This window comes from Micromonospora sp. NPDC049201 (assembly GCF_055586805.1).
Window position 1 is genome coordinate 176,686 of the sequence record NZ_JBVJHM010000010.1, and the last position, 57,419, is coordinate 234,104.

49 protein-coding genes and 1 pseudogene (1 of these 50 running past the window's edge) are annotated in these 57,419 nt (G+C 74.7%); 24 read left to right on the forward strand and 26 right to left on the reverse strand.

Features of this window, described 5'->3' with window-relative positions:
- Window positions 1–139 precede the first annotated feature (139 nt).
- Entirely contained in the window at window positions 140–2,980 is a 2,841-nt protein-coding gene (gene leuS / locus ACZ6O5_RS22535; protein WP_465979817.1) for a leucine--tRNA ligase, read from the reverse strand.
- A 349-nt stretch (window positions 2,981–3,329) separates the two neighbouring features.
- Here leuS and ACZ6O5_RS22540 point away from each other — a divergent pair, with 349 nt between their 5' ends.
- From ACZ6O5_RS22540 to ACZ6O5_RS22550, 3 genes are read left to right on the forward strand one after another with little or no spacing between them, the layout of a single operon-like run.
- Window positions 3,330–4,394, forward strand: coding sequence for an AAA family ATPase (locus tag ACZ6O5_RS22540; RefSeq protein ID WP_465979818.1), 1,065 nt, complete (start codon window positions 3,330–3,332; stop codon window positions 4,392–4,394).
- A 1-nt stretch (window position 4,395) separates the two neighbouring features.
- Window positions 4,396–5,694: a DUF58 domain-containing protein gene (locus ACZ6O5_RS22545; RefSeq protein ID WP_465979819.1), complete on the forward strand. Its 1,299-nt coding sequence runs from the start codon at window positions 4,396–4,398 to the stop codon at window positions 5,692–5,694.
- A 16-nt stretch (window positions 5,695–5,710) separates the two neighbouring features.
- Entirely contained in the window at window positions 5,711–8,176 is a 2,466-nt protein-coding gene (locus tag ACZ6O5_RS22550; RefSeq protein WP_465979820.1) for a transglutaminase TgpA family protein, read from the forward strand.
- Window positions 8,177–8,361: 185 nt separating this feature from the next.
- Here the strand turns inward: ACZ6O5_RS22550 and ACZ6O5_RS22555 are convergent, their stop codons facing one another.
- From ACZ6O5_RS22555 to ACZ6O5_RS22595, 9 genes and pseudogenes are all read right to left on the reverse strand, one after another.
- Window positions 8,362–8,760, reverse strand: a complete 399-nt coding sequence (locus ACZ6O5_RS22555) for a DUF3040 domain-containing protein (protein WP_107162615.1) — start codon at window positions 8,758–8,760, stop codon at window positions 8,362–8,364.
- Window positions 8,761–8,875: 115 nt separating this feature from the next.
- Window positions 8,876–10,138, reverse strand: a complete 1,263-nt coding sequence (locus tag ACZ6O5_RS22560; protein WP_465979821.1) for a DNA polymerase IV — start codon at window positions 10,136–10,138, stop codon at window positions 8,876–8,878.
- A gap of 86 nt (window positions 10,139–10,224) precedes the next feature.
- Entirely contained in the window at window positions 10,225–11,388 is a 1,164-nt protein-coding gene (locus ACZ6O5_RS22565) for an alkaline phosphatase family protein (RefSeq protein WP_465979822.1), read from the reverse strand.
- On the reverse strand, window positions 11,385–12,116 hold the full coding sequence (locus tag ACZ6O5_RS22570) for a methyltransferase domain-containing protein (RefSeq protein WP_465979823.1): 732 nt from the start codon (window positions 12,114–12,116) through the stop codon (window positions 11,385–11,387). Before ACZ6O5_RS22570 ends, ACZ6O5_RS22565 begins: the two co-directional genes overlap by 4 nt.
- A 50-nt stretch (window positions 12,117–12,166) precedes the next feature.
- Window positions 12,167–12,346, reverse strand: coding sequence for a hypothetical protein (locus tag ACZ6O5_RS22575; protein ID WP_107162619.1), 180 nt, complete (start codon window positions 12,344–12,346; stop codon window positions 12,167–12,169).
- 98 nt (window positions 12,347–12,444) lie between these two features.
- Window positions 12,445–15,810, reverse strand: a complete 3,366-nt coding sequence (locus tag ACZ6O5_RS22580; RefSeq protein ID WP_465979824.1) for an error-prone DNA polymerase — start codon at window positions 15,808–15,810, stop codon at window positions 12,445–12,447.
- Between the two features lie 222 nt (window positions 15,811–16,032).
- The gene (locus ACZ6O5_RS22585; protein ID WP_465979825.1) at window positions 16,033–17,967 is read right to left on the reverse strand and encodes a Y-family DNA polymerase; all 1,935 of its coding nucleotides are present in this window, start codon (window positions 17,965–17,967) and stop codon (window positions 16,033–16,035) included.
- A complete protein-coding gene (locus tag ACZ6O5_RS22590; RefSeq protein ID WP_465979826.1) occupies window positions 17,964–18,701 on the reverse strand; it encodes a hypothetical protein in 738 nt (245 codons plus the stop codon). Before ACZ6O5_RS22590 ends, ACZ6O5_RS22585 begins: the two co-directional genes overlap by 4 nt.
- 297 nt (window positions 18,702–18,998) lie before the next feature.
- Window positions 18,999–19,409: pseudogene (locus ACZ6O5_RS22595) on the reverse strand (SAV_6107 family HEPN domain-containing protein); the annotation flags it as partial.
- A gap of 566 nt (window positions 19,410–19,975) precedes the next feature.
- On the opposite strand from ACZ6O5_RS22595, the gene ACZ6O5_RS22600 reads away from it, so the two are divergent.
- Genes ACZ6O5_RS22600 through ACZ6O5_RS22645 form a run of 10 tightly spaced genes read left to right on the forward strand, consistent with a single transcriptional unit; the run spans window position 19,976 to window position 28,840 of the window.
- Window positions 19,976–21,373, forward strand: coding sequence for a ferredoxin reductase family protein (locus tag ACZ6O5_RS22600; protein ID WP_465979827.1), 1,398 nt, complete (start codon window positions 19,976–19,978; stop codon window positions 21,371–21,373).
- A 20-nt stretch (window positions 21,374–21,393) separates the two neighbouring features.
- Complete coding sequence (locus ACZ6O5_RS22605; RefSeq protein WP_465979828.1) at window positions 21,394–21,903, forward strand: FMN-binding protein; 510 nt, start codon at window positions 21,394–21,396, stop codon at window positions 21,901–21,903.
- Window positions 21,900–22,715 carry an FAD:protein FMN transferase gene (locus ACZ6O5_RS22610; protein WP_465979829.1) on the forward strand — a complete coding sequence of 272 codons (816 nt, stop codon included), beginning with the start codon at window positions 21,900–21,902 and terminating at the stop codon, window positions 22,713–22,715. The genes ACZ6O5_RS22605 and ACZ6O5_RS22610 overlap by 4 nt, the downstream gene beginning before the upstream one ends.
- 4 nt (window positions 22,716–22,719) lie before the next feature.
- A complete protein-coding gene (locus ACZ6O5_RS22615) occupies window positions 22,720–23,574 on the forward strand; it encodes a TetR/AcrR family transcriptional regulator (protein WP_465979830.1) in 855 nt (284 codons plus the stop codon).
- 59 nt (window positions 23,575–23,633) lie between these two features.
- Window positions 23,634–24,128, forward strand: coding sequence for a YbaK/EbsC family protein (locus tag ACZ6O5_RS22620; protein WP_465979831.1), 495 nt, complete (start codon window positions 23,634–23,636; stop codon window positions 24,126–24,128).
- Window positions 24,125–24,856 (forward strand): monooxygenase, encoded by a 732-nt coding sequence (locus ACZ6O5_RS22625; RefSeq protein ID WP_465979832.1) that lies wholly within the window; start codon window positions 24,125–24,127, stop codon window positions 24,854–24,856. Before ACZ6O5_RS22620 ends, ACZ6O5_RS22625 begins: the two co-directional genes overlap by 4 nt.
- The gene (locus tag ACZ6O5_RS22630) at window positions 24,853–25,413 is read left to right on the forward strand and encodes a GNAT family N-acetyltransferase (protein ID WP_281936637.1); all 561 of its coding nucleotides are present in this window, start codon (window positions 24,853–24,855) and stop codon (window positions 25,411–25,413) included. Before ACZ6O5_RS22625 ends, ACZ6O5_RS22630 begins: the two co-directional genes overlap by 4 nt.
- Window positions 25,410–26,216 (forward strand): carotenoid biosynthesis protein, encoded by an 807-nt coding sequence (locus ACZ6O5_RS22635; RefSeq protein WP_465979833.1) that lies wholly within the window; start codon window positions 25,410–25,412, stop codon window positions 26,214–26,216. Before ACZ6O5_RS22630 ends, ACZ6O5_RS22635 begins: the two co-directional genes overlap by 4 nt.
- A complete protein-coding gene (locus tag ACZ6O5_RS22640; protein ID WP_465979834.1) occupies window positions 26,213–27,340 on the forward strand; it encodes a glycosyltransferase family 2 protein in 1,128 nt (375 codons plus the stop codon). The genes ACZ6O5_RS22635 and ACZ6O5_RS22640 overlap by 4 nt, the downstream gene beginning before the upstream one ends.
- 12 nt (window positions 27,341–27,352) lie before the next feature.
- Window positions 27,353–28,840: a phytoene desaturase family protein gene (locus tag ACZ6O5_RS22645; RefSeq protein ID WP_465979835.1), complete on the forward strand. Its 1,488-nt coding sequence runs from the start codon at window positions 27,353–27,355 to the stop codon at window positions 28,838–28,840.
- A 65-nt stretch (window positions 28,841–28,905) separates the two neighbouring features.
- Here ACZ6O5_RS22645 and ACZ6O5_RS22650 read toward each other — a convergent pair whose 3' ends face one another.
- Window positions 28,906–29,595, reverse strand: a complete 690-nt coding sequence (locus tag ACZ6O5_RS22650; RefSeq protein ID WP_465979836.1) for a CDP-alcohol phosphatidyltransferase family protein — start codon at window positions 29,593–29,595, stop codon at window positions 28,906–28,908.
- Window positions 29,596–29,644: 49 nt separating this feature from the next.
- Window positions 29,645–30,562 carry a methylenetetrahydrofolate reductase [NAD(P)H] gene (gene metF / locus ACZ6O5_RS22655; protein ID WP_281936646.1) on the reverse strand — a complete coding sequence of 306 codons (918 nt, stop codon included), beginning with the start codon at window positions 30,560–30,562 and terminating at the stop codon, window positions 29,645–29,647.
- A 222-nt stretch (window positions 30,563–30,784) separates the two neighbouring features.
- On the opposite strand from metF, the gene ACZ6O5_RS22660 reads away from it, so the two are divergent.
- Together ACZ6O5_RS22660 and ACZ6O5_RS22665 are read left to right on the forward strand one after the other, a co-directional pair.
- Window positions 30,785–31,483, forward strand: coding sequence for a helix-turn-helix transcriptional regulator (locus tag ACZ6O5_RS22660; RefSeq protein ID WP_465979837.1), 699 nt, complete (start codon window positions 30,785–30,787; stop codon window positions 31,481–31,483).
- 9 nt (window positions 31,484–31,492) lie between these two features.
- On the forward strand, window positions 31,493–32,575 hold the full coding sequence (locus ACZ6O5_RS22665) for a polyprenyl synthetase family protein (protein WP_465979838.1): 1,083 nt from the start codon (window positions 31,493–31,495) through the stop codon (window positions 32,573–32,575).
- 143 nt (window positions 32,576–32,718) lie between these two features.
- Here ACZ6O5_RS22665 and ACZ6O5_RS22670 read toward each other — a convergent pair whose 3' ends face one another.
- Window positions 32,719–33,099 carry an Rv2175c family DNA-binding protein gene (locus ACZ6O5_RS22670; RefSeq protein ID WP_465979839.1) on the reverse strand — a complete coding sequence of 127 codons (381 nt, stop codon included), beginning with the start codon at window positions 33,097–33,099 and terminating at the stop codon, window positions 32,719–32,721.
- 143 nt (window positions 33,100–33,242) lie between these two features.
- On the opposite strand from ACZ6O5_RS22670, the gene pknB reads away from it, so the two are divergent.
- A complete protein-coding gene (pknB, locus tag ACZ6O5_RS22675; protein ID WP_465979840.1) occupies window positions 33,243–35,228 on the forward strand; it encodes a Stk1 family PASTA domain-containing Ser/Thr kinase in 1,986 nt (661 codons plus the stop codon).
- Window positions 35,225–36,103, forward strand: coding sequence for a deoxyribonuclease IV (locus tag ACZ6O5_RS22680; RefSeq protein WP_465979841.1), 879 nt, complete (start codon window positions 35,225–35,227; stop codon window positions 36,101–36,103). Before pknB ends, ACZ6O5_RS22680 begins: the two co-directional genes overlap by 4 nt.
- Before the next feature lie 139 nt (window positions 36,104–36,242).
- Here ACZ6O5_RS22680 and ACZ6O5_RS22685 read toward each other — a convergent pair whose 3' ends face one another.
- The 3 genes from ACZ6O5_RS22685 to ACZ6O5_RS22695 form a co-directional block, all read right to left on the reverse strand.
- Window positions 36,243–37,262, reverse strand: coding sequence for a threonine aldolase family protein (locus tag ACZ6O5_RS22685; RefSeq protein ID WP_465979842.1), 1,020 nt, complete (start codon window positions 37,260–37,262; stop codon window positions 36,243–36,245).
- Between the two features lie 117 nt (window positions 37,263–37,379).
- On the reverse strand, window positions 37,380–38,786 hold the full coding sequence (locus ACZ6O5_RS22690) for a class II 3-deoxy-7-phosphoheptulonate synthase (protein WP_465979843.1): 1,407 nt from the start codon (window positions 38,784–38,786) through the stop codon (window positions 37,380–37,382).
- A 91-nt stretch (window positions 38,787–38,877) separates the two neighbouring features.
- On the reverse strand, window positions 38,878–39,372 hold the full coding sequence (locus ACZ6O5_RS22695) for a hypothetical protein (RefSeq protein WP_465979844.1): 495 nt from the start codon (window positions 39,370–39,372) through the stop codon (window positions 38,878–38,880).
- A gap of 217 nt (window positions 39,373–39,589) precedes the next feature.
- Here ACZ6O5_RS22695 and ACZ6O5_RS22700 point away from each other — a divergent pair, with 217 nt between their 5' ends.
- Window positions 39,590–40,567, forward strand: coding sequence for an AraC-like ligand-binding domain-containing protein (locus tag ACZ6O5_RS22700; protein WP_465979845.1), 978 nt, complete (start codon window positions 39,590–39,592; stop codon window positions 40,565–40,567).
- A 66-nt stretch (window positions 40,568–40,633) separates the two neighbouring features.
- Here ACZ6O5_RS22700 and ACZ6O5_RS22705 read toward each other — a convergent pair whose 3' ends face one another.
- Window positions 40,634–42,274 (reverse strand): glycosyl hydrolase family 18 protein, encoded by a 1,641-nt coding sequence (locus tag ACZ6O5_RS22705; RefSeq protein ID WP_431935534.1) that lies wholly within the window; start codon window positions 42,272–42,274, stop codon window positions 40,634–40,636.
- Between the two features lie 144 nt (window positions 42,275–42,418).
- Here ACZ6O5_RS22705 and ACZ6O5_RS22710 point away from each other — a divergent pair, with 144 nt between their 5' ends.
- Window positions 42,419–42,907: a glutathione peroxidase gene (locus ACZ6O5_RS22710; RefSeq protein WP_465979846.1), complete on the forward strand. Its 489-nt coding sequence runs from the start codon at window positions 42,419–42,421 to the stop codon at window positions 42,905–42,907.
- 56 nt (window positions 42,908–42,963) lie between these two features.
- Here the strand turns inward: ACZ6O5_RS22710 and ACZ6O5_RS22715 are convergent, their stop codons facing one another.
- Window positions 42,964–43,770: an SGNH/GDSL hydrolase family protein gene (locus ACZ6O5_RS22715; RefSeq protein WP_107159882.1), complete on the reverse strand. Its 807-nt coding sequence runs from the start codon at window positions 43,768–43,770 to the stop codon at window positions 42,964–42,966.
- 214 nt (window positions 43,771–43,984) lie between these two features.
- Here ACZ6O5_RS22715 and ACZ6O5_RS22720 point away from each other — a divergent pair, with 214 nt between their 5' ends.
- Window positions 43,985–44,668 carry an NADPH-dependent F420 reductase gene (locus tag ACZ6O5_RS22720; RefSeq protein ID WP_465979847.1) on the forward strand — a complete coding sequence of 228 codons (684 nt, stop codon included), beginning with the start codon at window positions 43,985–43,987 and terminating at the stop codon, window positions 44,666–44,668.
- Window positions 44,669–44,809: 141 nt separating this feature from the next.
- Here ACZ6O5_RS22720 and ACZ6O5_RS22725 read toward each other — a convergent pair whose 3' ends face one another.
- From ACZ6O5_RS22725 to ACZ6O5_RS22745, 5 genes are all read right to left on the reverse strand, one after another.
- Window positions 44,810–45,160: a DUF2203 domain-containing protein gene (locus ACZ6O5_RS22725; protein WP_281936668.1), complete on the reverse strand. Its 351-nt coding sequence runs from the start codon at window positions 45,158–45,160 to the stop codon at window positions 44,810–44,812.
- 143 nt (window positions 45,161–45,303) lie between these two features.
- Window positions 45,304–46,113 carry a pyrroline-5-carboxylate reductase gene (gene proC / locus ACZ6O5_RS22730; RefSeq protein ID WP_465979848.1) on the reverse strand — a complete coding sequence of 270 codons (810 nt, stop codon included), beginning with the start codon at window positions 46,111–46,113 and terminating at the stop codon, window positions 45,304–45,306.
- A gap of 79 nt (window positions 46,114–46,192) precedes the next feature.
- Complete coding sequence (locus tag ACZ6O5_RS22735; RefSeq protein WP_281938502.1) at window positions 46,193–47,221, reverse strand: 6-phosphofructokinase; 1,029 nt, start codon at window positions 47,219–47,221, stop codon at window positions 46,193–46,195.
- A gap of 178 nt (window positions 47,222–47,399) precedes the next feature.
- Window positions 47,400–47,903, reverse strand: coding sequence for a pyridoxamine 5'-phosphate oxidase family protein (locus ACZ6O5_RS22740; protein WP_465979849.1), 504 nt, complete (start codon window positions 47,901–47,903; stop codon window positions 47,400–47,402).
- A gap of 88 nt (window positions 47,904–47,991) precedes the next feature.
- The gene (locus ACZ6O5_RS22745) at window positions 47,992–48,489 is read right to left on the reverse strand and encodes a polyadenylate-specific 3'-exoribonuclease AS (RefSeq protein ID WP_465979850.1); all 498 of its coding nucleotides are present in this window, start codon (window positions 48,487–48,489) and stop codon (window positions 47,992–47,994) included.
- A 248-nt stretch (window positions 48,490–48,737) separates the two neighbouring features.
- Between ACZ6O5_RS22745 and ACZ6O5_RS22750 the strand changes: the two genes are divergently transcribed.
- Window positions 48,738–49,430: a Crp/Fnr family transcriptional regulator gene (locus tag ACZ6O5_RS22750; RefSeq protein ID WP_091059444.1), complete on the forward strand. Its 693-nt coding sequence runs from the start codon at window positions 48,738–48,740 to the stop codon at window positions 49,428–49,430.
- Window positions 49,431–49,563: 133 nt separating this feature from the next.
- Here the strand turns inward: ACZ6O5_RS22750 and ACZ6O5_RS22755 are convergent, their stop codons facing one another.
- Entirely contained in the window at window positions 49,564–49,737 is a 174-nt protein-coding gene (locus ACZ6O5_RS22755) for a hypothetical protein (RefSeq protein ID WP_281936683.1), read from the reverse strand.
- Between the two features lie 211 nt (window positions 49,738–49,948).
- On the opposite strand from ACZ6O5_RS22755, the gene ACZ6O5_RS22760 reads away from it, so the two are divergent.
- Window positions 49,949–53,416: an ATP-binding protein gene (locus ACZ6O5_RS22760; protein WP_465979904.1), complete on the forward strand. Its 3,468-nt coding sequence runs from the start codon at window positions 49,949–49,951 to the stop codon at window positions 53,414–53,416.
- A gap of 3 nt (window positions 53,417–53,419) precedes the next feature.
- On the opposite strand, the gene ACZ6O5_RS22765 is transcribed toward ACZ6O5_RS22760, so the two are convergent.
- Window positions 53,420–54,112: a lysophospholipid acyltransferase family protein gene (locus tag ACZ6O5_RS22765; RefSeq protein WP_465979851.1), complete on the reverse strand. Its 693-nt coding sequence runs from the start codon at window positions 54,110–54,112 to the stop codon at window positions 53,420–53,422.
- A 151-nt stretch (window positions 54,113–54,263) separates the two neighbouring features.
- Here ACZ6O5_RS22765 and ACZ6O5_RS22770 point away from each other — a divergent pair, with 151 nt between their 5' ends.
- Both ACZ6O5_RS22770 and ACZ6O5_RS22775 read left to right on the forward strand, forming a co-directional pair.
- Window positions 54,264–55,097, forward strand: coding sequence for a DUF308 domain-containing protein (locus ACZ6O5_RS22770; RefSeq protein ID WP_465979852.1), 834 nt, complete (start codon window positions 54,264–54,266; stop codon window positions 55,095–55,097).
- Between the two features lie 172 nt (window positions 55,098–55,269).
- Window positions 55,270–56,688 (forward strand): alpha,alpha-trehalose-phosphate synthase (UDP-forming), encoded by a 1,419-nt coding sequence (locus ACZ6O5_RS22775; protein WP_465979853.1) that lies wholly within the window; start codon window positions 55,270–55,272, stop codon window positions 56,686–56,688.
- A 15-nt stretch (window positions 56,689–56,703) separates the two neighbouring features.
- On the opposite strand, the gene ACZ6O5_RS22780 is transcribed toward ACZ6O5_RS22775, so the two are convergent.
- Window positions 56,704–57,419: the 3' portion of an alpha/beta hydrolase gene (locus ACZ6O5_RS22780; RefSeq protein ID WP_465979854.1), read on the reverse strand. It continues 109 nt past the right edge of the window; only the last 716 of its 825 coding nucleotides appear in the window; its start codon lies off the right edge, out of view; it ends in the stop codon at window positions 56,704–56,706.

A 57,419-nucleotide genomic window follows, 5' to 3' on the forward strand; every position in this document is an offset into this window, starting at 1 on the left:
CGCGGGCCGCCCGGAGGCGATGCTGCTCTAAGCCCAAACGGCGCCACGAAGAGTTGAACCTGCGGCCGCACCCGGGGGGCCGGGCGGGCCGCCGGGGACGGCGCGGGCGCGCTCGGGCCGAACGCGCCCGCGACCCGGCTCAGGCGACGACCGAGACCATCCGGCCCTTCACCACGATCACCTTGCGCGGCTCCTTGCCGGCCAGCACGCCGGCGACCGCCTCCAGCGCGGTCGCGCGGACCACGTCCTCGGGCGCGTCGGCCGGCACCTCGACCCGGCCGCGGACCTTGCCGTTGACCTGCACCGGGTAGGTCACCGACTCGGCCACCAGCAGGGCCGGGTCGGCCACCGGGAAGTCCGCGTACGTCAGCGAGGTGTCGTGGCCCAGCCGGCGCCACAACTCCTCGGCGATGTGCGGGGCGAACGGGGCGACCATCAGCACCAGCGGCTCGGCCACCTCGCGCGGCGTCTCCGCCAGCCTCGTCAGGCCGTTGGTCAGCTCGATCAGCTTGGCGATCGCGGTGTTGAACCGGATCGCGTCCATGTCGACGCGGACCCCGTCGATCACCTTGTGCAGCAGCCGCCGGGTCGCCTCGTCGGCGGGCGCGTCGGTGACCCGCGACGCGCCGGTCCCCTCGTCGACCACCGTGCGCCAGACCCGCTGCAGGAACCGGTACGAGCCGACCACCGCCCGGGTCTCCCACGGGCGGGAGACCTCCAGCGGGCCCATCGACATCTCGTACACCCGGAACGTGTCGGCGCCGTACGCCGCGCACATGTCGTCCGGGGTGACCACGTTCCGCAGCGACTTGCCCATCTTGCCGTACTCGCGCCGGACCTCCGTCTCGCCGTGGAACCACCGGCCGTCGACCTCGACGACCTCCTCGGCCGGCACGTACGCGCCGCGCGGGTCGGTGAACGCGTACGCCTGGATGTAGCCCTGGTTGAACAGCCGGCGGTACGGCTCGAACGAGGAGACGTGCCCCAGGTCGAACAGCACCTTGTGCCAGAAGCGGGCGTACAGCAGGTGCAGCACGGCGTGCTCGGCCCCACCGACGTACAGGTCGGTGCCCCCGCAGTCGCCAGGCCGCCGCGGGCCCATCCAGTACGCCTCGTTCTCCGGCTCGGCGAAACGGTCGGCGGCGGTCGGGTCCACGTAGCGCAGCTCGTACCAGCAGGAGCCGGCCCACTGCGGCATCACGTTGGTCTCCCGGGTGTACCGCTTCGGCCCGTCGCCCAGGTCCAGCTCCACCTCGACCCAGTCGCGCCGCCGCGACAGCGGGGTCTCCGGGTTGCTGGCGGCGTCCTCCGGGTCGAACGTCTTCGGCGAGAAGTCGTCCACCTCGGGCAGCTCGACCGGCAGCATCGACTCCGGCAGCGCGATCGGCGCCCCGGTCTCGTCGTACACGATCGGGAACGGCTCGCCCCAGTAGCGCTGCCGGGAGAACAGCCAGTCCCGCAGCCGCCAGGTGGTCGCGCCGACGCCGTGCCCCTCGGCCTCCAGCCACCCGATGGCCCGGGCCTTCGCGTCGGCCAGCCCCAGGCCGTTCAGGTCCAGACCGGCCGCGGGCGCGGCGCTGTTGATCCGCGGCCCGTCCCCGGTGTACGCCCCGCCGGTGAACCCCTCCGGCGGCTGCACGGTACGCACCACGGGCAGCTCGAAGACCTCGGCGAACGCGTGGTCCCGCTCGTCCTCGGCGGGCACCGCCATGATCGCGCCGGTGCCGTAACCGGCCAGCACGTAGTCGGCGATGAAGATCGGCACCGGCGCGCCGGTGACCGGGTGGTCGGCGTAGGCGCCGGTGAAGACGCCGGTCTTCTCCCGGGTGTCGGCCTGCCGCTCCATGTCCGTCTTGGCGGCGGCGGCCTTGCGGTACGCCTCGACCGCCTCGCGTGGGCCCGCGTGCCCGCCGGTCCAGGCGTCCCGGGTCCCCGCCGGCCAGGCGGCCGGCACCAGCGCGTCGACCAGCTCGTGCTCGGGCGCCAGCACCAGGTAGGTGGCGCCGAAGATGGTGTCCGGCCGGGTCGTGAACACCCGCACCGCGGCGGCGGCGGTCGGGAAGTCGATGTGCGCACCGGTGGACCGGCCGATCCAGTTGCGCTGCATCAGCTTGATCGGCTCGGGCCAGTCCAGCGTGTCCAGGTCGTCCAGCAGCCGGTCGCCGTACGCGGTGATCCGCATCATCCACTGCTTCAGGTTGCGCTTGAAGACCGGGAAGTTGCCCCGCTCGGAGCGACCGTCGGCGGTGACCTCCTCGTTGGCCAGCACGGTGCCCAGCCCGGGGCACCAGTTCACCGGCGCCTCCGAGACGTACGCCAGTCGGTGGTCGTCGACGACGCGGCGGCGCTCGGCCACGGTCAGCTCCGCCCAGGGGCGGCCGTCCGGGGTGGGCCGGGTGCCGCCCTCGAACTCGGCGATCAGCTCGGCCACCGGGCGGGCCCGGCGCGCGTCCGCGTCGTACCAGGAGTTGTAGACCTGCAGGAAGATCCACTGCGTCCAGCGGTAGAACTCGGTGTCGATGGTGGCGACCGAGCGGCGCTCGTCGTGGCCCAGCCCCAGCCGGCGCAGCTGCGCCTTGTACCGCTCGATGTTGGCCACGGTGGTGGTCCGCGGGTGGGTGCCGGTCTGCACCGCGTACTGCTCGGCCGGCAGGCCGAACGCGTCGAAGCCCATCGCGTGCAGCACGTTGTGGCCGGCCATCCGCTGGTAGCGGGCGTAGCAGTCGGTGCCGATGTAGCCCAGCGGGTGGCCGACGTGCAGGCCCGCGCCCGACGGGTACGGGAACATGTCCAGCACGTACAGCTTCTCGGCGCCGGCCCGGGGGTGCCCCGGGTCGGCCAGCGGGCCGGTCGGGTTCGGGGCGTGGAAGGTGCCCTCCCGTTCCCAGGTGTCCTGCCAGCGGTGTTCGATCTCCTCGGCCAGGGCGGCGGTGTACCGGAACGGGGGAATGTCGGTGGCCGGTGCGGCTGCCTCACTCATGGCGTCTCCTCGGCGCGGTCTCATCGGGTGGTGGAGGTCTGCTGCGGGCACAAAAAAGCCCCTCGCGCAGGAGGGGCGGCCGTGCTGTCGCGCGTTCAGCGCATCAGCACGGCTCGGTAAGAAGCAGGAAGACTCCGGCCATGGGTCGCAGTGTACCCCGGTCCCCCGTCCGGCGAATATTCCGGGCGTAACCGACCGACCACCTGCGGGAGTCGGCGTTCCCGGCAAACATGGTTAGCCTGAGAGGCCAGTGAGATGCGTGCGGCAGACGAGGCTCGGCGTCGCGAACCCAACGGCGGGTCCAGGTGCTCTATACAGAGCTGCCGTTCCGGCGACGAGGAGGAGGCCCGTGACACAACAGACCTGGGACGAGGTGGGCGGTCTGCTGCCGCACGACGAGTTCCGTGCCGCCAGCGAGGCCGTCGTGGCCAACATCGAGCAGGTCATCGAGGGCAAGACAGCCACCGTCCGGCTCGCCCTGGCGGTGCTGCTCGCCGAGGGCCACCTGCTCATCGAGGACGTTCCCGGCGTCGGCAAGACCAAGCTGGCGAAGGCGATGGCCCGCTCCATCGACTGCTCGGTCCGCCGGATCCAGTTCACCCCCGACCTCCTGCCCAGCGACGTCACCGGCGTCAGCGTCTACAACCAGGAGACCCACGACTTCGAGTTCCGCCCCGGCGCGGTCTTCGCCAACCTGGTGGTCGGCGACGAGATCAACCGGGCCTCGCCGAAGACCCAGTCGGCCCTGCTCGAGTGCATGGAGGAGCGGCAGGTCACGGTCGACGGGGTGACCTACCAGCTCCAGACGCCGTTCATGGTGATCGCGACGCAGAACCCGATCGAGATGGAGGGCACCTACCCGCTGCCCGAGGCGCAGCGGGACCGGTTCACCGCCCGCATCGCGATGGGGTACCCGGACCCGAGCGCCGAGCTGGCCATGCTGGACGGACACGGCGCCACCGACCCGCTGTCCGGCCTGCGCCCGGTCTCCGACGCGGCCACCGTGCGGCGGCTGATCGGCCACGTCCGCCAGGTGCACGTCGCCGACGCCGTCAAGCAGTACGCGATCGCCCTGGTGACCGCCACCCGAGAGGCGCCCGACCTGCGGCTCGGCGCGTCCCCGCGGGCCACGCTGCAACTGCTGCGCACCGCCCGCGCGGTGGCCGCGCTGGAGGGCCGCGACTACGTCCTGCCGGATGACCTCCAAACCCTCGCGGTGCCGGTGCTGGCACACCGGATCATCCCGACCGCGGACGCGCAACTGGCCCGGCGCACCACCGACGCGATCGTCGCCGAGCTGGTGCACCGCCTGCCGTTGCCGCACGACCGGCAGCGCTCCCCGTACGACACCCGGCCCGGCGGTGGCACCGGCAACGGCAACGGCCGGGGGCCGTACGAGCCGCGGAGGCCGTGACGTGCGCGACGGGCTGCGCGGGCTGACCACCCGCGGGCGCTCCTTCCTGGCGGCCGCGGTCGCCGCCGCGCTCTCCGCCGCCATCCTCGGTGAGAAGGACCTGCTCCGGGTGGCCGTCCTGCTCGCCGTCCTGCCGCTGCTGGCCGCCGCGTACGTCGGCCGCAGCCGCTACAAGCTGGCCTGCAACCGCACGCTCGATCCGCACCGGGTGCCGGTGGGCGCCAGCTCCCGGGTGGTGCTGCGGTTGCAGAACCTGTCCCGGCTGCCCACCGGCACGCTGCTCCTGGAGGACCGGCTCCCCTACGCGCTGGGCAGCCGGCCCCGGGTGGTGCTGGAGCGGCTCGGCGCGCACCAGGCCAGTTCCGTGGCGTACACGGTCCGGGCCGACGTGCGGGGCCGCTACGACGTGGGCCCGCTGGTGATCCGGCTGACCGACCCGTTCGGGCTGTGCGAGCTGACCCGCTCGTTCCCCAGCACCGACCACCTCACGGTGATCCCCCAGGTCACCTCGCTGCCCGCGGTGCGGCTGCCCGGCGAGTACGCCGGCAGCGGCGACAGCCGGGCCCGCTCGGTGGCCGTGCACGGCGAGGACGACGCCGCCACCCGGGAGTACCGGATGGGCGACGACCTGCGCCGGGTGCACTGGAAGTCGACCGCGCGCACCGGCGAGCTGATGGTGCGCCGCGAGGAGCAGCCCTGGGAGAGCCGGGCGACGGTGGTGTTGGACACCCGCGCCGCCGGGCATCGCGGCGAGGGTCCGACGGCCAGCTTCGAGTGGGCCGTCTCGGCCGCCGCCAGCATCGCCGTGCACCTGCGCCAGGCCGGCTACAAGCTGCGCCTGGTCACCGGCAACGGCGCCGACGTGGGCGCCACCGAGGCCGGCGGCGAGGGGGTGCTCCTCGATCACCTCGCCGAGGTGCACCTCGACCGACGCGGTGAGATCACCACGCTGGTGCAGCAGGTCCGGCAGCGGGCCGACGGCGGCCTGATCATCGCGCTGCTCGGCACGCTCGGCGACGCCGAGGCGGAGCTGCTGGCCGGGCTGCGTGGCAACGGCGCCACCTGCGTGGCGTTCCTGCTCGACAGCAACACCTGGCTGAACCTGGCGCCGAAGGCACGGGCCGAGGCGGAGCGGGCGCACGGCAGTGCCGCGCTCGCCCTGCTGCAGAGCGGCTGGCGGGTGATCGGGGTGGAGCACGGCAACCGGCTGCCGGCGCTGTGGCCGCAGGCCGGGCGCGGCTCCCAGGGCTTCGCCCTGCGGGCGGCGCTGGCCGAGACCGTCGCCGGAGGCATGCGATGACCGGAAGGGTGGTTCGGTGATCCCGCACCGCAACATCGGCTTCGTCGCCGCGGCGGCGACGCTGCTGGCGGCGGCCCCGCTGTCGGCGATCTTCGAACGCTGGACGTGGCTGGTCCAGGCGGCCATCGTGGTCGCCGTGGTGGCCGGCGCGGCGGCGCTGGCCCGGCTGGGACGGGCCCCGCTCTGGGGCCAGTTGCTGGCCATGCTGGCCGGCCTGACCCTGGGCCTGACGTGGGTCTTCCCGGGCGGCACCGAGGCGTTCGCGTTCGTGCCGACCCCGGCCACGTTCGCCCACTTCGGCGACCTGCTCCAGACCTCGTTGCAGGACATGCGCGGCTACGGCGTCAAGGTGCCCGACGTCGACTCGCTGCTCTTCCTCGCCGTGCTCGGCATCGGCGCGGTGGCCGTGGTGGTGGACGTGCTCGCGGTCGGGCTGCGTCGGCCGGCGCTGGCCGGGCTGCCGATGCTGGCCATCTACTCGGTGCCGGTGGCGGTCTACGTGGACAGCGTCCCGGCCACCCCGTTCGTGGTGGGCGCCGCCGGCTACCTGTGGCTGCTGGTCACCGACAACGTCGACCGGGTACGCCGGTTCGGGCGCCGGTTCACCGGCGAGGGCCGCGACGTCGACGTCTGGGAGGCGTCGCCGCTGGCCGCGGCCGGCCGTCGGCTGGCCGTGGTCGGGGTGGTGGTGGCCGTGGCGCTGCCGCTGGCCGTGCCGGGGATGACCGGCGGCCTGATGAACAACCTCGGCACCGGCCCCGGCGACGGCAACGGGCGGCCCGGCCAGGGCGGCAGCACGGGCCGGATCGACCTGTTCGCCGCGCTCAGCGGGCAGCTCAACCAGAGCGAACGGTTCGACCTCGTCAAGGTCACCACCAACGAGCCGAACCCGTTCTACCTGCGCCTCGGCGTGGTGGACGATCTGCGGCCGAGCGGTTTCCAGGCGCGCGTGCCCAGCGGGCAGCCGGTCACCCGCGGCCTGCCCGACCCGGCCGAACGCGCGCCCCGCGGGGTCGAGCAGCAGCGCTACCGCGCCACCGTCGAGGTGACGAAGAACCTGAACATGCCACTGATGCCGGTCTACGCCGAGCCGGTGAAGACCGATGACCTGGCCGGCAACTGGCGCTACGACCCGCAGCAGCAGATCGTCTTCTCCAGCCGGGACAACGCCCGCGGCAAGCGCTACTCCTTCGACTACGTGCGGTCGACGTTCAGCCCGGCGGCGCTGCGCGCCGCGCCGTCCCTGCCGTCGGACAGCGCGGTGCTGCGCCAGCAGACCATCACCCCGTCGGTCCCGGCCGTCGACCGGCTGGTCGAACGGCTGGTCAAGGGCCGGCAGACCGACTACGACAAGGTCCGGGCGGTCTACGACTACTTCTCGGTGGAGAACGGGTTCACCTACGCGCTCTCCACCCGCGCCGGCAGCAGCGGGGACGACATCACCGACTTCCTGGCCACCAAGGTCGGCTACTGCCAGCAGTACGCGGCGGCCATGGCCTGGCTGGTGCGGGCGGCCGGCGTACCGGCCCGGGTGGCGGTGGGGTTCACCAACGGCAGCAACGGCGGCGACGGCTCCTACGTGCTGACCAACCAGAACCTGCACGCATGGACCGAGGTCTACTTCGGCGGGATCGGCTGGGTGCCGTTCGACGCCACCCCGGCGGCGAGCATCCCGGGTTCGGTGCGGTCGGCCTGGGCCCCGGACACCGACGCCCCGGAGGAGATCACCCCCGCGCCGGGCAGCAGCGCCGCGCCCGACGCGACCGACCCGTCGGCCGGCCCGAACGAACCGGACCGCCTGGACAAGGACGCCGACCAGGGCCTGGCGGTCGGCGACAACGGGCCGACCCGGCAGGACCAGGTCTGGCCGTGGTGGCTGGCCGGGGTGCTCGCGCTGCTGGCGTTGCTGGCCCTGCCGGCCCTGCGCCGCTCCGCGCTGCGTCGTCGGCGGCGGGTCCGGGCGACCCTGCCGGCGGCCACCGCGATGGCCGTGCCCGGGCAGCGGGGCCGCGGCCCCGAGATGGTGGTCGGGGTGGACGCCGAGGCGGCCCGCGCCGACGCGCACGCCGCCTGGGACGAACTGCTCGACACGCTTGTCGACTTCCATGTGCCGGTGGACGGCACGGAGACGCCGCGGGCCACCGCCGAGCGGTTGAGCCGGGAGGCGCTGGTCGAGGACGCCGGCGCGGTGACCGGGGTACGGCTGCTGGGTCGGGCCGAGGAGCGGGCCCGGTACGCCCGTGACCCGCTGACCGACGCCGAGTTGCAGCCGGCCTTGCGGACGGTCCGGGGAGCGCTCGCCGCCCGGGCGGACCGGCGGACCCGACTGCTGGCGGCGGTGCTGCCGCCGTCGGTGCTGGCGCGGTGGCAGAACGCCCTGGCCGAGCGGTCGTCCCGCCTGGTCACCGTCACCGGGCAGGCCCGGCAGCGGATGCTGCGCTGGAACCCGCGTCGCCTACTGGCCAACCGCCCCGCCCGCTGACCCCTCCCCCTCCGCCGCCGTAGTGGCTCATTCACGGAAAGAGTGGTTATCCGGGCCCGGATAACCACTCTTTCCGTGAATGAGGGGGACAACGTACGGGGTGGAGGTGACGCGGCGAATGCGCTTGCCGGCACACGCCGGCAAGCGTCCGTCGCGGCCCCGCCCGGGTCAGGGGCGGGGCGTGGTCAGCGGTGGCCCTCCGGGCGCTGCCGCCAGCGGTCCTCCATCCGATCGAGGAAGGAGCCCCGGCGGCCACTGCGGCCACGGGGACGACGCCGACTTGTCGTTGTGCCGCCCACCACGTGCAGGTCGGGCGACTGGGACCGGCGGTGCGACTGCACCGCGTAGCCCAACGAGGCCAGCATGACGACGAAGCCCGCCACGGCCACCGCAGGAATCTTGATCACGGCACCGTAGATCAACAGTGCCAGACCAGCGACGACCACGCCGGCAGCGACGAGCACGCGACGCCGCGCGTGGAAACGCGGGTCGCTGGCGCGCACGGCCGAGGCGAACTTGGGATCCTCGGCAAGCGACCGCTCGATCTGCTCGAACAGCCGCTGCTCGTGCTCCGAGAGCGGCACGGCACTCCTCCCCGGTCACGTTGGTCGGCCCGGGCGGGCCGACAGACCGTGGCAGCCAACCGGCTGCTTACCCGCAAGTCTACGAGGGGGCTCGCGCGTCGGAAAGCGGGACGACCTACGGCCGGGTCGGTTTTTCGACTTGTCGTGGATCGCGCCGGCCGAGAAGACTGGCCGGACCTATGACGGACCGCCCGAAACGGGCGGCCGCCGCGTCCGCCGCCGCTTCCGCCTCCCGCCACCCCCGCTCCGGCGCACCCAGGGTGAGCTGCTGCGGCGTCTGATCCGCCACGGCCAACCCCTCCATCCGTACGCCGACCAGACGAACCGCCTCGCCAGGGGCGAGAGCGAGCCAGAGCGCCCAGGCCGTGTCGAACATCTCCCGTGCGGTATCGGTCGGCACGCCGAGCGTACGGGAACGACTGATCGTGCGGAAATCGGCGAACCGGACCTTCAGCGACACCGTGCGACCCACCTGACCGGCCGCCCGCAGCCGGGCGCCCGCCTTCTCGGCCAGGGCGAGCAGCGCGCGCCGGATCTCGACCGGGTCGGTGACGTCGGTGTCGAACGTGACCTCCGCCCCGATCGACTTCTCCACCTGCTCCGGGGAGACCCCGCGCGGGTCCCGCCCCCGGGCCAGCTCGTGCAGGTGCGTCGCGGACGCCTCGCCCACCGCCCGGCGCAGCAGACCGGCCGGCGCCTCCGCCAGGTCGCGCACCGTACGCAGGCCGAGCCGGCGCAACGCCTCCGCCGAGCGTTCCCCCACCCCCCACAGCGCCGACACCGGCAGCGGGTGCAGGAAGTCCAGCACCCGGTCGGCGGGCACCACGAGCAGGCCGTCCGGCTTGGCCCGGGTGGAGCCCAGCTTGGCCACGAACTTCGTCGGCCCCACCCCGACCGAGCAGGTCAGCCGCTGCTCCTCGGCCACCCGGCGACGGATCAGCGCGGCGATGGCCGCCGGTCGCCCGAACAGCCGGCGGGCACCGGCCACGTCGAGGAACGCCTCGTCCAGGGAGAGTGGCTCGACCAGCGGGGTGACGTCCCGGAAGATCTGCATGACCGCCCGGGACGCGGCCGAGTAGGCGGTGAAGTCGGGCGGCAGGTAGACCGCGCCCGGACAGAGCGCCCGCGCCCGGGCGGTGGGCATCGCGCTGCGGACCCCGAACTCCCGGGCCTCGTAGCTGGCGGAGCTGACCACGCCGCGTGGCCCGACGCCGCCCACCACCACCGGCCGGCCACGCAGCTCGGGGCGGCGACGCACCTCCACCGAGGCGAAGAACGCGTCCATGTCGACGTGCAGGATGGAACAGCCGGTGTCGTCGGCGTCCGGCCCGAAGCGCGGGTCACCGCCGCCCCGGGGCAACGACTGGCTGCGGCCCATGCCCCGCAGGCTAGCCCGCCGGTCCGACAACCCCACCGGCCAGCCCCGTCCGGCCAGCCCCGTCCGGCCGGGCGCGACCGGACCGGTCAGCCCCGGACCACCAGCAGCGGGACGGTCATCTCCGCGGCGGTGTCCGCACCGTGGTACGCCACCAGCCGCGACACCATCGGCGGCTCGGACCGGGTGGCGACCACCGCGTACGTGTCCCGGCAGACCACCACCACGTCGCCGATCCGGGCCAGGTGTGCCTCCGGCACCGGCCCGAACCAGCCGGTGGCCACCGCCTCCGCCCGGGTCAGCACGTCGGCCGCCCCGCCCAGCACCCCACGCCAGGCGGCCACCACGTCGGCCTCGGCGCCCGGCTCGACGTGCAGGTAACGGACCCGGGGCTCGCCGGCCACCACCCGCACCCCGGCCCGCAGCCGGGGATCGGCGTCCAGGTCGATCCGGTGCCCGGCGGGAATGTCGAGCTGGCCGTGGTCGGCGGTGACCAGCAGCGCGGCGTCCGGCGGCAACCCGTCCACCAGGCGGGCCAGCAGCGCGTCCACCTCGGCGGCGGCCACCCGCCAGGGCGCCGAGTCGACGCCACTGAGGTGCCCGTGCCGGTCCAGGTCGGGGTGGTAACCGGAGACCAGCGTGGGCCCGACGCCGGCGGCCACCGCGGTGAGCATCCGGGCGGCGAGCGCGTCGATCCCCGCCGCGCCCCGGTAGTCGCCGCCCCGGTTGGCGGCCAGCGTCAGGCCACTGCCGGCGAACTCGGGGCGGCTCACCACGGTCACCGCCACGCCGGCGGCGCGGGCCCGCTCGTACCAGGTGGGGACCGGTTGCCAGCGGAGCGGGTCGGGGTCGCCGGCCCAGTCGACGTGGGTGAGCACCCGGTCGGTGCCGGGCACCCGGACCGTGAAGCCGAGCACGCCGTGCGCGCCCGACGGGGCGCCGGTGCCGAGGCCGACCAGGCTGGTCGGGGTGGTGGAGGGGAAGCCCACGGTGAGCGGCGTGCCGGTGGTGGCGGCCAGCCCGGCCAGCGTCGGCGCGTACCGGGCGGCGGTGGGGATCTGGTGCCAGCCGAGGCCGTCGACGAGCAGCACGGCGATCCGGCGTACCCCGGCGAGCCGGGACGTCAGGTCGAGCCGGTCGACCGCACCGGGCACGCCGAGCAGCGACAACGCGCTGGGCAGCACGTCGACCAGGCCGCCGCCGTCGTAGCGGGGCGCGACCCGGTCCAGTGGGGCCGGGACGGGGCCGGTCATGCCGGGCGGCGGGCGAACAGGTGCAGTTGGGCGGCCAGGTCCCGGTACGGCGGCCGACCGGCCAGGGCCCGTTCCAACTCCACCAGGGCGGCCGGCTGACCGTCGGCCACGGCGGCCGGCAACAGGTCGGCGAGCACGCGTACGCCGTGGATCTCCTCGACGACGAGCCCGGCGGCGGTGAGCAGCGCGGTCGCGCCGTCGGCGTCGTAGCGGCGGCGCAGCGTGTCCCGGCCGCCGGCGGTGCCGTGCGGGTCGGCGGCGAGCGCGGCGGCGGCGTCGAGCTGCCCGTTCATCGCCCGGCCGAGCACCGCGGCGGCCCGCGCGGCGACCAGCACGCTGGCCGCGCCGCCGGGACGCAGCGCGGCGACCAGCGCCGCCGTCACCGGCTGCGGGTCGTCGACCACCTCCAGGACGGAGTGGCAGAGCACCAGGTCCACCGAGGCCGGTTCGACCAGCCCGGCGAGCGCGTCGGCGTCGCCCTGCGTCGCGCGTACCCGATCGGCGACCCCGGCCTCGGCGGCCCGGCGGGTCAGCGCGGCGAGCGCGTCGGGGCTGGCGTCGACCACGGTGACCCGGTGGCCGGCCTCGGCTAGCGGGACGGCGAAGCCGCCGGTCCCGCCGCCGACGTCGAGCACGGCGAGCCGTCCGTCGGCCCGCCGGCTCAGCTCGGCCCGGAGCACCGACCAGATCACGGCGGTGCGGGGGGTGAGGGTTCGGGTCTGCTCCACGAGGGGAGCCTAGCCATGGTCGTCAGCGCCGGTCATCCCCCGGCCCGGGGTCAGGACTCGCCGCCGCCGGCCGGGTCCTCCTCGGCGCGGGAGCGCTGGGCGTTGGCCACCGGGCCGTCGGTCACCTGGTGCTCGCGCGGCTCGATCTCGTGGGTGGGCGCCCACCCGGCGCCGAGCCGGGTCCGTCGGACGTTGGCCACGCCACCGGGGTACGTGCTGTGAAAGGTCATCTGGTTCATCCCCCATACCCGGGTGAGCCACTCTGCCCACCCGTGTCCGGGAGTCTCCCGTGTCCGGCCCCGGGAAACCGTAATGTGGATCACTACGGTCAACGGAAATCCCGGGACGCCGGCGTGACGGGCGGCTCGATCGCGTCCAGCCGGTCCGCGGTGAGGTTCGTGACGCCCTCGTGCCGCTGCAACCGGCCCCGCACCACCAGTGCTCCGCTGGTGCGGGCGATTCGACGGTATCTCTGCCACAGCCCCGGCGAACACGTGACGTTGAGCATGCCGGTCTCGTCCTCCAGGTTGAGGAACGTGACCCCGCCGGCGGTCGCCGGCCGCTGCCGGTGGGTGACGATCCCGCCGACCCGGATCCGCTGCCCGGGCGGCACCTGGCCGAGGCGGGCGATCGGCACCGCGCCCAGCGCGTCCAGCCGGCCCCGGATGAACCGCGCCGGGTGGCTCTCCGGGGACAGGCCGGTGGCCCAGACGTCGGCGACCAGCCGGTCCACCGCCGCCATCCCGGGCAGCGTGGGCGGGTCCGCGCCGGTCACCGTGCCGGGCAGCCGGCCGGGCCGGTCCTGCGCCGCCGCGCCGGCGGCCCAGAGCGCCTGCCGCCGGGTCAGCCCGAAACCGGCGAACGCGTCCGCGGTGGCCAGCGCCTCCAGCTGCGCGGCGGTCAGACCGGTCCGCCGGGCCAGGTCCGGCATGTCCCGGTACGGCCCGTGCGCGGCCCGCTCCGCCTCGATCCGCTCGGCCGCGTCGTCGCCGAGGGTACGGACACTGCCCAGCCCGAGCCGGACCGCCGGCCCGCCCAGCCCCCAGGCGTGCGGCGGCTCCCCCGGCAGGCTCCCCCACCGGGTCTCCGGCGTCGACTCCAGCACCGCCCTGGCGCCGCTGGCGTTGATGTCCGGCCGGCGCACCTCCACCCCGTGCCGGCGGGCGTCGTCGGCCAGCGTCTGCGGCGAGTAGAAACCCATCGGCTGCGCGTTGAGCAGCGCGGCCAGGAACGGGCCCGGGTGGTAGCGCTTCAGCCACGAGCTGGCGTACACCAGGTACGCGAAGCTCATCGCGTGGCTCTCCGGGAAGCCGTAGCTGGCGAACGCGGTGAGCTTGCGGTAGACGTCGTCGGCCAGCTCCCCGGTGATGCCCCGCTCGGCCATCCCGGCGTAGAGCCGGTCGGCGATCCGGGCCATCCGCTCCACCGAGCGTTTCGCGCCCATGGCCCGGCGCAACTGGTCCGCGCCGGCCGCGTCGAAGCCGGCCAGGTCGATGGCGAGCTGCATGAGCTGCTCCTGGAACAGCGGCACACCGAGCGTCTTCTCCAGCGCGTTGCGCATCAGCGGGTGCGCGTACGTGACCGGCTCCTGGCCGTTCTTGCGCCGGATGTACGGGTGCACCGAGCCGCCCTGGATCGGGCCGGGCCGGATCAGCGCCACCTCCACCACCAGGTCGTAGAACTCGCGGGGCTTGAGCCGGGGCAACGTGGCCATCTGGGCCCGACTCTCCACCTGGAACACGCCGACCGAGTCGGCCCGGCAGAGCATGTCGTAGACCTCGGGGTCGTCGAGCGTCATCCCGCCCAGGTCCAGGCTCATCCCGATCATGTCGTAGCCGTAGTGCAGCGCGGACAGCATGCCGAGGCCGAGCAGGTCGAACTTGACCAGGCCGACCGCGGCGCAGTCGTCCTTGTCCCACTGGAGCACGCTGCGGCCGGGCATCCGACCCCACTCCACCGGGCACACCTCGATCACCGGGCGGTCGCAGATCACCATGCCGCCGGAGTGGATGCCCAGGTGCCGGGGGAACGTCTGCAACTCGTTCGCGTACGCGACCACCTGCTCGGGGATGTCCGCCACGTCGACCGCGGCGACCGAGCCCCACCTGTCGATCTGCTTGCTCCAGGCGTCCTGCTGGCCGGGCGAGAAGCCGAACGCCTTGGCCACGTCCCGCACCGCCGACCGGGGCCGGTACGAGATGACGTTGGCGACCTGGGCGGTGTGCTCCCGGCCGTAGCGGGCGTAGACGTGCTGGATCACCTCCTCCCGCCGGTCGGACTCGATGTCCACGTCGATGTCGGGCGGGCCGTCCCGTTCCGGGGCGAGGAACCGCTCGAACAGCAGCCGGTGCCGGACCGCGTCCACGTTGGTGATGCGCAGCGCGTAGCAGACCGCCGAGTTGGCCGCCGAGCCCCGCCCCTGGCAGTAGATGTCCTGCTGCCGGCAGAACGTGACGATGTCGTAGACCACCAGGAAGTAGCCGGGGAAGCCCAGCTCGTCGATCATCCGCAGCTCGTGCTCCAACTGCGCGTACGCCTCCGGGTGCGCCTCGGGCGGGCCGTAGCGCTCCCGGGCGCCGTCCATGGTCAGCCGCCGCAGCCAGCTCATCTCCGTGTGCCCGGCCGGCACCGGGTACGCCGGCAGTCGCGGCGCGACCAGGTGCAGGTCGAACGCGAGTTCCGCGCCGAACTCGGCGGCCCGCGCCACCGCCCCGGGGTACGCGGCGAACCGCGCCGCCATCTCCGCGCCGCTGCGCAGGTGGGCGGTGGCCGCGGCGGGCAGCCAGCCGTCGATCTCGTCCAGGCTGCGCCGGGCCCGCACCGCCGCCAGGGTGGTGGCCAGCCGACGTCGCCCCGGCGTGGCGTAGTGCACGTTGTTGGTGGCCACCGTGGGCAGCCCGGCGGCGGCGGCCAGCTCGGCCAGCGCGTCGTTGCGGTCGGCGTCGACCGGGTGGCCGTGGTCGGTCAGCTCCACCGCCACCGTCTCCGCGCCGAACAACGCGGTCAACCGGTCCAGTTCCCGGGCCGCCGCGTCGACCCCGTCGGTGAGCAGCGCGGCCGGCACGTGCCCCTTGCGGCAGCCGGTGAGCACCAGCACGTGGTCCTTCAGCTCGGCGGCGATCTGCTCCAGCTCGCCGTAGACCGGGCGGCCCTTCTCCCCGCCGCGCAACTGGGCCCGCGAGATGGTGGCGGCGAGGCGCGCGTACCCCTCGTGGCCGTGCGCGAGCACCAGCAGGTGCCGGCCGAGCGGGTCGGGTTCGCCGTTCTGCGGGCCGGGCAGCCCGAGCGACAGCTCCGCCCCGAAGATCGTCGGCAGCCGCAACGCGCGGGCCGCCTCGGCGAAGCGCACCACGCCGTAGAAGCCGTCGTGGTCGGTGACGGCGAGCGCGGTGAGCCCCAGCCGGGCCGCCTCCTCGGCCATCTCCTCGGGATGGCTGGCCCCGTCGAGGAAACTGAAGTTGGAGTGCGCGTGCAGCTCCGCGTAGGGCACCGTGCCGTCCGGGCGGGTCAGCTCCGGCGGCCGGTACTCCTCGCGTCGGCGGCTCCAGGCCGGGGCGTCACCGCCGTCGGCGTCGACCGCGAGCGGGTCCACCACGTGCAGGTGCCGCTCACCCCGGGCTCCCTCCCCCTTCGCCCGCCCGGAGAGCACCTGCTCCAGCTTCGACCAGGGCATCCTCGGGTTGTGAAAGCTCATGCCGCGCTCCCCCACCGGCCGAGATCTTGGTACGAAACGGCCCTCATCGGGGCACTTTCGTACCAAGATTCTTCTGCTTCCTGGCAGGTGGGACACGCAGCCCGGACAGCGGGAAAAGGCAGCGGGTGGAGGTGCCGGCGGGCGGGCGGGGGCGGGGCGGTGGGCACGCGCCGGCCCCCGCGGGTCAGCTGCGGACGGAACGGCCGGACGAGGGCCCGCCGCTCAGTCATAGATGGCCTCCACCAGCCACTGCCCGCCCTCGACGGCGAGCAGCAGGGCCGTGCCGTCGACCAGGCAGACCTGGAACCGGGCCCGGCGGCGGGCCTCGGCCGGCGCCCACCAGCGCTCGTCCACCGGCCACGGGCCGACCCATCCGGTGATCTCGGCCGGCCGGCCGGTGCCCACGGTCAGCCGGGCCGGCGCCGCGCTGACCGCCAGCCGGGCGCTCACCACGACCGGTTCCCCAGCCGCGTCGTGCACCTCGGCCGCCAGCGGGGTGGGCAGCACCACGGCCGGCGCCGGCGGCGGGATCCGCCCCGGCCACGGCGGCTCGGGCACCGCCCTGGCCCGGCCGGTCCGACGACCGGCCCGCACCGCCATCCGGCCCGACTCGACGGCCCCGACCGGCGCGAGGGCCGACTCGGCGGACACCGGCGCGAGGGCCGACTCGGCGGCCCCGACCGGACCGGAAGAGGCAACCGAAGCGACGGACGCAACCGGACCGGCGGACGCAACCGGCCCGGCGGACGCAGCGACGGACGTAACCGGACCGGCGGACGGAACGGACCGGGCCGGACCGGCGGACGGGACCGGCACGAGGCCCGGGATCGACAGGACGGCCGGGGCTGACACGACGGACGGCTCCGGCCCAGTGGACGGGACGGATGACGCGGCGCCCGGCGGCGGGAGGGCCGGCAGGGGTGGCGGCCCGGGACGGGCGGGCACCCGCTCGTCGCCCCACGGGACCAGACGCACCTGGTCGGCCGGGGAGCGTCCCCCGCCCAGGACGGCGGTGACCACCGCCTCGGGGCCGAGGATGCCCTGCACCCGGTTCAACGCGCGGTGTGCCCGCTCCCGCTCCGCGCCGGTCTCCCCCCACAGCCCCGGTTGCAGGCCGGCCTGGGCGAGCACCCCGTCCGGCACCAGCCGCAGCCGGATGATGCCGGCGGTCGGGCGGGCCGGGCGGGCCCCACCCCGGCCGTTGCTGCCGGAGAGCCACCCGTCGAGCTGCCAGCGGACCCGGTCGGCGATGGCCGCGGCGGTGAGCAGGCCGTCGTGCCGCCAGACCCGGTGCAGTTCCTGGCCGTGCGCGGTGACCGCCTCGATCCCGAGCCGGGTACAGGCCAGCCCGTACGCGGCGAGCCGCTCGTGCAGTCGCTCGGCCAGCGTCCGCGCGGCGAACGCGGCGGCGTCGACCCGGTCGATCGGCTCGTCGTGCTCGGCGGTGACGGTCAGGTCGGCGGGCGGTTGCCGGACCGCGAGCGGTCGGTCGTCCCGCCCGGCGGCGAGCCGGTGCGCCAGCGCCCCGTCGAAGCCGAACCGGGCCAGGACGTCCCCGGCGGGCAACGCGGCGAAGTCGCCGAGGGTGCGTACGCCGAGGCGGCGCAGCAGGTCGACCAGGGCGGGCCGGCCGAGCGCCTCCACCGGCCGGGTGGCCAGGAACGCCGCGGTGCCGCCCGGAGGCACGATCCGCCCCTCCCGGGCGGCCAGGCCGGCCGCGAAGACCCCGTCGGCGATGCCGACCTGGCTCTCCACCGCGCAGCTCTGGGCCACGTGCTCGACGATCCGTTCGGCCGCCGCCTCCTCACCGCCGAGGTAGCGGCTCGGCCCCCGGGCGGCGGTCGCGCAGGCGCCGGGACGGATCACCTCGACGCCGGCGACCACCTCCTCGACCGCGGCCACCACCGGCTCGAACGCCCGCGCGTCCCGCCCGGGATCGTGGTCGACCACGGTGACCTGCGGGCAGCGGCCCTGGGCCTCCCGCCGGCGCAGCCCGCGCCGGATCCCCTCGGCCCGGGCCCGCTCGGAGCAGGCCACCACCCGATTGGCGTGCAGCACCACGACCGGGCCGGTGGCGGGCACGCCGTCGACGATCTCGGCGGCGAGGACGGGCCAGTCCGGGCACCACAGCAGCAGCGCCCGTGCCGGGGCGCTCACGGCCCGGCCACCGGGGCGACCACGCGCAGCCGGCGGCTCGGGGCGGCGGGGGTGCCGGACCCGACCGAGCGGGGGATCACCCGGGTCAGCTCGTCGCCGGGCAGCCACACCTTGATCTCCTTGGGCCGGGCGGCGGCGCCCCGACCACGGGCCGAGACGGTCACCTCGCGGCGGCGCAGCCGCCCGCGCCCCGGCCCGAGCCCCTGCCAGACGCCCCGGACCACCTGGAGCGTCACGTCCGCACCGTCCCACCGGCCGTACGGGACCAGCACGCTGCCACGTTGCCGGGCCCGGGCGGCCAGCCGGGCGGAGACCGCGGCGGAGACCGCGGCCGGCACGGCGGTGACCACCACGTCGACCCCGTCGATGAGCGCGGCGACGACGGTGGGCCACTCCGGCCCGGGATCGGGCACCAGGGCGAGCCGGTCCAGGGCGATCCCGGCCTCGGCCGCCGCGCCGGCCCCGAACGTGGGCACACCGACCACGGCGCACCACGAGCCGGCCCGGGACGCCTCGGCGAGCAGCGCGAGGATCAGCGAGGTGGCGCCGCTGTGCCGGGGTCGGCCGACGCCGACCGCGACGGTGCTGCCGCGTCGCAGCCCACGGTTGGGCAGCAGCCCGGTCAGCTCGGCCCGGACGGGGAGCACCCGGTGGCCACCGGCCGCGTCGGGCGCACTCGCCGGACGCACCAGTTCGGCCAGGGCGGCGGAGCCGACCACCATGCGGCCCGCCATCGGACCAACCCCCCGTCGTGTTTCGCCACGGGCCGGCCCGTGGTTGGTGCTGTGGATCATGTGGTGCGCTGGACCGTGTGGTGCGGCGTCCGGCCCCCCGGGTCCCGCCGATGGCGGCCGGACGCCACGACTTCAGGCGGCGGCCGCCCCGGCTCGCGGCGCGGCAGCCGACCCGGCTCGTGGCGCGGCAGCCGACCCGGCTCGTGGCGCGGCAGCCGACCCGGCTCGTGGCGCGGTGTCGGAGCCGCCGAGGTGCAGGGGCCGGGGCAGGCCGTCGAGTGCCGGCTGGTGCGGCCGGCCGAGCGCGGTCTCCACCACGGTCACGAACTGTTCGGCGGCCCGGAGCAGGTCGTCGGCCTCCCGGGCGGTGACCACCCGGGGGATGCCGGCCTCGGCGGCGGCTCGCTTGCCGGCGCCGGCGGCGAAGTAGGCGGCCCACTCGTCCAGCTCGGGGGCGACGGTGGCGAGCAGCACCCAGACGCTGGTGATCCGGTTGCGCCGGGTGGGTGCGGGCCGGGCCCGGGCGGCCAGCACGGCGGCGGCGGCGCGCAGCGCCGCGAGATGGGCGGCGGCGTACCGGAGACCGTCGGGGCGGGTGCGGGCGGCCTCGGCCAACCCCTCGCGGGCCACCGCGAGCAACTGGGCGGGGGTGCGGTGCGGCAGCACGTGCGCGGGCACCGTGGGCGCCTGGGCCGGACTGGTCGGCATGGGTGTCTCCTCCGCGTGTGGCCGGGGCGGGCGGTCGCGCGACGGGGGAACCGTCGCCCGGTCGCCCGGAGCGGTCGGTGCGGAGGAAGACGCACCTCAGGTGGCGGCCGGCCGGATGTGGACGCTTCCCCACACCCACACCCGGCCGACGTGCCGGCGGGTCCGTCGCCCGCCGCCCGGGGGTCGTGGGCGGCGGGCGACGACCTGCCTGACGGGCTCGGACTCGCGACTGTCCGAAGCCCGGTGCGGCCCGCGGAGCCGCACCTTGTCCGGAAGTCGGCGCCGCGAAACACCGCTTCCGGAGCTGGGGAACGGGTGGGCGACCCGAGCGCGTGCGGAGCGGGTCAACCGCGACCCGCGTCAAACGCGATCCAATCGAACACTCGTTCTAACTACCCTGACAGTACACCTCCCCACCGACGAAAACGCAACGTGTGACGTGCCCGGGACACGCCGGGGCGGGCGGCCGGATTCCCAGCCGGCGCACAGCCGCGGCAAAGGCGGCCCGGAACTCGTCGGACCAGGGTTACCCCCATGAACGTCAGCCGCACCGAAAAGCTCCTCCGGTGACCGCCACCGTGGCCGGCCGGCGCACGGTGGGCCGCACCCCGCCGACCGCCCCCGCCTGGTGGGCCGACGTCGCCGGCGGCCTCGCGGCGCTCAGCCTGCTGGTCGTCACCGCCCTCTGGACCGCCGACCGTGGCGTGCAGGAGCTGTGGGCCGGCACGGCCACCGGGCTCACCTCGCTCGGCCGGCTCACCGGCCTGGTCAGCGCCGACCTGATGCTGATCCAGGTGGTGCTGATGGCCCGGGTGCCCCTGCTGGAGCGTCGTTTCGGCCAGGACCGGATCGCCCGTTGGCACCGGCTCGCCGGTTTCACCTCGTTCCACCTGCTCCTGGCGCACGTGCTGCTGACCGTCCTCGGGTACGCCGGCACCGCCCGCCAGGGGGTGCTCGCCGAGGCATGGGACCTGGTCGTCACGTACCCGGGGATGCTGTTGGCCACCGCGGCGCTGGCGCTGCTGGTGCTGGTGGTGGTCACCTCGGTCCGCGCGGCCCGACGGCGGCTGCGCTACGAGTCCTGGCACCTGCTGCACCTCTACGCCTACCTGGGCGTCGCGCTGGCGCTGCCGCACCAGCTCTGGACCGGCGCCGACTTCGTCGCCTCGCCGCTCGCCCGCGCCTACTGGTGGACGGTCTACCTGCTGGCGCTGGCCAGCGTGCTGATCTGGCGGCTCGGCCTGCCGGCCTGGCGCTCGCTGCGGCACCGGATCGAGGTGGCCGCGGTGGTGCCCGAGGCGCCCGGGGTCACCTCGGTCTGGCTGCGCGGGCGGGACCTGCACCGGCTGCCGGTCCGGGCCGGGCAGTTCCTGCTCTGGCGGTTCCTGGACGGGCCGGGCTGGTCCCGGGCCCACCCGTACTCGCTGTCCGCGCCGCCGCGCGGCGACCTGATGCGGATCACGGTCAAGGACCTGGGCGACGACAGCGCCCGGGTGGCCGCCCTGCGCCCCGGCACCCGGGTGCTGATCGAGGGGCCGTACGGGCGGCTCACCGGGCAGCACTGGCGGGGCGGCGGGATCACCATGCTGGCCTGCGGCGTCGGCCTCACCCCGCTGCTGGCGTTGCTCTGGGAACTGCCGTACGCGCCGGGGCAGGCGGTGCTCGCCTACCGCGCGCGTACCGGGGAGGACCTGGCCTTCTCCGCCGAGCTGGACCGGCTCGTCGCGGAGCGCGGGCTGGTGGTGCACCACCTGGTCGGCCCTCGGGCGGCGCGGCCGTCCTGGCTGCCGGCGTACGCCGAGGGGCTCGCCGAGGCCGAGGCGTTGCGCCGGCTCTCCCCCGACGTGGCCGGGCACGACGTCTTCCTCTGCGGCCCGGACGGCTGGGTCGACGCCGTCCGCGCCGCGACCCGCGCGGCCGGAGTGCCCGACGCGCATGTCCATCACGAACGTTTCGCCTGGTGAAAGGCGCGAAGGGAGGATCCGTGCGACGGATCACCATCTGGCTGCTGTCCACCGTGGCCGCGTTGGTGCTGCTGTTCAGCTACCGGACCAGCACCATGGGCGCCGGGGAGAGCGGCGCGGTCGCGGCCGAACCCGACCCGGGCGGCGGCTCGTGGAGCGGCACGGACGGCGGCACCGGCGCCGACCCGTCCGCCGGCAGCGGCGCGACCGACGGCGGCACCGGCGACAGCGGCACCGGCACCGGCGGCGACAGCGGCACGGCCACCGGGTCGGTGGCGCAGACCCGGTGGGGACCGGTGCAGGTGAAGATCACCGTCTCCGGCGGGAAGATCACCGACGTCACCGCCGTGCAGGTGCCCGACGGCAACCGGCGGGACCAGGAGATCAACGACTACGCGGTGCCGATCCTGCGGCAGGAGGCGCTCGCGGCACAGAGCGCCCGGATCGACAGCGTCTCCGGAGCCACCGTCACCAGCGACGGCTACCGGGAGTCGCTCCAGTCCGCCATCGACGCGGCGCACCTCGGATGAGCGACCGGCGGGCCTGGGTGGCCCAGGTGATGGGGCTGCCGGTCAGCGTGCACCTGCGCGGCCCGCGGGTGCGTACCGGGGCGGTCGAGGAGCGGGTGGCCCGGCTCTTCGCCGAGCTGCGCGCGGTCGACGCGGTGTTCAGCACGTACCGGCCGGACAGCGTGCTGGGCCGCCTGCGCGGTGCGCCGCCCGGGCCGGCGGCCACCGCCGACCCGCTGGTGCGCGAGGTGGCCGGGCTCTGCGAGACGGCCCGCGTGCGGACCGGCGGCTGGTTCGACGCCCGCCGCCTGCCGCTACCGCGGGGCGGCACCGGCTACGACCCGTCCGGCCTGGTCAAGGGCTGGGCGGCGGAACGGGCGGCCCGGCACCTGACCGACCTGGCCGACCACGACCTGTGCCTGAACGCCGGCGGGGACGTGCTGCTGCGGGCCGGGCCGGGCCGGCCGGCCTGGCGGATCGGGATCGAGGACCCCGACCGTCCGGACCTGGTGCTCGACGTGGTCGAGCGGGCCGCCGGCGCAATCGCCACCTCCGGCACCGCGCGGCGCGGCGCGCACATCACCGACCCGCGCGCCGGGCGGCCGGCCGAGGCGGTCCGGTCGGTCACCGTGGTCGGTCCCGAACTGCTCTGGGCCGACGTGTACGCGACCGCGGCCGTCGCCCGCGGCACGGACGCGCTGGACTGGCTGGCCACCCTGGACGGGTACGCGGCCCTGCTGGTGGACGCCGCCGGCCGGGTCCGGGCCACCCCGGGCTGGCCCGGCTCCCGGGCCGTATCTTCTCCGCTGACGGACGGATGCCGGGGAGGATGAACTCGTGGGGACCGGTGAGGTCGACAAGAAGCGGCTGTTCGAGTTGCTCTGGGGCACGCCCGTCGGGCCTCGGCGCGGGCCGCGTCCCACGCTCTCACCCGCCGTCGTGGCCCGCGCCGGCATCGCCGTCGCCGACGCGGACGGGCTCGACGGGCTGACCATGCAGCGGGTCGCCGAGTCGCTGGCGGTGACCAAGATGGCGCTCTACCGCTACGTGCCGGGCCGGGCCGAGCTGGTCGCCCTGATGCTGGACGCGGCGCTGGGCGAGCCGCCCCCGGCCCCGGCCGCACCCGACGTACCGGCGCGGGGTGGGCCGACGCCGGCCCTGAGCCCCGACCGGGCCGCGCCCGGTGTTCCGGCGCCGGTTGGGGCGGGCTGGCGCGGGCAGCTCGACGACTGGACCCGGCGGCTGGTCGAGCGGTTCCGCCGGCATCCCTGGGCGCAGGCGGCGGCCGTCGGCGCGCGGCTGCCCGGCCCGAACGAGCTGGCCTGGGTGGAACGCGTCGTCGCCGCGCTCGCCGGCACCGGGCTCACCGCGTCCGAGCGGCTCGACGTGGCCACGCTGCTGGTCGGGCACGCCCGCAACCTGGCCGGCCTCCCGCCCGGATCCGGCCGGGAGGCGGCGTTCGGCGCGCTGGTGCACGGCCGCGAGGACCGCTTCCCGGCCCTCGCCGCCGCCCTGTCCGACCCCGCCCCCCGACCCGCCCCCGCCCCCACCCTGGACTTCGGCCTCGCCCGCATCCTCGACGGCATCCAGACCCTGCTCCACACCCGCACCCCGCACCCCACCCGCCACCCACCGGTCGATCATGAGGTTGACGGTCCGACACGCCGCGGGGCGGCACCGCCAACCTCATGATCAACACACCCGGGTCCGGCCGGGAACCGGGTGGGGACCGGGTGGGGGAGAATCGGGGCATGCAGTCACAGCCACATCCGAACGTGCGGGCGGTGCAGCGGGCGCTCGACGACGCGGGAGCACGGGACGGGTCCGGCCGGGGCAGCGCCGTCCGGCTGCTGCCCGAGGCGGTGCACACCGCCGCCGCGGCGGCCGCGGCGCTCGGCGTCGACGTCGGCGCCATCGCCAACTCGCTGGTCTTCGACGCGGACGGCAAGCCGCTGCTGGTGCTCACCTCCGGCGCGCACCGGGTGGACACCGCCGGGCTGGCCGCCACGCTGGGCGTGACCCACCTGCGCCGGGCCACCCCCGACTTCGTCAGGCGGCACACCGGGCAGGTGATCGGCGGGGTCGCCCCGGTCGGCCACCCCGGGCCGCTGCGCACCCTGGTCGACACCGCCCTCGAGGGGTACCCGGAGCTGTGGGCGGCCGGCGGCGTGCCGCAGGCGGTGTTCCCCACCACGTACGCGGAACTGCTGCGGATCACCGGCGGCGACCCGGCCGGGGTGGCGTGAACCCCGACCTGGTCACGCTGCACGTGTGGCGCGTCCCCCGGCGGGCCGTGCCCGGGGCGCTGGCCCGGATGGCGACCCACCCGGCGCGGCTGCGCCGGCTGTCCGGCGTCCGCTTCGCCAAGCTGCTCGGCACCGGGACCGGCACCGGCTTCGGGCCGGGCGACGCCGACCTGGCCCGGTGGGCCGCGCTGGTGGTCTGGGACTCCCCGGCCGACGCGGCCCGCTTCGACACCTCCCCGGTCGCCCGTTCCTGGGCCCGGATCGCCGACGCCGCCGTCCGGGTGGACCTGCGCCCGCTGACCAGTCGGGGCCGGTGGTCCGGCCGGGAGCCGTTCGGCACCCCGGCCGGCGGGCGGGTCACCGGGCCGGTGCTGGCGCTGACCCGGGCCCGACTGCGGGCCCGTCGGGCGGCCACGTTCTGGCGGGCCATCCCGCCGGTCGCCGGTGAGCTGCACGCCGCGCCGGGGCTGCTCGCCCGGTTCGGCGTCGGCGAGGCGCCGCTGGGCTGGCAGGGCACGGTGAGCGTGTGGCGTGATCCGGCGGACCTCGTCGCGTTCGCGTACCGTTCCCCCGAGCACCGCGCCGCGATCACCCGTACCCCGACCGAGGGCTGGTACGCGGAGGAACTGTTCGCGCGGTTCGCGGTGGGCGACGTCCGCGGCGACCGTACGGTGCTCGGCTGGGTCGCCGCCGAGGGCGACCCCGACTCCGCGAGAGGGAACGCATGAGGCTGGTGCGGTGGACGCCGAACGACCTGGTCCGGCGGCTGGACGACGTGGTCGCCGTCTACGGCGAGGCGATGGGCTACCGCGCCGATCTGCTGGAGGCCCGGCGCGGCTACATCGCCACCCACGTCCGCCGACCCGGGTTCCGGGCCGTCGCCAGCCTGACCACCGAGGGGCACCTGGCCGGCTTCGGGTACGGCTACCTCGGCGCCACCGGCCAGTGGTGGCACGACCAGGTGTACCGGGCGTTGAACGCGCAGGCCCGGCAACGCTGGCTGGCCCGCCCGTTCGAGGTGGTCGAACTGCACGTCCGCCCGCCCGCGCAGGGGCACGGTGTGGGCGCCCGTCAGCTCCGCGCGCTGCTCACCATGGCCGAGGGCGACACCACCCTGCTCTCCACCCCGGAGGCGGACGAGCAGGCGTCGCGGGCCTGGCGGCTCTACCGCCGGTTCGGCTTCGTCGACGTGCTGCGGCACTTCCACTTCCCCGGTGACGAGCGGCCGTTCGGCGTGCTCGGCCGGGACCTGCCGCTGCCCGCCCCCGAGCCGGGGACGACGTGAGCCGCGCCCGGGTGCCCTGGGCGCTGCTGGCCGTGCTGGTCCTCGCCCAGATCTGCTACCCGCTCACCGGCGGCACGACCCGCGCCGGGCTGACCGTGGCCACCGTGGTGCTCGGCTGGCTGCTCTCCGTCGGTCACGCGCTGCTCACCCGGGGCGCCCGGGTCGCCGCCGCGCTGGTCGCGCTCGTCACCGGCGGCGGGTTCGCGGTCGAGGCGCTCGGCGTGGCCACCGGGTTCCCGTTCGGCAGCTACGACTACTCCGGCGAGCTGGGCCCGAAGCTGGCCGGCGTACCACTGATCATCCCGCTGGCCTGGACCTGGATGGCCTGGCCGGCGTGGCTCACCGCGGTCCGGCTCACCCGATCCCGCGCCGCCCGGGTCGCGCTGGCGGCGGTGGGGCTCGCGGCGTGGGACCTGTTCCTCGACCCGCAGATGGTGGCCGAGGGCTACTGGACCTGGCTCGACGCCACCCCGGCGCTGCCCGGCCTGCCCGGCATCCCGGTCAGCAACTATCTCGGCTGGCTGGGCTTCGCGGTGCTGCTCGCCGCCGCGCTGCCCCCGCTCGCCGGGCCGTCCGTCGACCGGGTGGACGGCCGGGACGGCCCGATGTTCGCGCTCTACCTCTGGACGTACGCCTCCAGCGTGCTGGCGCACGCGGTCTTCCTCCGGCTGCCCGCGTCCGCGCTGTGGGGCGCGGCCGGCATGGCGGTGGCCGCGGTGCCGCTGGCGGTGGTGCTGTGGCGGGCCCGACGCGACCGCGCCGCCGCCCCGGATCCCGCGCCCCGGGTCGACGCGCCGGCATGACCGCCGCGCTCGCGCTGGTGGTGGCGGTCGCCGCGCTCACCGGGCACACGCTCGTCAACGCCGTCGCCTGGCTGCGCCGCCCGACCGGCGGCCCGGCCGAGGTGACCGAGCCGGTGGCGGTGCTGCTGCCGCTGCGCGACGAGGCCGAGCGGGTCACCCCGTGCCTGCGCGCGCTGCTCGCCCAACGCGGCGTGCCCGGGCTGCGGATCGTGGTGCTCGACGACGGGTCCACCGACGGCACCGCCGACGTGGTCCGCGCGGTGGCCGGCGCCGACAGTCGGGTCACGCTGCTCACCGGCGTCACGCCGCCGCCCGGCTGGCTGGGCAAGCCGCACGCCTGCTGGCAGCTCGCCACCCGCGCCGACCCGGAGCTGACCGTGCTGGCGTTCGTCGACGCCGACGTCGTGCTCACCCCGTACGCGGTCGCGGCGGCGGTGACCGAGTTGCGCGCGGCCGGCGCGACGCTGCTGTCGCCGTACCCCCGGATCGTGGTGCGGACGGCGGCCGACCGGCTGGTGCAGCCGTTGTTGCAGTGGTTGTGGCTGACGTTCCTGCCGCTGCGCGCGATGGAACGCTCGCGGCGGCCCTCGCTGGCCGCCGCCGGGGGGCAGTTCCTGGTCGTGGACCGGGCCGGCTACCTGCGGGCCGGCGGGCACGCGGCGGTGGCCGACAAGGTGCTGGAGGACATCGAGCTGGCCCGGGCGGTGAAGCGGTCCGGCGGCCGGATCGCGCTGGCCGACGGCTCCCGGCTCGCCTCCTGCCGGATGTACGAGGACTGGCCGCAGCTACGCGACGGCTACACCAAGTCGCTCTGGGCCTCGTTCGGGCATCCGGCCGGCGCGGCCGTCGTGCTGGCCCTGCTGCTCCTGCTCTACACCGCGCCGCCGCTGCTGGCCGTGGCCGCGCTGGTGGCCGGCGCGCCGGCGGTGGCCGGGGTGGCGTTCGGCGCCTACCTGGCCGGCGTCGCGGGACGCGTGGTCAGCGCCCGGGCCACCGGTGGCCGGGCCTGGCCCGACGCGCTGGCGCACCCCGTGTCGGTCGTGGTCCTGGGTTGGCTGACCGTCCGGTCGTACCATCTGCGGAAGCGACGCCGGCTCACCTGGCGGGGTCGCCCGGTCACCTAGGAGGGGCACCCCATGGCGCGCATCGTGGTCATCGGCGCCGGCGTGGGCGGGCTCGCCACCGCCGCCCGGCTCGCGGTCACCGGGCACGAGGTCACCGTCCTGGAACGGGCCGGCACGGTCGGCGGCAAACTCGGCCGCTACACGCACCACACCCCGGAGGGGGCGTGGCGTTTCGACACCGGGCCGAGCCTGGTCACCCTGCCGCAGGTCTTCTCCGACCTGTTCGAGGCCACCGGCGCGAAGCTCGACGAGTACCTCGACCTGGTCCCGCTGGACCCGATCGTGCGGCACGTCTTCCCCGGCGGCGGTCCCGCGCTGGACTCGTGCGCCGACCCGGACGAGTTCGCCGCGCGGATCGGCGCCGTGTTCGGCGACCGGTCCGCCGCCGACTGGCGGCGGCTGTGGCGCCGGGCCGAGCGGGTCTGGGCGGCCTCGCACCGGGACATCCTGCGCCGCACCGTGGACTCGCCGCGCGACCTGGCCGCGCTGGCCTGGCGGCTGGGTGACCTCGCCGCCATCGGCCCCGGCCGCACGCTGCGCGGGTTGGGCCGCAGCTACCTGTCCGACCGGCGGCTGCGGATGCTGCTGGACCGGTACGCCACCTACACCGGCGCCGACCCGCGCCGCGCGCCGGCCGCGCTGGTCGCCGTGCCCTACGCCGAGCTGGCGTACGGCGGCTGGTACCTGCGCGGCGGGCTGGGCACGCTCGCCGACGCGCTGCTGTCGCGCTGCCTGGACCTGGGCGTGCGGATCCGCACCGGCGCGGCGGTCACCGGCATCGACGCGGCCGGCGGCCGGGTGCACGGGGTACGCGTCGCCGGCTCGGCCGCGCCGGTCCCCGCCGACGTGGTGGTGGCCAACACCGACGCGCTCACCGTCTACCGGGACCTGCTGCCCGACCCGCGCCGGCTGGCCGCGCTCACCGACCGCAGCCTGGCCGGTTTCGTGCTGCTGCTCGGCGTGCGCGGCGACTCCGGGCTGGCCCACCACAACGTCTTCTTCCCGCGCGACTACGACGCCGAGTTCGACGCCGTGTTCGGCGCTCCCGGTCGCGGCGTACGGGCCCGCCCGGCGCCCGACCCGACCGTGTTCGTCACCGCCGCCGACGACCCGGCGGTCCGGCCGGACGGCCACGAGGCGTGGTTCGTGCTGGTCAACGCGCCCCGGCACGGCACCGCCCCGGACGCGGTGGACTGGCGGCGGCCGGGGCTGGCCGAGGCGTACGCGGACCGGATCCTGGACGTGCTGGCCGAGCGCGGCGTGGACGTCCGGGACCGGCTGGTGTTCTCGGAGATCCGCACCCCGGCCGACCTGGACGCGGCCACCGGCGCGCCGGGCGGGGCGATCTACGGCACCGCGGGCGGCCTGCTGCGCCCGGCCAACCGGGGCCCGGTGGCCGGCCTGTGGCTGGTCGGCGGCTCCACCCACCCCGGCGGCGGCCTCCCGATGGTCACGATGTCCGCGGAGATCGTCGCCACCGCCATCGGCCCGGCCTGGTGAAAGGAGGGGCCCCGCTTAACGTTTTCGGTAGAGGCGGGGCCCCCGCTTAACACCTCGACGGGCGGTCAGCCGGCGTCGACGAGGGCGCGGCGGACCGCGGCGAGCAACTGCCCGAGCCCGAAGCCGGCGAGCAGCACCCAGACCGTGGTGGCCATGGTGATGGTGCCGGCGGTCAGATCGGCGTCGATCAGCCCGGTGAGCCCGACGACCAGCAGCCCGACCAGGGCCACGGAGACCCGGGTGGGCCGCTCCCCCACGGTGACCGCGCCGATCTCCCGCATCCCGGCCGAGACGGACCGGGCCCGCACGTACTCGTGCAGCCAGGACAGGCCGCCGGCCGCCGCGACCAACGCGCCGGGCGCACCGAGCAGCCAGAACGCGACCAGCCAGGCCACCTCGCCGAGCCGGTCGGCGACCGAGTCGTAGACGTAGCCCAGCCGGGTGGTGCGGCCGGTGGCCACCGCCACCGCGCCGTCGACACTGTCCGCCACGGCGGCCAGCAGCACGAACAACGCGCCCAGGAACGGCCCGTCGCCGGCCCGCCCCACCAACAGGGGTACGCAGAGGCAGAGCAGCACCCCGAACACGGTCACCGCGGTCGGGCCGACGCGCAGCCGGCCCAGCACGAAGCCCACGTGATAGGCGAAGCGCAGCCAGGCGCGCACCACCGGCGCGGCGCTACGGGGATCGAACCCACCGTGCAGCCGCGCCCACGCGGTCGCGTACTGGTCCCAGTTCAGCTGTGTGCCCACCACGGATCAACCGTAGAAGGGTGGCCCGGGTGTCGTGTGTGGCGGGTGGTCGTCACACCCGAGCGTCGGCCCGCAGCCGCTGCCACACCTCGCGGGTCGCGGTGGACCGGTTGAGCGTGATGAAGTGGATCCCCGGCACGCCCTCGTCCAAAAGCTTCCCGCACATCTCCCCGGCCTGCTCGACGCCGAGCCGGCGGACCGCCTCGGGGTCGTCGGCGACCCGCTCGAACCGCTCGGCCAGCGCCGGCGGGAACGGCGCGCCGGAGAGCTGCACCGAACGCGCGATGGTGCCGATCTGGGTCACCGGCATCACCCCGGCGAGGATCGGGGTGTCGCAGCCGGCGGCGGCGACCCGGTCGCGCAGCCGCAGGTAGTCGTCGGCGTCGAAGAACATCTGGGTGATGGCGAACTCGGCGCCGGCCCGGCACTTGCGGACGAAGTGCGCGGTGTCGCTGTCCACGTCCGGCGAGCGCGGGTGCTTGTACGGGAAGGCGGCCACGCCGACGCTGAAGTCACCGCTGTCGCGGACCACGCGGACCAGGTCCTCGGCGTACCGGACGCCCTCGGGGTGCGCGATCCACTCGCCACCCGGGTCGCCCGGCGGGTCGCCCCGCACGGCGAGCACGTTGCGCACCCCGACCGACGCCAGCCGACCGATCACGTGGCGCAACTCGGCGGTCGAGTGGTTGACGGCGGTGAGGTGCGCCATCGGCAGCAGCGTGGTCTCGGTGGCGATCCGTTCGGTCACCGCGACCGTGGTGTCCCGGGTCGAGCCGCCGGCGCCGTAGGTGATCGAGACGAACGAGGGACGCAGCGACTCCAGCTCGCGGATCGCCTGCCAGAGCAGCTTCTCCCCGGCGTCGGTCTTCGGTGGGAAGAACTCGAACGAGAAGGTCGGTTGGCCGTCACGGATCAGCTCCCCGATGGCCGGCTGGGGGTTGGGGAGGACCGAGGGTAGACCGAGCGCCACGGACCGACTGTAGCCGGACCGGCCCGCTGTGCCGAGAACCTTCCCAGTCCACGAACGGGTCGATCCGGAACGTCGCACCCCCGGAGTAGGAACGACGGCAGCGCGGTGGGGCGGCGGGTGGCCGGCCCGGGGGCCCGCGCGGGGGTCGTCCCGACGGCGACGCGCCGGCGCGGCACGGCCGGGCGTCCGCGTCGCCACCGCGCCGTCGCCCCGGAGGTCCCGATGTCCCCGTCCCCGCCGTCCGGCCCCCGCCAGCTCGGGCCGCTCCTGGCCGAGTTGCGGGCCGCCCGCGGCTGGAGCCAGCAGCGGATCGCCGCCGAGCTGTGCGCCGCCGCCGGCGTGCCCACGCTCACCCGGCACGAGGTGTCCCGGTGGGAGCGCCAACTCCGGCTCCCCGGCGACTTCTGGTCCGTCTGGCTGGCCCGGGTCCTCGGCGTCCCGGGCGAGCTGATCACCGAGGCCGCGGCCCGCAGCCGCCGACTCCGCCGCGGGCCGGCCGGTCGCCGGCCCGAGCCGGCCACCGGCTCCACCGGTGCGACCGACACCTCCGTTCACCGGCCCGAGCCGGCCGCCGGACCCACCGGACCCACCGGTGCGACTGAGGTGACAGATGCGAACGGTCGGCCCGCCCCGACCCGAACCGGCAACCCGGCCGCCGGTCCCCCGCCCGAACCCGCCGGTGCGGCCGGTGCGGCCGATACCGCCGATGCGGCCGGTCGGCCCGCGCGGGCGCGTGGCGGCGCCCGGGCCGCCGGTCGCCCGGGTCGGCACTCCGGCGCCCGCCGGGGTCGCCCGCGTCCCCCCGCCCGTACCGGCCGACCCCCGCAGCCGGGCGGGCCCGGGTCGGGGCGGGCACGGGCCGTCCCGCGCCGGACGGCGCGCCGGGGCGGCGACGAGACGGGTCCGGCGGGAACCGACTAGCGTCGTGGCGTGACCCACGCTGCTCCCGTCTCCCCCGTCGACCGCGCCGGCCTGCGCCAGCGGATCGACAAGGCGCTCACCGAGTTCCTCGCCGGCCAGCGCGCCTGGCTGACCACCGTCGACGACGGTCTGCTTCCGGTCGCCGAGGCGATCGAGGCATTTGTGCTGGGTGGCGGGAAGCGGCTGCGCCCGGCGTTCGGCTACTGGGGCTTCCGGGGGGCCGGCGGGGTCGACTCCGACCAGGTCGTCGCCACCCTGGCCGCGCTGGAGTTCGTCCAGGCCAGCGCACTGATCCACGACGACCTGATGGATCGGTCGGACACCCGGCGGGGGGAGCCGGCGGTGCACCGGCGGTTCGCCGCCCGGCACCGCGCGGCGGGCTGGGGCGGCGACGCCGACTCCTTCGGCGACGCCGCCGCGATCCTGCTGGGCGACCTCTGCCTGGTCTGGTCCGACGAGTTGCTGCACTCCGCCGGCCTGCCGCCGGCGACGGTGGCGCGGGCCCGGCCGGTCTTCGACGAGATGCGCACCGAGGTGACCGTCGGGCAGTACCTGGACGTGCTGACCCAGGCCACCGGCGACACCTCGCTGGAGCGGGCCGGCAAGGTGGCCCGGTACAAGTCGGCGAAGTACACCGTCGAGCGTCCGCTGCTGCTGGGCGCCGCGCTGGCCAACGCCCCGGCCGAGGTGCACGCGGCCTATTCGGCGTACGGGTTGCCGCTGGGTGAGGCGTTCCAGCTCCGCGACGACGTGCTGGGGGTGTTCGGCGACCCGGAGCGCACCGGCAAGCCGGCCGGCGACGACCTGCGCGAGGGCAAGCGGACGTACCTGGTGGCGGCCGCGCTGGAGACGCTCGACCCGGCCGGCCGGGAGCTGTTGCTGGCCGGGCTCGGCGAGCCGGGTCTGGACGCCGCCGGGGTGACCCGGCTCCGCGAGCTGATCACCACGAGCGGCGCGCTGGAGCGCACCGAGCGCCGGATCGCCACGCTGACCGAGAGCGCGCTGGCCGCGCTGACCGCCGTCGACCTGGACACCGAGGCCCGCCAGGCCCTGGTCGACCTGGCCATCGCCGCCACCCGCCGCGCCGACTGACCCGCCCCCTCCGTCACCCCCACCCAAGATCCGCGCAGATTCCCGGAAAGCGTGGCTGTCGAGCGCGAAATGGGCACGCTTTCCGGGAATCTGCGGGGCCGGTGGGTGGGGTGGGGTGGGTGGATGAGGGGGCGGGGGGTGGGTTAGAAGGCGACGGCTTGGGCTCGGCGCTTGACCTCGCGGGCCAGGTCGCCGGAGAGGGCGGCGGCGGGCGTGCCGGGGAGGGACGGGTCCTCCCGGTAGAGCCAGCGCAGCGCCTCCTCGTCGTCGTACCCGGCGTCGGCGAGCAGGTTGAGCACGCCAGGCAGGTGCTTGAGCACGATCTGGTTGGCCACCAGGTCGGCCGGGATCCGGCGGACGCCGTCGCGGCGTACCGCGAGCAGTTCCCGGTCCCGGATCATCTGGTGCACCTTGCTGATCGGCAGGTCGAGGCGCTCGGCCACGTCCGGCAGCGTCAGCCAGCCGGCCGGGTCGGTCGGTCCGGGCAGGTCGGCACCGGTCTCGGCGGGTACGGAATCGGTCACCAGAACACCCTGCCACGTGCCCGACGCACCCGGCGCACGGCACCCCCGGACCGGCCCGTGGCGTGTGGCGGTCCACCCGCGTCGTACCCCGGCGGTAGCATCCTGTTCAACCTTCACCCTCCCGACACATAGACTGCCTGCCGATGGACACACAGGTCGCCGACACGTTGCTGGGCTCGCTGATCGACGGGCGCTACCGCATTCGCGGTCGCGTGGCTCGTGGCGGCATGGCGACCGTGTACACCGCCACCGACGAGCGCCTCGAGCGCACCGTGGCGGTCAAGATCATTCATCCCACCCAGGCGCCGCAGGCGCGGGCCCGGATGGCCGGCTTCGTCGAGCGCTTCACCGACGAGGCGAAGACCATCGCCCGGCTCACCCACCCGAACGTGGTCGCGGTCTACGACCAGGGCATCCACGCCGGCCTGCCGTACCTGGTCATGGAGTACGTCCGTGGCCGCACGCTGCGCGACGTGCTCGCCGAGCGGCGGCGGCTCCGCCCGGACGAGGCGCTCGCCATCGCCGAGCAGATGCTCGCCGCGATCGCCGCCGCCCACCGGGCCGGTCTCGTGCACCGCGACGTCAAGCCGGAGAACGTCCTGGTCGCCGAGGCGCCCACCGGCGCCGGCGGCAACCTCGTCGACAGCGTGGTCAAGGTGGCGGACTTCGGGCTGGCGCGGGCCGTCGAGGCCAGCGCCGAGGAGGACAACGGCAACCAGCTCATGGCGACCGTGGCCTACGTGGCGCCGGAGCTGGTCACCCAGGGGCACGCCGATCCGCGCACCGACGTCTACTCGGCCGGCATCGTGCTGTTCGAGATGCTCACCGGCCGAGTGCCCTACGACGGCGACCGTCCGGTGGAGGTCGCCTGGCAGCACGTCGACCGGGACGTGCCGGCGCCGTCGACCCTGGTCCCGGCGCTGCCGCCGGCCCTCGACGCGCTCGTCGCCCGGGCCACCCGACGGGACCCGGCGGCCCGCCCGGCCGACGCCGGGGCGCTGCTGACCGAGGTCCGGTCCGCACGCGAGGAGCTGGGCGACCCGCACGCGCACACCGCGGTGCTGCGCCAGCTCAGCGACGACACCGCCGTGTTGAGCCAGCCGACCCAGGTGGTGGCCGCCGTCCGCCCGGCCGAGCGGCCGGCCTGGGCCCGGCTGCCGGAGGGGGGCGGCGCACAGCAGCCGCACCGGCGGCGCGCCGACGAGCCGGCGGGGCCGGGTGAACGGCTGGCCGCCCTGCGTACCCGGATCATGGGCTCGCCGCGCGGTCGGCTGGCGGTCGCCGCGGTGGTCGTGGTGCTCGGCCTGGTGGCCGCGGGGGGCGGCTGGTGGTTCGGGGTGGGCCGGTACACGGTCGCGCCGCAACTGGTGAGCCTGACCAAGGCCGAGGCGGAGGCGCAGGCCCAGCGCGGCGGCTTCACGCTGCGCTACGCCGACGCCCGCTACGACGAGAAGGTGCCCAAGGACACCGTGCTCGGGCAGGCGCCGGGCTCGGCCGCCCGGATCGTCAAGGGCGGCACCATCACACTGACGCTGTCCCTGGGCCCGGAGCGACTGCCGGTGCCGGACGTGGTGGGCAAGGACTTCGAACTCGCCCAGACCGAGCTGACCGACGCCAAGCTGGCCCCGGCCAAGGGCGCCTCCCGCTACGACGACGCGTTGCCGGCCGGGGTGGTGCTGGCCACCGACCCCAAGGTGGGCACCGTGGTCAAGCCCGGGTCGAAGGTGACGCTGATCCTCAGCAAGGGCCGCGCCCCGGTGACCGTGCCCAACCTGGTCGGCAAGAACATCAACGAGGCCCGGGGCATCCTCGGGAAGCTCGGGCTGACGGCGGAGGAGAACTACAAGGACTCCGACAAGCCGAAGGACGAGATCCTCGGCCAGAGTCCGGCCGACGGCACCGGCGTGGAGAAGGGCGCGAAGGTCAAGCTGGAGATCAGCAAGGGCCCGCCCCAGGTGGCCGTCCCCCGCGTCATCGACATGCCCTGCCAGCAGGCCAAGCAGACGCTGGAGAGCCAGGGCTTCCCGGTCAATGTCCAGCTCAACCCGAACGGCATCGCCCGGTTGCAGAACCCGGCCGAGAACACGCCGGTGCCACCGGGCACCACGGTCACGGTGACCTGCCTGTGAGCCCGGCGGAGGCGACCGGCGGGCGTCGGCGGGTGGGCTCGCACACGCCCACCTCGGGTGGGCTGGCGCGGGCGGCGCTGCCGTACGCCGAGGCCACCGCGTCCGAGGTGGTGCAGGTCTACGTCTCCAACTCGCGGGGCTGGGCGTTGCCGGCGGGCGACCCGGCGCAGGACGCGTTGTTCCGCGACGGCTGCGGCGAGCGTGGCCTGCCGGTGTTCATCCACGCCTCGCTGCTGGTCAACCTCGGCTCCCCCACCCCGGCGACGGTCGCCCGGTCGGCCGAGACGTTGGCCCACGCGCTGCGCCGGGGCCGGGCCATCGGTGCTGAGGGCGTGGTGTTCCACGCGGGCAGCTCGGTCGACGCCGGGCACGCGGAGGCGGCGCTGCGGCAGGTCCGGGAGTCGCTGCTCCCGTTGCTGGACGAGACCGCGGCCGTCGGCGGGCCGACGCTGCTGGTCGAGCCGAGCGCCGGGGGCGGCCGGTCGCTGGCCTCCCGGGTCGAGCACCTCGGCCCCTACCTGGACGCGGTGGACCGGCATCCGATGCTCGGGGTCTGCTTCGACACCTGTCACGCCTGGGCCGCCGGGCACGACCTGGCCGCCGAGGGCGGCATGACCGCCACGCTGGACACACTGGTCGCCACGGTGGGCGCCGACCGGCTGCGGCTGGTGCACGCCAACGACTCGAAGGACCTGTGCGGCTCCACCCGGGACCGGCACGAGAACATCGGCAAGGGCAGCATCGGCGAGCCGGCGTTCGCCGAGCTGATGCGCCATCCGGCGACCGCCGGCGTGCCGGTGCTCGTGGAGACGCCCACGGAGAAGCACGTCGGCCACGCCGCCGACATCGCCACCCTCAGGCGCCTGCACCCCTGACCGGGAAGAAAAACACCCGCCGCCAGCCAGGCCCGCCCGGTTGATCAAGGAGTTTGCGTCCCGGTCCGCGCCGGAACCGACCCGAACTCCTTGATCACCGAGGCGGCGCGGAGTGCCGGCCAGGCGTGCCTGACGACCGTCAGGCGCGCAGGGCGGCGGTCAGGATCTCGGCGGCGCGGTCGACCTGGGCGTCGGTGACGTCCAGGTGGGTGACCAGCCGGGCGGTACGCGGGCCGAGCACCGAGATCAACAGGCCCTCCGCCCGGGCGGCGGCCGCGAGGGCGTGCGCGTCGAGCGGATGCTTGGTGAGGTCCAGCGGCACGATGTTGGTCCGCACCCCGGCCGCGAGCACGCCGTGCGGGGCGACCGCCTCGGCCAGCCGGGCGGCCTTGGCGTGATCGTCGGCGAGCCGCTCGACGTGGTGCGCCAGCGCGTACCGGCCGGCGGCGGCGAGGACGCCGACCTGCCGCATGCCGCCGCCCATCCGCTTGCGCAGGAACCGGGCCCGGGCGATCTTCTCGGCGCTGCCCACCACCAGCGAGCCGACCGGCGCGCCCAGCCCCTTGGAGAGACACACCGACAGCGTGTCGAACAGCACGCCGTACTCGGCCAGCGGCACCCCGTCGGCCACGTGCGCGTGCCAGATCCGGGCGCCGTCGCAGTGCAGCGCCACCCCGTGCTCGTCGGCGACCTCGCGCATCCGGCGCAGCGTCGACAGCGGGATCACCCCGCCGCCGCCCCGGTTGTGGGTCTGCTCGACCGCGATCGCCCGGGTCGGCACCGCGAAGTAGCCGTCCGGCCGGATCATCCCGACGACCACGTCGGGGTCCAGCTCCGCGCCGACCGCCGGCCAGGTCCGGGTGGAGATTCCGGCGTACGCGGCGGCGGCGCCGACCTCGTACGTGACCACGTGGGCGTCGGCGTCGCAGAGCAGCTCGTCACCGGGAGGAACGAGAAGCTGGAGCGCGAGCTGGTTGGCCATCGAGCCGCTCGGGGCGAACAGCGCCGCCTCGTGCCCGAACCGGGCGGCCACCTCGGCCTCGAGCGCGGTGACGGTCGGGTCCTCGCCGTAGACGTCGTCGCCCACCTCGGCAGTGGCCATCGCCTCCCGCATCGCCGGCGTCGGCCGGGTCACGGTGTCCGTCCGAAGATCGATCACACTATCCACGGTATTCCCTTCGGCTGCCGACTGCGGGGCTCGCAAGCTCACTCCTCGCGTCAGCCACTGTCATCCCTTCGGCTGCCGACTGCGGGGCTCGCAAGCTCACTCCTCGCGTCAGCCACGGAGCATCTCCGCCACCAGGAACGCCAGCTCCAGCGACTGCTGGGTGTTCAGGCGCGGGTCGCAGGCGGTCTCGTACCGGTCGGGCAGGTCGAGGTCCTCGATGCCCTGGGCACCGCCCAGGCACTCGGTGACGTCCTCACCGGTCAGCTCGACGTGCAGACCGCCCGGGTGGGTCTCCAGACCGCGGTGCACCTCGAAGTAGCCGAGCACCTCGTCGACGATCCGGTCGAAGTGCCGGGTCTTGTAGCCGTTGGAGGACTCGTGCGTGTTGCCGTGCATCGGGTCGCACTGCCAGACCACCTTCGCGCCGGTCGCGGTGACCTTGGCGACGATCGGCGGCAGGGCGTCCCGGACCCGGTGGTTGCCCATCCGGCTGATCAGCGTGAGCCGGCCGGGGACATTGTCCGGGTTGAGCTTCTCGCACAGCTCGATCGCCTCGTCCGGCGTGGTGGTGGGGCCGAGCTTGACGCCGATCGGGTTGGCGATCCGGGAGATGAAGTCGATGTGCGCCCCGTCGATCTGCCGGGTCCGCTCGCCGATCCAGAGGAAGTGCCCGGACAGGCCGTACGCCCGGCGGTCGGAGATCCGGGTGAGGGCCCGGTCGTACTCCAGCGCGAGCGCCTCGTGGGAGCAGTAGAGCGTGACCGTGCGCAGGGCCTCCTCGTCGGTCATCCCGCAGGCCCGGATGAAGGCGATGGCGCGGTCGATCTCCCGGGCGATCGCCTCGTAGCGCTCACCGGCCGGGGACTGCCGGACGAAGTCCTTGTTCCAGTCGTGCACCGCGTGCAGGTCGGCCAGCCCGCCGGCCAGGTAGGCCCGCATCATGTTCATCGCGGCGGCCGAGTTCGCGTACGCCCGGATCATGCGCTGCGGGTCGGCGACCCGCGCCTCCGGCGTGGCCTCCAGCGAGTTGATCATGTCGCCACGGTAGGCGGGCAGGCCTCGCGCGTCGGTGGGCAGCGACCGGGGCTTGGTGTACTGCCCGGCGACCCGGGCCACCTTGATCACCGGCAGCGACGCGCCGTAGGTGAGCACGATCGCCATCTGGAGCAGGGTGCGGGCGTTGGCCAGCAGGTGGCTCTCGGTGTTGTCGGCGAACGTCTCCGCGCAGTCGCCGCCCTGGAGCAGGAACGCCTTGCCCTCGCAGACCATGGCCAGTCGCCGCCGCAGCTGGTCGACCTCGTAGGGCGCGACCACGGACGGCACCGTGTCGAGCACGGTGCAGACCTCGGCGACCTGCGCGGGATCGTTCCACGGCGGGGTCTGCGCGCGCGGCAACTCCCGCCAGCGGTCGAGGCCGAGGGCCACGTCCTCGGCGGAGTCGGCGGTCGGGCGGCTGGTCTGCAGACCAGTGCTGCCCACGGCGGGGTGACTCAGCTGATGCCACTCATGGCGCATGAAGGGAAGCGTACGGCGACCGCCGGGGACGCTCCACCCCGAGGGGGACGGTTCCGGTGCGTGGGAGATCCACGCCAGCCGGCGCCCCGGGTCAGGGTGTGCCGGCCGGCTGGGCGGAGTTGCCGCCCTGTGCCTCGCCGGCGATGCACCAGTCCGCGCCGGTGCGGGTGACCGTGAACAGCAGCGCGCGGGTGGCCGTCTCGGAGCCGGCGGCGACCGTGATCGAGGCGCTCACCTCCTGGCCACGCGGCCCGGTCCGGACGTCGGTGATGGTGGCCCGCGACACCGTGAAATGGTCGGCGAAGTCGCCGTTGGGCCCGGTGGCGGCCGTGTCGAAAGCGGCCTGGAGCGGGGCGCAGAGCTGGCTGCGGCCGGCGGCGACGTCGCGGGCGGCCAGCGCCTCGAGGTACGCCTGCACCCGCTCCCGGCTCTTGGTGGCCGCCTCCTGCGCCGGCGCCTGCTGGGTCGCGGACGCGGAACCCTCGGCGCTCCCGGCGCTCTTGTCGTCGCCGCAGGCGGTCAGCGCGACCGGCAGGAGCGCGAGCGCGACGGCGGCGGTCACCACCCTCCGGTGCTGCTGACCCATCGATCCTCCCATCGGCGCCGGGGCACCGTGACGTGCCCGGCCGGCGAGTGTGTCACACCGACCCGCGCCGGTCGCCGGCCTCCCCCATCCTCGCCTCGATCACCCCGTTCGGCCAGGCGGCGCGCCTGCCGGCCCCGACCCGGCCGGACGGTCACTAGTCTCGGGTGGCGCGGCGGCCCCGGACCGCGCTTCCCGGAGGTGACGAACCATCCTCACCGTGACATCCGTCGACACCGCGTGGCTGCCCCCGGCCGAACGGTTCGACTTCTGGCAGGACCTCGTCGCGCGGCAGTCGACGACGGCCACGATCCGGAGCGCGTACACGGACGACTTCACCGCCTCGGCCCGCGTGCTCGATCTCGGCACGCTCCGCCTCGGCGTGTGGCGTTACCCGCCCCTGGAACTCATCCGCTCCGCGCGCATGATCGACAGCGGCGATCCGGAGCTGTACCACCTCGCCCTGCCGTTGTCCGGGCGCGGGGTGGTGACCCAGCAGCGCCGCGAGGCGCCGCTCGACCCGTCGGCGTTCACCCTCGTCGACACCGTCCGACCACACGGCTCCCGGTTGCGGGCGGACGGCGCGACGCCGTCGGCGGCGGTGGAGACGTTGACCGTCCTGGTGCCGCACCGGGCGTTGCCGGTGGCCCCGCACCGGCTGGCGGAGCTGTTCGCCGCCGGGATCCCGGCGCGCACCGGGATGGGCGCGCTGCTCGCCGCGTTCCTGCGGCGGATCGTCGCGCATCCGGAGCAGTACGCGACGGCCGACGTCCCGCACCTCGACCGGATCGCGCTGGACCTGATCGCCGGCGCCCTGGCCGGGCGGCTGGACGTCACGCGGGAGCTGCCTGTCGACACCCGGGTCACCGGGCTCCGGGTGCGGGTGGCGGCGTTCGTCCGGCGGCACCTGACCGATCCGGGGCTCTCCCCGGCCGCCGTCGCGGCGGCGCACCACCTGTCGTTGCGGTCGCTGCACCGGCTCTTCGAGGGCACCGGTACGACGGTCGGTGGCCTGATCCGCGCCGGCCGGCTGGAGCGGGCGGCCCGGGACCTGGCCGACCCGGCGCTGCGGCGGCTGACCGTCGCGCAGATCGGCGCCCGGTGCGGGTTCACGCACCCGGCGCACTTCAGCCGCGTGTTCCGGAGCGCCTACGGGTGGTCCCCGGGCGAGCACCGGCAACGGGCCGCCCGGGGTTGACCACGCGGGCGGGGAGGGGCTGGTGCGGCCCCTCCCCGCCGGGTGGGTGGTGCGTCGGCCCTCGGCTCAGCCGAGACCGCCCTTGATGGCGCCGATCAGCTCACCGTTGCTGGTGTCTCCGGAGAGCTCCCAGAAGAAGGCGCCACCGAGGCCCTGGGTGTTGGCGTAGCTCATCTTCCCGCCGATGGTGGCCGGGGTGTCGTAGCTCCACCAGTTGCTGCCGCACTTGGCGTACGCCGTGCCGCCGACCGTGGCCGTGGCCGGGCAGGTGTTCTTGAGGACCTTGTAGTCCTCGATGCCGGCCTCGTAGGTGCCCGGGGCCGCGCCGGTGGCGGTGCCGCCGGGTGCGGTCTGGGTCACGCCGGTCCAGCCGCGTCCGTAGAAGCCGATGCCGAGCAGCAGCTTGTTGGCCGGCACGCCCTTGGACTTGAGCTTCTGGATGGCCGCGTCGGACCAGAAGCCCTGCTGCGGGATGCCGCTGTAGGAGTAGAGCGGGGAGTGCGGGGCGGTCGGCCCCTGTGCGTTGAACGCGCCGAAGTAGTCGTACGTCATCGGCATCAGCCAGTTGAGGTTGGTCGCCGCGCCGGCGTAGTCGGTCGCGTCGATCTTGCCGCCGTTGCTGCCGTCGGCGGTGATCGCCGCGGTGACCAGGAAGCTGGAGCCGAACTTGCTCCGCAGCGCCGAGACCACGTTCTTGAACGCGTTCGGGCCGCTGGCGTCGCACTGGAGGCCGCAGGCGTTCGGGTACTCCCAGTCGACGTCGATGCCGTCGAAGACGTCCGCCCAGCGCGGGTCCTTGACCAGCGAGTAGCAGGAGTCGGCGAACGCGGCCGGGTTCTGCGCGGCCTGGGTGAAGCCGGCCGACCAGGTCCAGCCGCCGAAGGACCAGAGCACCTTCAGGTTCGGGTACATCTTCTTCAGCTTGCGGAGCTGGTTGAAGCTGCCGCGCAGCGGCTGGTCCCAGGTGTCGGCCACGCCGTCGACGCTGTCCGCCGCGGTGTACGCCTTGTCGTAGTCGGCGTAGCTGTCCCCGATGCTGCACCGTCCGCCGGTGGTGTTGCCGAAGGCGTACAGGATGTGGGTCAGCTTCGCGGCGGAGCCGCTGGTGTGGATGTTCTTGACGTGGTAGTTGCGGCCGTAGACGCCCCACTCGGCGAAGTAGCCGACCACCTTCTTGCCACCGGTCGGCGGCGTGGTGGTGGGGGGCGGCGTGGTCGGCGGCGGCGTGGTGGGCGGCGCCGTCGTCGTCGGCGGCTTGGTGGTCGGTGCGGTGGTGGTCGGCGGGGCGGTCGTCGGGGTGCCGCCACCGGCGCAGGAGCCGCCGTTGACGGTGCAGTTCAGCGGCCCCTTGTACGCCCCGGTGCCGTTGTAGCCCCAGTTGAAGCTGGCCCCGGGCGCGAGCGACCCGGCCCAGCTCTTGTTGACCGCCACGTAGTGGTCGCCGGTGCGGGTCACGTCGGCGTCCCAGGAGCTGCTGATCGAGGTGCCGGAGGGCAGGTCGAACTCGATGCGCCAGCCGTTCACGCTGGCGCCGGTGCCGTTGGTGACGGTCACCCGCCCCTCGTGACCGGTCCCCCAGTCCTGCACCTTGGTGAACGTGGCGGTGACGCTGCCGGCAGCCGACGCGGTGGTCATGGGCACCGCGGCGACCGCGAGCGCGACCACGGCGCCGGTGGCCCAGAGGGCCCGGCGGAGCGATCTCTTCATACGGCGTCTCCCCAAACAGTTAGGAAACTTTCCAAATCGATTGCTGAGACGCTACTCACGCCGTCATCAGTTCGTCAAGATGCAGATGCGTCGATTTCACGGGTGGCGCGGGGCGACACCGACGACGGCCCGTAGCCTCGTCGCATGACCGTTTTCGACGTGCAGATCGATGCCCTCACCGGCGGCCCGGCCGACCTCGACCGCTACCGCGGCCGCGCCCTGCTGGTGGTCAACGTGGCCTCCCACTGCGGCCTCACCCCGCAGTACGCGGGCCTCCAGGCGCTCGCCGACGCGTACGCGCAGCGCGGGCTCACCGTGCTCGGGGTGCCGTGCAACCAGTTCGCCGGCCAGGAGCCGGGCGGCGCGGCCGAGATCGAGGAGTTCTGCCAGGTGAACTACGGCGTGACCTTCCCGCTCACGGAGAAGGTCGACGTCAACGGCGCGGACCGGCACCCGCTCTACGCCGAACTGGTGGGCGCGCCGGACGCCGAGGGGCACACCGGCGACGTGCGCTGGAACTTCGAGAAGTTCCTGGTCGCGCCGGACGGCGCGGTGGCCGCCCGGTTCGCCCCCCAGGTCACGCCCGACGACCCCGAGCTGCGGGCGGCGATCGAGAAGGTGCTGCCGGCCTGAGCGCACGCCGCAGCGGCGTACCTCCCGCCGGAGGCACGCCGCTCGCGGTGCGCGGGTCAGCCGGCCGCGGACCGGAAGACCGGGTAGTAGCCGCCGGACTGCCCGGCGGCCGTCGGGTGGTACGAGATGGTCAGGTTCAGCACGTTCAACGCGTGCAGCCACTTGGTGCCGTAGCTGCACAGCTGGTGCCCGACGAAAATGGACCGGACGTCGGCGAACGTGAAGCCGGCGGAGGTGGCGGCCGTGCGGGTGATGTCGTCGAGCAGGTTGATGCCCTCGTTGATCTTCGCCCGGGAGGTGGCGGTGAGTCCGACGCAGACGGTGCCGAGCTGGTAGAAGACCGGGTAGCCGACCACCACGACACGCGCCGAGGGGGCCCGGCTCTTGATGCCGTTGTAGACGTTGGCGAGCCGGCCGGGCATCTGGGTGCGGGCCACGTTCATGGCCGCGTTCACGGCCGACACGCACTGCGTCTCACCCTGGAGCACGCAGGTGCTCATGATGTTGGCGAAGCCGACGTCGTTGCCGCCGATCGTGACGCTGACCAGCGTGGTGGTCGAGGAGAGCGCGGAGAGTTGGCCGTTGATCACGTCCGCCGTGGTGGCGCCGGAGCAGGCGACCGAGCGGTACGAGGCCGGCCGAATGTTGGCGTTGTAGAGCGCCGGGTAGGCGTTGGTGCTGCGTAGGCAGTTGCCGCTCTCCGAGGTGTAGCTGTCGGCGCCGACGCCGGAGGCGTACGAGTCGCCGAGCGCGACGTACCGGTCGGACGGGGACGCCTGGGCGGGCGCGGCGGCCAGGGACAGCGAGACCCCGATCGAGGCGGCCAGGGACAGGGCGAGGGTGGCAAGACGGGATCTCCGCACGTCGCACTCCTGGGGGTGGGAAGTGGTGGTGAGAGATTGATATCAATGAGATCACTAAACAGGGAAGATCATCGATTCGCTGTACCTGCCCATAGAGACTTGTCGTTACAAATCGTTGCCGGCCCGAGACAGCAACCTGAAGGTTTCCGCCGGGCGAACAACCTACCTTCGCGGTCGGGAATGTGGTGGGGCCTCGACCGGGTTGGGACCGGACATGACAACTGTGGGACTGATCGGCAGCGGTAACATCGGCGGCACCGTGGCCCGGCTCGCGGTGGACGCGGGCCACCAGGTGGTGCTCAGCAACTCGCGGGGCCCGGAGACGCTCCAGGACCTGGTGACCGAGCTGGGCCCCCGGGCCCGGGCGGCCACCCCCGAGGAGGCGGCGACCGCCGGCGACCTGGTGGTCGTCACGATCCCGCTGCGGGCCTACCGCCAGGTGCCGGCCGCACCGCTCGCCGGCAAGATCGTGATCGACACGAACAACTACTACCCGGAACGCGACGGCAGCGTCCCCGAGCTGGACGACGAGTCGACCACCACCAGCGAACTGCTCCAGCGGCACCTGCCGGAGTCACGCGTGGTCAAGGGCTTCAACAACATCTACTTCGGGCACCTGCGGGCGCTGGGCCGCCCGGCCGGCGCCGCGGACCGGACCGCCCTGCCGATCGCCGGCGACGACGAGGCCGCCAAGGCCACCGTCACCGCGTTCCTCGACTCGCTGGGCTACGACGCCGTCGACGTCGGGCCGCTCGCCGAGGGCTGGCGGTTCCAGCGGGACACCACCGCGTACGCCGGTCTCTACACCACCGACGGCGACTGGGAGCGGCCGGCGCCGGCCGGCGCGCAGCGGTTGCGCGCCGCACTCGCCGCCGCCCGCCGCTACGCCGACGGCTGACGCACATCCGTCCGGCGGCCGGTCACACCCGGTCGCCGGGCGGCGCCGGGCCCGCCGGTGACCGGTTCAGACCGGCCCGCCGGTGGCCGGTTCAGACCGGCCCGCCGGTGGCCGGTTCAGACCGGCCCGCCGGTGACCGGTTCAGACCGGGCGGCGGCCAGCGAAGCCGCACTCCACCCGGTGGTACCAGCGGACGTCGGTGTCCCCCTCCAGCCAGCACCAGAGCACCGCGCGGCCGTCGCGCTCACCCGGGAAGTCGAGCAGCACCGGTGCGATGCCCTTGACCTCGATGTCGTGCTGGTGGAACTCGTCCACCACGGCGTGCAGTCGGGCCTCGATGGCCTTCACCTCGGCGAGCCCGCCGAGCGTGCTGGCGCCGTGGTCGGCCAGGTCGACCCGCAGCTCGGCGAGATCGGCCCGCAACCTGATCAGCTCATCGACGCGGGGACGCAGGGTGGCCACCAGGTGTCGCGCCTGGGCGAGAGTGAACACCGGGTCAGTATGCGACACGTGCTCCGCCCCTGTCGCTGGAGCCTTTGCAGGCGATCGGCGGCCCGGGAGCACCAGCAGGCGACGCACAGCGAGTTGTCGAGCGGGGCCCCGCCTCTACCGGAAACGTTGAGCGGGGCCCGGCCTCACACCTGGGCGGCGAGTTCGCGGGCGCGGTCGCGGGCCGCCTCCAGCGCCGCCAGCATGGCCGCGCGTACGCCGTGGTTCTCCAGCTCCCGGATCGCGGAGATGGTGGTGCCGGCCGGCGAGGTGACCGCCTCGCGCAGCTTCACCGGGTGTTCGCCGGAGTCGCGCAGCATCATCGCGGAGCCGATCGCGGTCTGCACGATCAGCTCGTGCGCCACCTGACGCGGCAGGCCGAGCAGGATGCCGGCGTCGATCATGGCCTCGACGAGCAGGTAGAAATAGGCGGGACCGGAGCCGGAGAGCGCGGTCACCGCGTCCTGCTGCGACTCGGGCACCCGGATGGTGGCGCCGAGCGGGGAGAACATCTCCTCGGCCAGCGCCAGGTGCGCCGCGGTGGCGTGCGCGCCGGGCGAGATCGCGCTCATCGCCTGGTCGACGAGCGCCGGGGTGTTGGTCATCACCCGGACCACCGGGGTGCCCTCGGGCAGCCGCCGGTTGAAGAAGCCGGTGGGCAGGCCGGCGCAGAGCGAGATGACCAGCTTGCCGGCGGGGACCTTCGGGCCGATCTCGTCGAGCAGGGCGGCGGCGTCCTGCGGCTTGACCGAGACGGCCAGCACATCGGCCTCGTTCACGGCGGTCGGGTTGTCCACCACCCGTACGCCGTAGCGCTCGGTCAGCTCCTGCGCGCGGGCCGGCCGGCGCGCGGTGGCGAGCAGCCGGTCCACCGGCCAGCCGGAGCGCAGCAGCCCGGAGAGCATCAACTCGCCGATCTTGCCCGCGCCGATCACCGCGACCGTGTTCCCGCCCACCGCGCCTCCTCGTCAGACGACTGTGAGAAGGGGCCCCTGCTATGCACGAGGCGTTAACAAGGGGCCCCTCCTTCGCACCTCAACTGCCGAAGAAGACCTCGGCCTCTTCGTAGCGCTCCAGCGGCACGGTCTTCAGCTCGCGGGTGGCCTCGGCCAGCGGGACGCGGACGATGTCGGTGCTCTGCATCGCGACCATCTTGCCCCAGTCGCCCTCGTGCACCGCGTCGATGGCCTGGAGGCCGAGCCGGGTGGCGAGCACCCGGTCGAACGCGGTCGGGGTGCCGCCGCGCTGGATGTGGCCGAGCACCACGGTGCGGGCCTCCTTGCCGGTCTTCGCCTCCAACTGCTCGGCGAGCCACTGGCCGATGCCGCCGAGGCGGACGTGGCCGAAGGAGTCCAGCTCCTGGTTGTGCAGCACCATCTGGCCGTCCAGCGGCTGGGCGCCCTCGGCGACCACGACGATCGGGGCGTACTGGTGCTGGAAGCGCTTCTCGACGTAGCCGGCGACCTGCTCGACGTCGAACTGCCGCTCCGGCAGCAGGATCACGTTGGCGCCACCGGCGAGGCCGGCGTGCAGGGCGATCCAGCCGGCGTGCCGGCCCATCACCTCGACGACGAGCGTGCGGTGGTGGCTCTCCGCGGTGGTGTGCAGCCGGTCGATCGCCTCCATCGCGATGTTGACCGCGGTGTCGAAGCCGAACGTGTAGTCGGTGGCGCCCAGGTCGTTGTCGATCGTCTTCGGCACGCCGACCACGTTGACGCCCAGCTCGTGGAGCTTGGTGGCGACGCCGAGCGTGTCCTCGCCGCCGATCGCGACCAGCGCGTCCACGCCCTGCGCGGCCAGGTTCTCCTTGATCCGCTCCACGCCGTTCTCGATCTTGAACGGGTTGGTGCGGGACGAGCCGAGGATGGTGCCGCCGCGCGGCAGGATGCCGCGGACCTCCGCGATGCCCAGCGGCTTGGTCAGCCCCTCGAGCGGGCCCTTCCAGCCGTCCCGGAAGCCCACGAACTCGTGACCGTAGGTGGCGACGCCCTTGCGGACCACCGCCCGAATCACCGCGTTGAGACCAGGGCAGTCGCCGCCGCCGGTGAGCACGCCGATACGCATGATCTGCTCATCCTCCTGAAGCATCAGGTGAAGCCCGGATTAAGCCCCAGGATATGTGTCGGATCAGACCATCGGCGCCATTGCCGGCCCGGGGCGGGCCGTCACTGCGAACTGTAGTCGGCGCACGTGTACGCCGGCACCGCGCCCCGGCCCGTCCCGCCGCCGGACCGACTACCGGTCAGTAGCCGACCTCGTGGTTCTCCCCCGCCTTCGGCGGCTTCCCGGTCACCGCCGCCTTGGCGAAACCGAGCAGGTTGACCACCGTGCTGCCGGGCGAGTCCCAGTACTCCGCCGAGCCGGCGTGCACCTTGATCAGGGTGATCCCCGGCGTCTGGAGGCCGTCCGGGAACCATGCCTTGAGCAGCGGGTTCCACAGGTCCTTCGCGCGGTCGGCGTCCCACTCCTCGGTGGCGGTGCCGGCCACCGACACCCAGGCGTTGTGCTTCTGGTCGGAGAAGCCGACATTGACCTGCGGGTTCACCCGGATCTGCCGGATCTTGGCGGAGTCGGCGTACGCGAAGAACCACAGGTCGCCGTCGAAGTCGGCCTCCTGGAGGCCCATCGGCCGGCTGACCAGTCGCCCGTCGACGGCGCTGGTGGTGAGCAGGCAGATCCGGACGTCCCGGATCAGCTCGGTGACCTTGCGCCGGGCGTCCGCGGCGCTGGTCGGTTCGTTGCTCATGGGGCACTCCTGTCTCGGATCGGCGTGATGCCGCCTCCGGTGCCCCGGGCAGAACGGGTCAAACCTGCCGTGCCAACCGGGCCGGCGCTCAGCGCGTGATCATCGCCCGCCAGCGGGCCAGGTTGTGCCGGGCGTCAACGAGCGCGTCGTGCCGGCCGGCCTCGGCCTCCGGCAGCCGCGGCCGGCCCCGGTCGTCCCAGAGTTGCCGCAGCTCCTTGGTGAACCGGGGGATCTCCCGGGGCAGCGCCGGCATGGCGCCCCAGAGCTGGGCCAGCACCACGTGGTCGTACGCGGCGTACCAGGCCCACAGCTCCAACTGCTCGCCCGGACGGTCCCGCACCGGGGCCAGCAGGAACTCGTGCAGGTCGTCCCGGATCCGCTCCCGGGAACGCCAGGCCCGGTCGGCCGGCGAGGGGAGCTTGTCCAGCACGTTGCGCCGCACCCAGGGCACCGCCCGGGAGTCGTCGAACTCGGTGGAGACCGCGTAGAACTCGCGGCCGTACTCGTCGACGACGCCGATCGACACCAGATCGACGGTGCGGCCGTCCTCGATGAATTCGCAGTCGTAGAAGTAGCGGTAGACCATCGGTCCCATCCTCGCCCATCGGCTCCGCCGGGCCGTCGCCGGGGCGTCCACCGAGGTCGGCGCGGACCGGCCACCCGGTCGGCCATGGTCACGGAAGTGTCTCCGGGGGTGTACAGCACGCTACCGGCGCGTCATGATCTGATGTGTACCGCCGTCGGGCGCCGAACCGGTTGAACTGCCTCGTACCGGGACTGACCGCTTCACCCGGTGTGCGAGCTGGTGACTTCTGACCGGGGAGGGGTTGAGCCGTGGAGTCTCGCCTGCCGGAGCCGGGTGACGCGCTCACGGGCGTGGAGATGTTCGCCGGGCTGGAGCCGGAGGTGCGGCAGCGGGTCATCGCCGCGGCCGTGCCGCGCACGTACCGCAAGGGCCAGCTCCTCTTCGTCGAGAACGACCCCGGCGAGTCGCTGATCGTGCTGCGTCGCGGCGCGGTGGCGGTGTTCCGCACCGCGCCCACCGGCGAGCGCGCCGTACTGTCGGTGATCCGACCCCCGGACGTGCTCGGGGAGGTCTCCCTGCTGGACGCCTCGACCCGGTCGGCCTCGGCGGAGGCGATCGAGGACTGCGCCGCGCTGGCGCTGTCCCGGCCCGCCTTCATGGAGCTGGTGCACTCCAACCCGCGCATCCTGGACGCGGTGATGCGCTCGCTCGGCCAGCTCATCCGCCGGCTCACCGAGCAGAACGCCGACCACGTCTTCCTCGACCTGCCCGGCCGGGTGGCCAAGACGCTGGTCCGGCTGGCCGGCGAGAGCCAGGCCCCGATGATCACGATCGAGCTGAACCAGAGCCAGCTCGCCGAGATGGCCGGCGGCTCGCGGCAGAGCGTCAACCAGGCCATCGGCTCGTTCGCCAGCCGCGGCTGGCTGCGCACCGAGGGGCGCCGGATCGTGGTCACCGACGTGGCCGCGCTGCGCCGCCGCGCCGGCATGAGCGACCGCTAGCCCGACCAGGGCCGGCAGCAGGACGACGGCCGGGCGACGAGCTGGCAGCCGGACGACGAACGGGCCCGCCGGACGACGGCGGGGCCCGGCGGTCACCCCGCCGGACCCCACCCGATGGCACCGTCGTGCCGCGTCAGTCGTCCTTGGTGTCCGCCGGAGGCGCGCTCGGGCCGGGCCCGATCTTCGACGGGTCGGTCTTCTTCGGCGGCGTGGTCGTGGTGGTCGTCGTGGTCTCGGTCGATCCGGTGCCCGTGGGCTGCTCCACCATGCCTTTTTCCTCCAGTTCGGCGAGTGTGACGGCGTCCACGTCGACCGTGTCGCCCGAGGCCCACACCGTCCCCCGTGGATCGGTCCATGAGGCGGAAAGCCGGACGTGCACGGCACTCTCCCTGTCGACGGGACTTCCTGCTAGGGGAGACTAGACCCGGCCGAACAGCGGCGACGTCCCGCCGACCCGTCGGGTACCCGACTGGCCGACCGCGCGGGACAATGGGGACCTCACGCGTACGGAGCCGGACATCGACCTCACCTGTGGACACTGCGCCCGGACCGCCGGGCCGGACGACCGCTTCTGCGGCGGGTGCGGCCGGCCGCTCGCGGCGGCCTGTCCGGGCTGCGGGCACGCCAACGACGTCGGCGCCAACTTCTGCACCAGCTGCGGCCAGCCGTTGCGCGACCACGCGGTCGCGGTGCAGGAGGACCGCCGGCAGGTCAGCGTGCTCTTCATCGACATCGTCGACTTCACCACCTACGCCGAGCGGGCCGACCCGGAACAGGCCCGCGGCCTGCAACAGGTCTACTTCGCCACGGTGCGCCGGCTGGTGCACCAGTACGGCGGCGTGGTGGAGAAGTACATCGGCGACGCGGTGATGGCGCTGTTCGGGGCGCCGGTGGCGACCGACAACGACGCGCTGCGCTGCGTACGCGCCGGTCTGGAGCTGCAACGGAGCCTGGCCAAGCAGCCGGCCGGCCCGCACCCGCCGCTCGGTTTCCGGGTCGGCGTCGCCACCGGCGAGGCCCTTGTCGACCTGGCCGCGGCGCGCGACGGCGGGCAGGCCTTCGTCACCGGCGACGTGGTCAACACCGCGAGCCGGTTGCAGGCGCTGGCCCCGACCGGCGGCGTGGTGGTCGACGAGAGCACCTGGTCCGCCACCCGACGCGAGATGGAGTACGCCGACCAGCCCCCGGTGACGTTGCGCGGCCGGTCGGCGGTGAGCCGGATCTGGCTGGCGGTGCGGGCCCGGCCCCGGCGTGACGGGCAGGGCGCCGAGCTGACCCCGATGGTCGACCGGGACCATGAGCGGGGGTTGCTGGTCAGCGCGCTGCACCGCACCGTCACCGAGCGCACCTCCCAACTGCTGACCGTGTTCGGCCCGGCCGGGGTGGGCAAGAGCCGGCTGCTGCGCGAGCTGGCCCGGCACGCGGCGAACCTGCCCGGCGCGCGGGTCACCTGGCTGACCGGCCAGTGCCCGCCGTTCGGCGAGAACGTCACCTACGCCGCGCTCGCCGACATCGTCCGAAGCTGGGCCGGGCTGACCGGCGCCGACGACCAGGCCGGCACCCGGGAGCGCCTGCGCGAGCGCCTGGGCCGGCTCGCCGACCCGCACGCGGTCCGGCTCGCCGAGGCGCTCGGCCCGCTCGTCGGCGTCTCCGGCGAGCGGCTGACCTCGGCCGAGACCGAGGCGGCGTGGCGGCGCTTCCTGCTGGCGCTGGCCGCGACCGGCCCCACCGTGCTCGTCTTCGAGGACATGCACTGGGCGGACGAGGCGATGCTCTCCTTCGTCGAGCAGCTCGGCGCGGCGGCCCGCAACGTGCCGCTGCTGGTCGTCGCGACCGCCCGCCCGGAGCTGCGCGAGCGGCACCCGGCCTGGACCGGGACGATCAGCGGCGCGATGTCCATCTCGGTGCCGCCGATGCACGACGGGGACATCGACACGCTCTACTCGCTGCTGCTCGGCCAGGCCACGCTGCCCAGCGAGGCCCGCGCGCCGTTGATCGAGTTCGCCGACGGCAACCCGCTCTACGCCCAGGAGTACGCCCGGATGCTGCTCGACGGCGGGCTGGTCGAGCGCTCGGCCGGCATCGGGCGGCTCGATCCGGCCGCGGGCGCCGGGATGCCACGTACCGTCCAGGCGGTCATCGCCAACCGGCTGGACCTGCTCGACCCGGCGGACCGCGCGGTGCTCCAGGCCGCCTCGGTGGTCGGGGTGCAGTTCTGGGCGGCCCCGGTGGCGCTGGCCCTGGGCCGGCCGACGGAGTGGGTGGAGCGGGCGCTGCACCGCCTCCAGCGCCGCGACCTGGTCTTCGAACTGCCGGTCTCGACCATGCCCGACCAGTCGGAGTACCGCTTCCGGCACGTGCTGGTCCGGGACGTCTGCTACCAGCGACTGCCCCGGGCGGAGCGGGTCGTCCGGCACCAACGCGCCGCCGACTGGCTGGAACAGCTCGCCGACGGCCGGCAGCACGACCTGGCCGAGGTGCTGGCCAACCATCGGTGGGCGGCCCACGAGATCGCCCGGACGGTGGGGCTGGACCAGGCGCCGTACGCCGTCGCCACCCGGTCCGCGCTGCACCGGGCCGCCCGCCGGGCGTACGAGCTGCACGCGCTGGAGACCGCGGCCACGCTTGTCGGGCGCGCGCTGAGTGTCGAGTGCGGGCCGGACCCGGCGCTTGAGCTGTTCCAGGCCGAGCTGGCGTTCTACACCGACCGCGACGGCTTCCTGGTCGACGGCGGCGCGGAACTCCTCACCGGCCTGGCCGGGCGGCTGGCCGACGCCGGCGACCTGCCCGGCGCGGCGAAGGCGTGGCGGCTGCTGTCCACGGCCGCCTGGGCCCGCGCCGACCGGTCGGAGATGCGGCGCTGCCTGGACCGGGCGATCCGGCTGCACGCCGAGCTGCCGGACAGCGAGGACAAGGTCGGCGCGCTGCTGGAGCTGGCCCGGGCGCACATGCTCGACGCGGAGACGGAGCCGGCCTGCGCCGCCGCGCGCAGCGCCGCCGAGCTGGCCGAACGGCTGGAGCTGCGGGAGGCGCGGGCCAACGCCCGGATCACACTGGCGGTCGTCCGCTACCAGGCCGGCGCCGAGGAGGCGTACGCCGAGCTGGCCGAGGTCACCGAGGAGTGCCGGGTGGAGCGGCTCACCAGCCGCCGCCGCGCGGTGCACAACCTGGCCTGGGCGTTGCAGGAGGAGGGGGACCTGGCCGGTTCCTCCCGCCTGGTCGACGAGCAGCGCTCGCTCGACCTCGCCGACGAGCACGGCCTGACGGTCAGCTTCAGCGACCAGTGGGCCCGCTCGTACTACCGCGGCGACTGGACCGCGGCGCTGCGGATGGCCGAGGGGTCCACGCGGCGGCCGACCGACGAGTGGGACCTGCACATCGTGGCGGTCTCCGGCTGGATCAGGGCGCTCGGCGACGACCCCGACGCCGGCGACGCCACCCCGGACCTGGTGGACCAGGCGCTGGTCGCGGCCCGGCGCAGCGGCTTCCACCGGGTGCTGCGGTCCACCGTGGCGCACGCCGCGCTCTGCCGGGCGGTGCAGGGTCGGCGGGACGAGGCGCTGGCGCTGCTCGCCGAGTTGGACGAGGACTGGCGGCGGACCCGGATGATCCCGTTCGCCGAGTGGGTGCCGGCGGTCGGTCACGTCGCCGGCCTGCTCGGCGGCGACGCGGCGGTGCTGGTGCGCGACCTGCTGGCCCGCGCCCCGCGCGCCACCCGCTGGGCGCGTGCGGCCGGGCGGTCCGCCGACGCGGCGCTGGCCCGGCGCGACGGGGACGCCGCCCGGGCGGGCCGGCTGTTCACCAGCGCGGCGGCGGACTACGCGGCGATGACCGACGTCACCGACCAGGTGATCGCCTCCGCGCTGGCGGTGGGACCGCTGACCGAGGCGGATCCGCCGGCCGCGGCGGCGACGCTGGCCCGGGTACGCGGGTTCGCGGACCGGCACGCCGCCGCCGGCCTGCTCCGGGTCGCCGGGGCGGGTTGAGCGTCAGGCGGGGACCGGCTGCCGGTGCGGGCGCTTCGCCTTCTGCGCGTACGTGTCGACGTACTCGCGACCGGACAGCTCCATCAACTCGTACATGATCTCGTCGGTGACCGCCCGCTCGACGAACCGGTCGCCGGCCAGGCCGGCGTAGCGGGAGAAGTCCAGCGGCGGGCCGAAGCGGATCCGGACCCGACCCAGGTTGGGCACGATCTGGCCGGTGGGTTGGATGGCGTCGGAGTTGAGCATGGCCATCGGGACCACCGGGGCGCCGCTGGCCAGCGCGAGCCGGGCCACCCCGGTCTTGCCCCGGTAGAGCCGGCCGTCCGGGGATCGGGTGCCCTCCGGGTAGATGCCGGCGATGCCCCCGGCGCGCAGCACCCGGAGCTGGGTGTCGAGGGCCGCCCGGGCGGCCTGGCCGCCGGAGCGGTCGACCGGGATGGTGCCGGAGCCGACGAAGAACATCTTGGTCAGCCACCCCTTCAGGCCCTTGCCGGTGAAGTATTCGGCTTTCGCGATGAAGGTGACTTTTCGCTTGACGATCAACGGCGTGAAGATCGAGTCGGAGAACGAGAGGTGATTGCTGGCCAGGATCACCGGGCCGGTGGCCGGCACGTGCTCCAGCCCCTCGACCTGCGGGCGGAAGACCAACCGCAGCAACGGGCCGAGGATGATGTACTTCAGCAGCCAGTACAGCACCGGGGTCCTTCCGGGAGAGGTGGCGACACGCGGGATCGTGCGGAAAGAGGGTACGAACCACGTACGCCGCGCCACAACGCACTCCCGGAACCGGCCTCCGACGTGTCAGGATTCAGGGCACGACGTCAGGCCGTGGCGAAGGGGGTGGCCGGTGTCAGGGGGCGGGGCCCGTCGAGGGCGGCGGGACAACGGGCTCGACGCGGCCGAGTACGCGGTCGCGGGCGACGTGGATCCGCGCGTCGGTGAGCACCTGCTCGACGTGCTGGCCGCCGGCGGCATCGCCGCCTACCTCCAGCCCTCCGCCGACCTCAACCCGGTGACCCGCACCACCACGGTGCCGGCCCGACCGGTCGACCGGCTCTACGTCGACCGGTCCCACCTCACCACCGCCCGGGACTACCTCACCCAACTCGCCGACGAGGGGGCCGGGTCGTCCCGTGCCGACGAGCCCGACATCGAGGCCGAGTGGGCCAAGATCGTGGCGGGTTTCCACACCGCGCCGGCCGCCGGCAGCCACCCCTGGCCGGCCGCCGAGGACGTCGAGGACCCGGCCGCGCCGGGCGGCGCTGCCGCCGGCCGCGCCGAGGAGCCGGCCGGGCCGACCGCCACGGACGTGCGCCGCCTGCCCTTCGCCGCGGACGTGTCAGGCGTCTCGGTGAGCCGCGGTCGGCACGACGAGCCGTCCCTGCTGGACGGGCTGGACACGTTCGGCGCCGACCTGCCGGAGGACGCGGAGGAGGAGCACTACACCCCGCCCCCGCCGCCGCCGTTGCCGCGCTTCTCGAAGTACGCGGCGCTGGGCGTGCTCTGCATCGTGGTCGGGTTCCTGTTCTTCCTCTCGCCGACCGTGATGTCGCTCGTCGACCCGTCGGTGGTGACCGTGCTCGGCTTCACCGGCATCCTGGCCGGTTTCGTGATGCTGATCTGGCGGCTGCGCCCCGGCGACCGGGACGACCACGACCCGGACGACGGCGCGGTCGTCTGAGCCGCCACGGCGGTTGCCCGGATCGCGGGACGCGGTACGCCCCGCGGCGATCCGGTAACAGGGGTGTAACTTACGGTCAGTAGGAATACCGCTGAACGTCACGTCCCGCACCGGCTGTCCGGTTTGCGCTTTCCCCGGGTGGCCGGTACCCCTGCTGAGCGGATTGCCCGAGATGCGACAGAGCCCCCTCGTGGTGGTGGCCAACCGCCTCCCCATCGACGACAGTGTGGCGCCGGACGGCGCCTTCGAGTGGCGCCGCAGCCCTGGCGGACTGGTGAGCGCCCTGCACCCCCTGCTCCGACACACGCCCGCGACCTGGGTGGGTTGGGCCGGCGGCACCGGCCCGGCACCCGCCCTGCCCGACGTGGACGGTGTCCGGATGCGCAGCGTCCCGCTGAGCGCCGAGGACTTCCGCGACCACTACGAGGGCTTCGCCAACGCCACCCTCTGGCCGCTCTACCACGACGCGGTCGAGCAACCGGAGTACCACCGCCGCTGGTGGGAGGCGTACCAGCGGGTCAACCAGCGGTTCGCCGAGGCCGCCGCCGAGGTGGCCGAGCCGAGCGGGCTGGTCTGGGTGCAGGACTACCACCTGCAACTGGTGCCCGGGATGCTCCGCGCGCTCCGCCCGGACCTGCGGATCGGCTTCTTCCTGCACGTGCCGTTCCCCCCGCCGGAGCTGTTCATGCAGCTCCCCCGCCGGGCCGAACTGCTGCGCGGGATGCTCGGCGCCGACCTGATCGGCTTCCAGCGGGCCCAGGCCGCGCACAACTTCGCCCAGCTCGCCGCCAAGGTGCTCGGCCTGTCCGCGAGCGACCGGCGGATCGGCGTCGACGACCGGGTGGTGCGCATCGGCGCGTTCCCGGTCGCCATCGACACCGCCGAGATGTCCGCGCTCGCCGCCCGACCCGAGGTGGCCGAGCGGGCCCGTCGGCTCCGGCAGGATCTCGGCCAGCCCGAGCAGGTGATCCTCAGCGTCGACCGGATGGACTACACCAAGGGCATCGAACAGCGCCTCAAGGCGTACCGGGAACTGCTGGCCAGCGGCGACGTCAAGGTACGGGACACCGTGCTGGTGCAGGTGGCGGTGCCCAGCCGGGACCGGGTCGCGCAGTACCAGATCCTGCGCGACCGGGTGGAGCACCAGGTGGGGCGGATCAACGGCGAGTTCGGCCGGGTCGGCGAGCCGGCGATCCACTACCTCACCCAGCCCTTCGACCGGGCCGAGCTGGTGGCGCTCTACCGGGTCGCGGACGTGATGGCGGTGACGCCGCTGCGCGACGGGATGAACCTGGTGGCGAAGGAGTACGTGGCGGCCCGGGTGGACGGCACCGGCGCGCTGCTGCTCAGCGAGTTCGCCGGCGCGGCCGCCGAGCTGGAACAGGCGTACCTGGTGAACCCGCACGACCTGGACGGGCTCAAGCAGGGGCTGCTCGCCGCGCTGCGGGCCGGCCCGGAGGACGTCGCGACCCGGATGCGTGCGATGCGGGAACACCTGGCCCACAACGACATCCACGCCTGGGCGGCGTCCTACCTGAGCGCGCTGGAGGAGAGCGGGTCGCTTGTCGGCCGCCGGGCCACCCTGCGGTGACCCGGCGCCCGGCGCTCAGCCCGGGGTGGGCGCCGGGTCCTTGTCCAGCCAGTCCAGGATCGCGTCGATCGGCTCCCGCCAGCGGGCGTCGAGCATCAGGTCGTGACCCATGCCGGGGAAGAGCAGCGGAGCCGAGGCGTACCGGCGGGCCGCCCGGGTGAGCGCCGTCGCCGGCAGCACCCGGTCGTCGGGGCTGCCGAGCACCAGCACCGGCGGCCGGCCCACCGCCGGCTCCGGCTGCCGGCCGGTGAGCAGTTGCCACTGCGCGCGACGGCCGGCCCGACCGAGCCGGGCCACGTGCCGGCGCGCGACGGCGTCGGGCAGTTCCCGGCTGAACAGTTGCCGCCGGTTGAGCCGCAGCCCGGCGCCGAAGACCGCCGGCACCGTGCCGGCCGGGTTGCGCCGCAGCGCCGCGCCGAACGTCCCCCAGCCGCCGAGCACCGGCGCCACCAGCACCGCGGCCCGCGCCGGGTAGCGGGACATCGCATGCGCCACCACCCGGGCGCCGGCGCCGTGCCCCACCAGCACCGCCTGCCGCGGCAGGCTCGCCGCCACCTGCGTCACGTCATGGGTGTACGCGCGCAGCGTCGCGTCCGGCGCCGGCTCGCTGTCGCCGTGCCCGCGCAGGCTCAGCGCGTACGCCGGGAAGCCGCGACCGGCGGCGTGGCCCAGCCAGTGTTCGGCGAACGCCCACGCGCCGTGGCCGAAGCCGGGCACGAACAGCAGCGGTG

Bases quoted from the DNA above. Each gene is read 5' to 3' on its own strand.
- ACZ6O5_RS22775 (WP_465979853.1), top strand. From the start codon at position 55,270: ATGCGACAGAGCCCCCTCGTGGTGGTGGCCAACCGCCTCCCCATCGAC.
- ACZ6O5_RS22590 (WP_465979826.1), bottom strand. From the start codon at position 18,701: ATGGCGGGCCGCATGGTGGTCGGCTCCGCCGCCCTGGCCGAACTGGTG.
- ACZ6O5_RS22660 (WP_465979837.1), top strand. From the start codon at position 30,785: ATGTCCCCGTCCCCGCCGTCCGGCCCCCGCCAGCTCGGGCCGCTCCTG.
- ACZ6O5_RS22695 (WP_465979844.1), bottom strand. From the start codon at position 39,372: ATGGGTCAGCAGCACCGGAGGGTGGTGACCGCCGCCGTCGCGCTCGCG.
- ACZ6O5_RS22705 (WP_431935534.1), bottom strand. From the start codon at position 42,274: ATGAAGAGATCGCTCCGCCGGGCCCTCTGGGCCACCGGCGCCGTGGTC.
- ACZ6O5_RS22735 (WP_281938502.1), bottom strand. From the start codon at position 47,221: ATGCGTATCGGCGTGCTCACCGGCGGCGGCGACTGCCCTGGTCTCAAC.
- ACZ6O5_RS22640 (WP_465979834.1), top strand. From the start codon at position 26,213: ATGACCGCCGCGCTCGCGCTGGTGGTGGCGGTCGCCGCGCTCACCGGG.
- ACZ6O5_RS22630 (WP_281936637.1), top strand. From the start codon at position 24,853: ATGAGGCTGGTGCGGTGGACGCCGAACGACCTGGTCCGGCGGCTGGAC.
- ACZ6O5_RS22690 (WP_465979843.1), bottom strand. From the start codon at position 38,786: ATGCGCCATGAGTGGCATCAGCTGAGTCACCCCGCCGTGGGCAGCACT.
- ACZ6O5_RS22710 (WP_465979846.1), top strand. From the start codon at position 42,419: ATGACCGTTTTCGACGTGCAGATCGATGCCCTCACCGGCGGCCCGGCC.
- ACZ6O5_RS22560 (WP_465979821.1), bottom strand. From the start codon at position 10,138: ATGGGCCGCAGCCAGTCGTTGCCCCGGGGCGGCGGTGACCCGCGCTTC.
- pknB (WP_465979840.1), top strand. From the start codon at position 33,243: ATGGACACACAGGTCGCCGACACGTTGCTGGGCTCGCTGATCGACGGG.
- leuS (WP_465979817.1), bottom strand. From the start codon at position 2,980: ATGAGTGAGGCAGCCGCACCGGCCACCGACATTCCCCCGTTCCGGTAC.
- ACZ6O5_RS22645 (WP_465979835.1), top strand. From the start codon at position 27,353: ATGGCGCGCATCGTGGTCATCGGCGCCGGCGTGGGCGGGCTCGCCACC.
- ACZ6O5_RS22720 (WP_465979847.1), top strand. From the start codon at position 43,985: ATGACAACTGTGGGACTGATCGGCAGCGGTAACATCGGCGGCACCGTG.
- ACZ6O5_RS22575 (WP_107162619.1), bottom strand. From the start codon at position 12,346: ATGACCTTTCACAGCACGTACCCCGGTGGCGTGGCCAACGTCCGACGG.
- ACZ6O5_RS22580 (WP_465979824.1), bottom strand. From the start codon at position 15,810: ATGAGCTTTCACAACCCGAGGATGCCCTGGTCGAAGCTGGAGCAGGTG.
- ACZ6O5_RS22620 (WP_465979831.1), top strand. From the start codon at position 23,634: ATGCAGTCACAGCCACATCCGAACGTGCGGGCGGTGCAGCGGGCGCTC.
- ACZ6O5_RS22745 (WP_465979850.1), bottom strand. From the start codon at position 48,489: ATGGTCTACCGCTACTTCTACGACTGCGAATTCATCGAGGACGGCCGC.
- ACZ6O5_RS22740 (WP_465979849.1), bottom strand. From the start codon at position 47,903: ATGAGCAACGAACCGACCAGCGCCGCGGACGCCCGGCGCAAGGTCACC.
- ACZ6O5_RS22610 (WP_465979829.1), top strand. From the start codon at position 21,900: ATGAGCGACCGGCGGGCCTGGGTGGCCCAGGTGATGGGGCTGCCGGTC.
- ACZ6O5_RS22565 (WP_465979822.1), bottom strand. From the start codon at position 11,388: ATGACCGGCCCCGTCCCGGCCCCACTGGACCGGGTCGCGCCCCGCTAC.